At 66.9% G+C, this 56489-nt stretch carries 52 protein-coding genes and 1 tRNA gene (1 of these 53 running past the window's edge); 19 read left to right on the top strand and 34 right to left on the bottom strand.

Annotation, left to right across the window (positions count from 1 at the left end):
• Positions 1-1378, bottom strand: partial view of an ATP-dependent RNA helicase HrpA gene (hrpA, locus tag ORK51_RS16125; RefSeq protein WP_266085818.1) — the 5' end (the start) only. It extends 2726 nt beyond the left edge of the window; the window shows 1378 of its 4104 coding nt (coding positions 1-1378); it begins with the start codon at positions 1376-1378; its stop codon lies beyond the left edge, outside the window.
• A gap of 96 nt (positions 1379-1474) precedes the next feature.
• Here hrpA and ORK51_RS16120 point away from each other — a divergent pair, with 96 nt between their 5' ends.
• The 6 genes from ORK51_RS16120 (at position 1475) to ORK51_RS16095 (ending at position 8051) form a co-directional block, all read left to right on the top strand.
• Positions 1475-2026, top strand: a complete 552-nt coding sequence (locus ORK51_RS16120; RefSeq protein WP_019185151.1) for a Dps family protein — start codon at positions 1475-1477, stop codon at positions 2024-2026.
• 160 nt (positions 2027-2186) lie between these two features.
• Entirely contained in the window at positions 2187-3992 is a 1806-nt protein-coding gene (gene recQ, locus ORK51_RS16115) for a DNA helicase RecQ (protein WP_266085815.1), read from the top strand.
• Positions 3993-4086: 94 nt separating this feature from the next.
• Positions 4087-4482 carry a CopL family metal-binding regulatory protein gene (locus ORK51_RS16110; RefSeq protein WP_261997180.1) on the top strand — a complete coding sequence of 132 codons (396 nt, stop codon included), beginning with the start codon at positions 4087-4089 and terminating at the stop codon, positions 4480-4482.
• A gap of 104 nt (positions 4483-4586) precedes the next feature.
• The gene (locus ORK51_RS16105; protein ID WP_266085812.1) at positions 4587-6380 is read left to right on the top strand and encodes a copper resistance system multicopper oxidase; all 1794 of its coding nucleotides are present in this window, start codon (positions 4587-4589) and stop codon (positions 6378-6380) included.
• Positions 6377-7438, top strand: a complete 1062-nt coding sequence (locus ORK51_RS16100) for a copper resistance protein B (protein ID WP_266085810.1) — start codon at positions 6377-6379, stop codon at positions 7436-7438. The genes ORK51_RS16105 and ORK51_RS16100 overlap by 4 nt, the downstream gene beginning before the upstream one ends.
• Before the next feature lie 100 nt (positions 7439-7538).
• Entirely contained in the window at positions 7539-8051 is a 513-nt protein-coding gene (locus ORK51_RS16095) for a GNAT family N-acetyltransferase (RefSeq protein ID WP_266085808.1), read from the top strand.
• 18 nt (positions 8052-8069) lie between these two features.
• Here ORK51_RS16095 and ORK51_RS16090 read toward each other — a convergent pair whose 3' ends face one another.
• The gene (locus ORK51_RS16090) at positions 8070-8366 is read right to left on the bottom strand and encodes a TFIIB-type zinc ribbon-containing protein (protein WP_019185157.1); all 297 of its coding nucleotides are present in this window, start codon (positions 8364-8366) and stop codon (positions 8070-8072) included.
• A gap of 152 nt (positions 8367-8518) precedes the next feature.
• Between ORK51_RS16090 and ORK51_RS16085 the strand changes: the two genes are divergently transcribed.
• The 3 genes from ORK51_RS16085 (at position 8519) to ORK51_RS16075 (ending at position 10579) form a co-directional block, all read left to right on the top strand.
• Positions 8519-9283: a CPBP family intramembrane glutamic endopeptidase gene (locus tag ORK51_RS16085; protein ID WP_266085806.1), complete on the top strand. Its 765-nt coding sequence runs from the start codon at positions 8519-8521 to the stop codon at positions 9281-9283.
• A 122-nt stretch (positions 9284-9405) separates the two neighbouring features.
• The gene (locus tag ORK51_RS16080; protein ID WP_019185159.1) at positions 9406-9804 is read left to right on the top strand and encodes a response regulator; all 399 of its coding nucleotides are present in this window, start codon (positions 9406-9408) and stop codon (positions 9802-9804) included.
• 109 nt (positions 9805-9913) lie between these two features.
• Positions 9914-10579, top strand: coding sequence for a DUF3011 domain-containing protein (locus ORK51_RS16075; RefSeq protein ID WP_266085803.1), 666 nt, complete (start codon positions 9914-9916; stop codon positions 10577-10579).
• 21 nt (positions 10580-10600) lie between these two features.
• On the opposite strand, the gene ORK51_RS16070 is transcribed toward ORK51_RS16075, so the two are convergent.
• Complete coding sequence (locus tag ORK51_RS16070) at positions 10601-11269, bottom strand: lysozyme inhibitor LprI family protein (RefSeq protein ID WP_070425765.1); 669 nt, start codon at positions 11267-11269, stop codon at positions 10601-10603.
• A gap of 277 nt (positions 11270-11546) precedes the next feature.
• On the opposite strand from ORK51_RS16070, the gene ORK51_RS16065 reads away from it, so the two are divergent.
• A complete protein-coding gene (locus tag ORK51_RS16065; RefSeq protein ID WP_266085801.1) occupies positions 11547-13022 on the top strand; it encodes a S41 family peptidase in 1476 nt (491 codons plus the stop codon).
• 27 nt (positions 13023-13049) lie between these two features.
• On the opposite strand, the gene ORK51_RS16060 is transcribed toward ORK51_RS16065, so the two are convergent.
• A complete protein-coding gene (locus tag ORK51_RS16060) occupies positions 13050-13664 on the bottom strand; it encodes a DUF922 domain-containing Zn-dependent protease (RefSeq protein WP_266085799.1) in 615 nt (204 codons plus the stop codon).
• On the opposite strand from ORK51_RS16060, the gene ORK51_RS17955 reads away from it, so the two are divergent.
• Positions 13663-14292: a hypothetical protein gene (locus tag ORK51_RS17955; RefSeq protein ID WP_216636707.1), complete on the top strand. Its 630-nt coding sequence runs from the start codon at positions 13663-13665 to the stop codon at positions 14290-14292. The two genes, ORK51_RS16060 and ORK51_RS17955, sit on opposite strands and share 2 nt — an antisense overlap.
• On the opposite strand, the gene ORK51_RS16050 is transcribed toward ORK51_RS17955, so the two are convergent.
• A complete protein-coding gene (locus ORK51_RS16050; protein WP_070425769.1) occupies positions 14273-14617 on the bottom strand; it encodes a BrnA antitoxin family protein in 345 nt (114 codons plus the stop codon). The genes ORK51_RS17955 and ORK51_RS16050 overlap by 20 nt on opposite strands.
• Complete coding sequence (locus tag ORK51_RS16045; protein ID WP_070425770.1) at positions 14586-14870, bottom strand: BrnT family toxin; 285 nt, start codon at positions 14868-14870, stop codon at positions 14586-14588. The genes ORK51_RS16050 and ORK51_RS16045 overlap by 32 nt, the downstream gene beginning before the upstream one ends.
• Before the next feature lie 339 nt (positions 14871-15209).
• On the opposite strand from ORK51_RS16045, the gene ORK51_RS16040 reads away from it, so the two are divergent.
• A complete protein-coding gene (locus ORK51_RS16040) occupies positions 15210-15377 on the top strand; it encodes a hypothetical protein (protein WP_429000694.1) in 168 nt (55 codons plus the stop codon).
• A gap of 106 nt (positions 15378-15483) precedes the next feature.
• Here the strand turns inward: ORK51_RS16040 and ORK51_RS17950 are convergent, their stop codons facing one another.
• The 20 genes from ORK51_RS17950 to aspS all read right to left on the bottom strand — a co-directional run bounded on the left by ORK51_RS17950 (position 15484) and on the right by aspS (position 32963).
• Positions 15484-15915, bottom strand: coding sequence for a type II toxin-antitoxin system VapC family toxin (locus ORK51_RS17950; RefSeq protein WP_429000693.1), 432 nt, complete (start codon positions 15913-15915; stop codon positions 15484-15486).
• Between the two features lie 322 nt (positions 15916-16237).
• Positions 16238-16945 (bottom strand): TIGR04255 family protein, encoded by a 708-nt coding sequence (locus ORK51_RS16035; RefSeq protein ID WP_266085795.1) that lies wholly within the window; start codon positions 16943-16945, stop codon positions 16238-16240.
• A gap of 137 nt (positions 16946-17082) precedes the next feature.
• Positions 17083-17158, bottom strand: a tRNA-Lys gene (locus ORK51_RS16030).
• 72 nt (positions 17159-17230) lie between these two features.
• Positions 17231-17896, bottom strand: a complete 666-nt coding sequence (gene queC, locus ORK51_RS16025) for a 7-cyano-7-deazaguanine synthase QueC (protein WP_019185214.1) — start codon at positions 17894-17896, stop codon at positions 17231-17233.
• Positions 17897-17971: 75 nt separating this feature from the next.
• A complete protein-coding gene (queE, locus tag ORK51_RS16020; protein WP_046272627.1) occupies positions 17972-18670 on the bottom strand; it encodes a 7-carboxy-7-deazaguanine synthase QueE in 699 nt (232 codons plus the stop codon).
• A 132-nt stretch (positions 18671-18802) separates the two neighbouring features.
• A complete protein-coding gene (gene ybgF / locus ORK51_RS16015) occupies positions 18803-19609 on the bottom strand; it encodes a tol-pal system protein YbgF (protein ID WP_046272626.1) in 807 nt (268 codons plus the stop codon).
• Positions 19610-19612: 3 nt separating this feature from the next.
• Complete coding sequence (gene pal, locus ORK51_RS16010) at positions 19613-20128, bottom strand: peptidoglycan-associated lipoprotein Pal (RefSeq protein WP_019185217.1); 516 nt, start codon at positions 20126-20128, stop codon at positions 19613-19615.
• A gap of 64 nt (positions 20129-20192) precedes the next feature.
• Positions 20193-21512, bottom strand: coding sequence for a Tol-Pal system beta propeller repeat protein TolB (tolB, locus tag ORK51_RS16005; RefSeq protein ID WP_046272625.1), 1320 nt, complete (start codon positions 21510-21512; stop codon positions 20193-20195).
• A gap of 216 nt (positions 21513-21728) precedes the next feature.
• A complete protein-coding gene (tolA, locus tag ORK51_RS16000) occupies positions 21729-22790 on the bottom strand; it encodes a cell envelope integrity protein TolA (protein WP_266085789.1) in 1062 nt (353 codons plus the stop codon).
• Entirely contained in the window at positions 22780-23208 is a 429-nt protein-coding gene (gene tolR / locus ORK51_RS15995) for a protein TolR (protein ID WP_019185220.1), read from the bottom strand. Before tolR ends, tolA begins: the two co-directional genes overlap by 11 nt.
• Before the next feature lie 23 nt (positions 23209-23231).
• On the bottom strand, positions 23232-24011 hold the full coding sequence (gene tolQ / locus ORK51_RS15990; protein ID WP_019185221.1) for a protein TolQ: 780 nt from the start codon (positions 24009-24011) through the stop codon (positions 23232-23234).
• Positions 24012-24021: 10 nt separating this feature from the next.
• Positions 24022-24465 (bottom strand): tol-pal system-associated acyl-CoA thioesterase, encoded by a 444-nt coding sequence (gene ybgC, locus ORK51_RS15985; RefSeq protein ID WP_070425772.1) that lies wholly within the window; start codon positions 24463-24465, stop codon positions 24022-24024.
• Positions 24455-25495, bottom strand: a complete 1041-nt coding sequence (ruvB, locus tag ORK51_RS15980) for a Holliday junction branch migration DNA helicase RuvB (RefSeq protein ID WP_261997188.1) — start codon at positions 25493-25495, stop codon at positions 24455-24457. Before ruvB ends, ybgC begins: the two co-directional genes overlap by 11 nt.
• 221 nt (positions 25496-25716) lie before the next feature.
• Positions 25717-27567 carry a potassium transporter Kup gene (locus ORK51_RS15975; protein WP_167390318.1) on the bottom strand — a complete coding sequence of 617 codons (1851 nt, stop codon included), beginning with the start codon at positions 27565-27567 and terminating at the stop codon, positions 25717-25719.
• Between the two features lie 123 nt (positions 27568-27690).
• On the bottom strand, positions 27691-28281 hold the full coding sequence (gene ruvA, locus ORK51_RS15970; RefSeq protein ID WP_046274332.1) for a Holliday junction branch migration protein RuvA: 591 nt from the start codon (positions 28279-28281) through the stop codon (positions 27691-27693).
• A gap of 10 nt (positions 28282-28291) precedes the next feature.
• A complete protein-coding gene (gene ruvC, locus ORK51_RS15965; RefSeq protein ID WP_019186142.1) occupies positions 28292-28813 on the bottom strand; it encodes a crossover junction endodeoxyribonuclease RuvC in 522 nt (173 codons plus the stop codon).
• Positions 28814-28942: 129 nt separating this feature from the next.
• Positions 28943-29674 (bottom strand): YebC/PmpR family DNA-binding transcriptional regulator, encoded by a 732-nt coding sequence (locus ORK51_RS15960; RefSeq protein ID WP_266085783.1) that lies wholly within the window; start codon positions 29672-29674, stop codon positions 28943-28945.
• Positions 29675-29757: 83 nt separating this feature from the next.
• Complete coding sequence (locus tag ORK51_RS15955; protein ID WP_266085781.1) at positions 29758-30390, bottom strand: esterase/lipase family protein; 633 nt, start codon at positions 30388-30390, stop codon at positions 29758-29760.
• Between the two features lie 110 nt (positions 30391-30500).
• Complete coding sequence (locus ORK51_RS15950) at positions 30501-31034, bottom strand: GNAT family N-acetyltransferase (protein ID WP_046274331.1); 534 nt, start codon at positions 31032-31034, stop codon at positions 30501-30503.
• A 171-nt stretch (positions 31035-31205) separates the two neighbouring features.
• Positions 31206-32963, bottom strand: a complete 1758-nt coding sequence (gene aspS / locus ORK51_RS15945; protein ID WP_266085778.1) for an aspartate--tRNA ligase — start codon at positions 32961-32963, stop codon at positions 31206-31208.
• 171 nt (positions 32964-33134) lie between these two features.
• Between aspS and ORK51_RS15940 the strand changes: the two genes are divergently transcribed.
• Positions 33135-34085, top strand: a complete 951-nt coding sequence (locus tag ORK51_RS15940) for a DUF3011 domain-containing protein (protein WP_102788160.1) — start codon at positions 33135-33137, stop codon at positions 34083-34085.
• A gap of 83 nt (positions 34086-34168) precedes the next feature.
• Here ORK51_RS15940 and ORK51_RS15935 read toward each other — a convergent pair whose 3' ends face one another.
• The gene (locus ORK51_RS15935) at positions 34169-34804 is read right to left on the bottom strand and encodes a hypothetical protein (protein ID WP_261997190.1); all 636 of its coding nucleotides are present in this window, start codon (positions 34802-34804) and stop codon (positions 34169-34171) included.
• A 162-nt stretch (positions 34805-34966) separates the two neighbouring features.
• On the opposite strand from ORK51_RS15935, the gene ORK51_RS15930 reads away from it, so the two are divergent.
• Together ORK51_RS15930 and ggpS are read left to right on the top strand one after the other, a co-directional pair.
• The gene (locus ORK51_RS15930; protein ID WP_019186136.1) at positions 34967-36235 is read left to right on the top strand and encodes an MFS transporter; all 1269 of its coding nucleotides are present in this window, start codon (positions 34967-34969) and stop codon (positions 36233-36235) included.
• 62 nt (positions 36236-36297) lie between these two features.
• The gene (gene ggpS / locus ORK51_RS15925; RefSeq protein ID WP_026070239.1) at positions 36298-38544 is read left to right on the top strand and encodes a glucosylglycerol-phosphate synthase; all 2247 of its coding nucleotides are present in this window, start codon (positions 36298-36300) and stop codon (positions 38542-38544) included.
• 173 nt (positions 38545-38717) lie between these two features.
• Here ggpS and blaL2 read toward each other — a convergent pair whose 3' ends face one another.
• Positions 38718-39620 (bottom strand): L2 family extended-spectrum class A beta-lactamase, encoded by a 903-nt coding sequence (gene blaL2, locus ORK51_RS15920; RefSeq protein WP_266085774.1) that lies wholly within the window; start codon positions 39618-39620, stop codon positions 38718-38720.
• 205 nt (positions 39621-39825) lie between these two features.
• Between blaL2 and ORK51_RS15915 the strand changes: the two genes are divergently transcribed.
• Positions 39826-40686 (top strand): LysR family transcriptional regulator, encoded by an 861-nt coding sequence (locus ORK51_RS15915; protein WP_266085772.1) that lies wholly within the window; start codon positions 39826-39828, stop codon positions 40684-40686.
• Positions 40687-40793: 107 nt separating this feature from the next.
• Here ORK51_RS15915 and ORK51_RS15910 read toward each other — a convergent pair whose 3' ends face one another.
• Entirely contained in the window at positions 40794-42650 is a 1857-nt protein-coding gene (locus ORK51_RS15910; protein ID WP_019186132.1) for an ABC-F family ATP-binding cassette domain-containing protein, read from the bottom strand.
• A gap of 344 nt (positions 42651-42994) precedes the next feature.
• Here ORK51_RS15910 and ORK51_RS15905 point away from each other — a divergent pair, with 344 nt between their 5' ends.
• Both ORK51_RS15905 and ybaL read left to right on the top strand, forming a co-directional pair.
• Positions 42995-45388: a TonB-dependent receptor plug domain-containing protein gene (locus ORK51_RS15905; protein WP_266085769.1), complete on the top strand. Its 2394-nt coding sequence runs from the start codon at positions 42995-42997 to the stop codon at positions 45386-45388.
• A gap of 259 nt (positions 45389-45647) precedes the next feature.
• The gene (ybaL, locus tag ORK51_RS15900) at positions 45648-47351 is read left to right on the top strand and encodes a YbaL family putative K(+) efflux transporter (RefSeq protein WP_266085767.1); all 1704 of its coding nucleotides are present in this window, start codon (positions 45648-45650) and stop codon (positions 47349-47351) included.
• 6 nt (positions 47352-47357) lie between these two features.
• On the opposite strand, the gene ORK51_RS15895 is transcribed toward ybaL, so the two are convergent.
• The 4 genes from ORK51_RS15895 to ORK51_RS15880 form a co-directional block, all read right to left on the bottom strand.
• Positions 47358-48239 (bottom strand): AraC family transcriptional regulator, encoded by an 882-nt coding sequence (locus ORK51_RS15895; RefSeq protein WP_266085765.1) that lies wholly within the window; start codon positions 48237-48239, stop codon positions 47358-47360.
• A gap of 249 nt (positions 48240-48488) precedes the next feature.
• On the bottom strand, positions 48489-49790 hold the full coding sequence (locus tag ORK51_RS15890) for an O-acetylhomoserine aminocarboxypropyltransferase/cysteine synthase family protein (protein WP_266085763.1): 1302 nt from the start codon (positions 49788-49790) through the stop codon (positions 48489-48491).
• Between the two features lie 124 nt (positions 49791-49914).
• Positions 49915-52500, bottom strand: a complete 2586-nt coding sequence (clpB, locus tag ORK51_RS15885; protein WP_046273851.1) for an ATP-dependent chaperone ClpB — start codon at positions 52498-52500, stop codon at positions 49915-49917.
• Between the two features lie 105 nt (positions 52501-52605).
• Positions 52606-53922, bottom strand: coding sequence for a retropepsin-like aspartic protease (locus tag ORK51_RS15880; RefSeq protein ID WP_266085760.1), 1317 nt, complete (start codon positions 53920-53922; stop codon positions 52606-52608).
• A gap of 114 nt (positions 53923-54036) precedes the next feature.
• On the opposite strand from ORK51_RS15880, the gene ORK51_RS15875 reads away from it, so the two are divergent.
• The gene (locus ORK51_RS15875; protein WP_261997197.1) at positions 54037-54747 is read left to right on the top strand and encodes a glutathione S-transferase; all 711 of its coding nucleotides are present in this window, start codon (positions 54037-54039) and stop codon (positions 54745-54747) included.
• A gap of 197 nt (positions 54748-54944) precedes the next feature.
• On the opposite strand, the gene ORK51_RS15870 is transcribed toward ORK51_RS15875, so the two are convergent.
• Positions 54945-56489 (bottom strand): SulP family inorganic anion transporter (locus ORK51_RS15870; protein WP_266085758.1); only part of this gene is annotated, 1545 nt, incomplete at its 5' end.

Below are 56489 nucleotides of genomic sequence, written 5' to 3'. Positions count from 1 at the left end.
GGAAATCCTCGATCCTGCCCAGGCCCAGCTGCAGCATCCGCAGGATCACCCCGGACAGGCTGGAGCGGCGGATTTCAGGATCGGTGAACTCCGGGCGCGACTGGAAATCCGCTTCGGAATACAGCCGGTAGCAGATGCCTTCGGACACGCGGCCACAGCGGCCCTTGCGCTGGTTGGCGCTGGCCTGCGAGACCGCTTCGATATGCAGCCGGTCCAGCTTCTGGCGCGGGCTGTAACGCTTGATGCGGGCGAAGCCGGGGTCGATTACATAGCGGATGCGCGGCACCGTCAGCGAGGTTTCCGCGACGTTGGTGGCCAGCACGATGCGCCGGTTGCTGCCCGGGTTGAACACCAGGTCCTGGTCCTTGACCGACAGCCGCGCATACAGCGGCAGCACGTCGGTGCCGCGGTACTTGCGCCGCTCCAGTGCCTGGTGCGCATCGCGGATTTCGCGCTCGCCCGGGAAGAACAGCAGGATGTCGCCGCGCGGGTCGATGCGGGTGATTTCATCCACCGCCGCGACCACCGCATCATTCACGGTGCGCTCGCCATCGCGGCCACCGTCGGCGTCTCCGCCGCCCTCGCCTTCCAGCGGGCGGTAGCGCACTTCCACCGGGAAGGTGCGGCCTTCCACGCTGATCACCGGCGCATCATCAAAGTGCTGGGCGAAGCGCGAGGTATCGATGGTCGCCGAGGTGACGATCAGTTTGAGATCCGGGCGCTTCTTCAGCAGCTGCTTCAGATAGCCCAGCAGGAAATCGATGTTGAGGCTGCGTTCGTGTGCCTCGTCGACGATGATCGTGTCGTAGTTGGACAGCCAGCGGTCACTGCTGATCTCGGCCAGCAGGATGCCGTCGGTCATGAACTTGATGCGGGTATCGTCACCGACACGGTCGGTGAAGCGCACCTGGTAACCCACGGTGGTGCCCAGTTCGGACTGCAGCTCCTGCGCGACACGCGTGGCCACCGCACGTGCGGCAATCCGCCGCGGCTGCGTGCAGCCGATCATGCCGGCGGTGCCACGGCCGGCGGCCAGGCACAGCTTGGGCAGCTGGGTGGTCTTGCCCGAGCCGGTCTCACCGGCGATCACCACGACCTGATGGTCGCGGATCAGCGCGGTGATGGCCTCGGCTTCACGCGCAATCGGCAGCTGCTCGTCCAGAGTGATGGCCGGCTGATTCAGCGCACGCGCTTCACGGCGCTGCACGGACGCCTGCAAGGCCTGCTCGAACGCCGCCGCCAGCCCCGCATCCGCCGGTTTGGCCCGCCAACGCGAGAGCATCCCCAGCAAACGACCGCGGTCGCGGCTCATGGCCCCGTTGATCGCGGCCTGCTGCTGGGCCAGGCGTGCTGCATGTGGTTTTTCGATAGCGCTCATCAATCGATTCGTTTAGAACTTTTGTTTACTACTGAAAGGGTAGTCTGATCTATTGTGAAGGCCATCCGATTCATCCCATCCATAAGGAATTCTCCCATGGCGAAGACGACCAAGACCCCGGCAAAGCCCAAGACGGCCAAGCAGAAACTCGGCGCGGCGGCCCCGTCGGCCCCGAACATTGATATCGGGATCAAGGAGGGCGATCGCAAGAAGATCGCCGATGGACTGTCGGCCTTCCAGGCAGATGCGTTCACGCTCTACCTGAAGACCCACAACTTCCATTGGAACGTGACCGGGTCGATGTTCAACTCGCTGCACACCATGTTCGAGACCCAGTACACCGAACAGTGGGCCGCCCTGGACGACGTCGCTGAACGCATCCGTGCACTGGGCTTCAACGCCCCGGGCTCCTACCGCGAATTCGCGGCCCTGACCTCGATCGCCGAGGAGCCGGGCCTGACCGACAGCGCGGACTGGCGTGAAATGGTACGCCAGTTGGTCACCGCCAACGAGGCCGTGTGCCGCACTGCCCGGAAAGTGCTGGATGTGGCGGACGATGCCGATGACGCACCGACCGAAGATCTGATGACCCAGCGCCTGCAGACCCACGAAAAGTACGCCTGGATGCTGCGTTCGCTGCTGCAGTAATCCCCCTGGGGGCCTCGCCCCCGCGGGAGTTCCAAGGTTGCGCTGCGGCGCCGCCCCCCTTGACTCAAGGGGGGCGGCCTGGTCGAAGGGTGTCCCGCTTACGTTCACATCCGGAATGGGATGACCCGCCTCGGAGCGCCCAGCCCTGTAAACTACGGCGATGTCTTCCCGCCCCGCGCACGACCTGCTCAGCCGCATCTTTGGTTACGACGAATTCCGCGGTCCGCAGCAGGCGATCGTCGAGCATGTCGCCGCCGGCAATGACGCGCTTGTCCTCATGCCCACCGGCGGCGGCAAATCGCTGTGCTACCAGGTCCCCTCCCTGCTCCGCGACGGCACCGGCATCGTCATTTCGCCGCTGATCGCGCTCATGCAGGACCAGGTCGAAGCCCTGCGCCAGCTCGGCGTCCGCGCCGAATACCTCAACTCCACCCTCGATGGCGAAACCAGTGCGCGCGTCGAACGCGAACTGCTCGCCGGCGAACTGGACATGCTCTACGTCGCGCCTGAGCGCCTGCTCACCGGTCGCTTCCTGTCGCTGCTCTCGCGCAGCCGGATCGCCCTGTTCGCCATCGACGAAGCCCACTGCGTCTCCCAGTGGGGCCACGACTTCCGCCCCGAATACCGCCAGCTCACCGTCCTGCACGAACGCTGGCCCGACGTGCCGCGCATCGCGCTGACCGCCACCGCCGATCCGCCCACCCAGCGCGAGATCGCCGAACGCCTGGACCTCACCAACGCCCAGCACTTCGTCAGCTCCTTCGACCGGCCCAACATCCGCTACACGGTCGTCCAGAAGGACAACGCCAAAAGGCAGCTGCTGGACTTCCTCAAGGTCCACCGCGGGGCCGCCGGCATCGTCTACTGCATGTCGCGGCGCAAGGTCGAGGAAACCGCCGAGTTCCTCTGCAAGGAGGGCCTGAACGCCCTGCCCTACCACGCCGGCCTGCCGCCCGAGGTCCGCGCCGCCAACCAGCGTCGCTTCCTGCGCGAGGATGGCATCGTCATGTGCGCCACCATCGCCTTCGGCATGGGCATCGACAAACCGGACGTGCGTTTCGTCGCGCATACCGACCTGCCCAAATCGATGGAAGGCTATTACCAGGAAACCGGCCGCGCCGGTCGCGATGGCGAGTCCGCCGAGGCCTGGCTCTGCTACGGCCTGGGCGACGTGGTGCTGCTCAAACAGATGATCGAGCAGTCCGAGGCGGGCGAAGAGCGCAAAGCGCTGGAACGCTCCAAGCTGGACCACCTGCTCGGCTACTGCGAATCCATGCAGTGCCGCCGCCAGGTCCTGCTGGCCGGCTTCGGCGAGACCTACCCCCAGCCCTGCGGCAACTGCGACAACTGCCTGCTGCCACCCGATGCCTGGGATGCCAGCGTCGCCGCCCAGAAGGCATTGAGCTGCGTCTACCGCAGTGGCCAGCGCTTCGGCGTGGGCCATCTGATCGACATCCTGCGTGGGGGCGAGAACGAGAAGGTCCGCCAGTTCGGGCATACCGAACTGAGCACCTATGGCATCGGCAAGGATCTGGACGCGCGTACCTGGCGCAGCGTGTTCCGCCAGCTGGTCGCCTCCAGCCTGCTCGAGGTGGACAGCAGCGCCTACGGCGGGCTGCGCCTTACCGATGGCAGCCGCGAGGTGCTCAAGGGCCAGCGCAAGGTCATGATGCGCCGCGAGACGCCCAAGGCGGCCCGCGAGCGCGATCGCAGCGGCCAGCGCACCGGCCTGTCGGTGCTGCCTCAGGACCTGGCGCTGTTCAATGCGCTGCGGGGCCTGCGCGCCGAACTCGCGCGCGAGCAGAACGTGCCGGCCTTCGTGATCTTCCACGACAGCACCCTGCGCAACATTGCCGAACAGCGCCCCACCAGCGTCGATGCGCTGGGCCGGGTCGGGGGCATCGGTGGCACCAAGCTGGCCCGTTACGGCGACCGCCTGGTCGAGATCGTGCGCGAGGAAGGCTGATGCGCCGGGGCGGCCAGACAGACCTTGCTCCAGAGTTGAACCGCGTGTTCAGCCATAGGTGCGACCGTGCGGATTTGGCAGTAAGGTGAGCCCCATGTCCGCCAGTGGCCTGCTCCTGCGAGTCGTCCTGATGCTCAGCCTGTTGCTCAACGGGCTGAACGTGGCCATGGCCGGCCCGATGGCGCTCGCCCTGGCCGAGCCGGCCACCGCAAGCCGTGCCGCGCCGCCCTGCCATGATGCACCGGCGGCCGCTCTCCCGCATGACCATCACGCCGTGCCCGGTGCCGCCAGCGGCGTGCAGGCGCCTCACGATGGCGACCACTGCAAGATCAAGGACTGCCTGCGCAGCTGCGCGCAGCAACCCAGCCTGACCGCCCAGGTCGCCTGGCTGGCCACGCCCCCGCCGCTGTCGCTGGCCCCGCTGCCGGCCCCGCATCCGTCGCAACCGACACCGCCGCTGGACCGCATCACCCGCCCTCCGATCGCCTGATCCGCAGCGCTCTGCGAGCGCCTGCCTGATGCCCTGCCCGCATGGCCCCGCCTGCGGGCGTTGCCGGCACCCCGCGTGCCATTCGAATCGGATCCGGAGTTGCAATGTCTTTCCTTAAAACACCCGGCATGGGCACCCCGCCCATGCCGTCACGCCGCCTGTTCGTGCAGGGCGTGGCTGCCGGCGGCGTGGTCGCCGGTCTGGCCGCCACCGGCCTGAGCCCACGCGCCTTCGCGGCCGCCGGCCCCGGCCTGGCCGGTGCCCCGCAGGTGCTCAGCAGCCATGACGTGCAGCTGAGCATCGGCGAATCGCTGGCCAACTTCACCGGGCGCACCCGCCCGGCGATCACCGTCAACGGCAGCCTGCCGGCGCCGATCCTGCGCTGGCGCGAAGGCCAGACGGTCAACATCCGGGTAGCCAACACGCTGCAGGGGCACCCCACCTCCATCCACTGGCACGGCCTGCTGCTGCCGGCCAACATGGACGGCGTGCCCGGCCTGAGCTTCAACGGCATCGCCCCCGGCGAGGCCTACCAGTACCGGTTCACCCTCAAGCAGTCGGGCACGTACTGGTACCACAGCCATTCGATGTTCCAGGAACAGGCCGGCCTGTACGGCGCGCTGATCATCGACCCGCTCGAGCCGGCGCCGTACCGCTTCGACCGTGAGCATGTGATCGTGCTCTCGGACTGGACCGACATGGACCCTGGGGCGCTGTTCCGGCGCATGAAGAAGCTCGCCGAGTACGACAACTACTACAAGCGCACCCTGCCCGACTTCCTCCGTGATGTGCGCCGGGATGGCTGGGCCGCAGCCACCGCCGACCGCGGCATGTGGGGCCGGATGCGGATGACGCCGACCGACATCTCCGACATCAACGCCCACACCTATACCTACCTGCTCAACGGCACCGCCCCGGCGGGCAACTGGACCGGGCTGTTCCGCAGTGGCGAGAAGGTGCTGCTGCGCTTCATCAACGGGGGCTCGATGACCTACTTCGATGTGCGCATCCCCGGCCTGAAAATGACCGTGGTCGCCGCCGATGGCCAGTACATCCACCCGGTCAGCATCGATGAGTTCCGCATCGCGCCGGCCGAGACCTTCGATGTGATCGTCGAACCCAGTGGACAGGATGCCTACACGATCTTCTGCCAGGACATGGGCCGCACCGGCCATGCCGCCGGCACGCTGGCGGTCCGCCACGGCCTGCAGGCGCCGGTTCCCAAGCGCGACCCGCGCCCATTGCTGACCATGAGCGACATGGGCCATGACATGGGCCATGCCGGAAACGGTATGGCGGGGCACGACATGAAGGGCATGGAAGGTGGCTGCGGCGCGAGCATGGGCCACGGCGCGCACGGCACTGATTCCAAGGCGCCGCGCCACCCGGCCAGCGAAAAAGGCAATCCGCTGGTGGACATGCAGAGCATGGCCACCGACTCCAAGCTCGATGATCCCGGCATCGGCCTTCGCGACAACGGTCGTCACGTGCTGACCTACGGTGCGATGCGCAGCCTGTTCGACGATCCCGATGGCCGCGATCCCGGCCGCGAGGTCGAGCTGCACCTGACCGGCCACATGGAGAAATTCAGCTGGTCCTTTGACGGCATTCCGTTCGCCAGCGCCGAACCGCTGCGCCTGAACTACGGTGAACGCATGCGCATCGTGCTGGTCAACGACACGATGATGCAGCACCCGATCCATCTGCATGGCGTGTGGAGCGACCTGGAAAACGCCGATGGCCAGTTCCACCTGCGCAAGCACACCATCGACATGCCACCGGGCACCCGCCGCACCTATCGCGTGCGCGCCGACGCGCTCGGCCGCTGGGCCTACCACTGCCATCTGCTGTACCACATGGAAGCGGGCATGATGCGCGAAGTGAGGATCGAAGAATGAGCCGCGCTCCGCTTACCGCGATGTCCACCCTCAGCGCTGCCCTGCTGCTGGCCTTGTCCGCCCCGACGTGGGCGCAGTCGCATGCCGGCCATGCCACGGCACCGATCACGACCGATGCGCCACCGGCAGATGGCGGCAGCGCCGATCACAGCCAGATGGACCATTCGATGATGGACCATGGCAGCGCCGATCACAGCCAGATGGACCATTCGACGATGGACCATGGCAGCGCAGATCACAGCCAGATGGACCATTCGATGATGGACCATGGCAGCGCCGATCACAGCCAGATGGACCACTCGACGATGGACCATGGCATGCAGAAGCCACCCGCGCTCATCGAGCCGCGCGAACCGATTCCGGTGGTGACACCCGCCGACCGCCTCGCCGCGTTCCCTGCGATCGACCACGGTGCGATGGAGCATGCGCCGGAGATCCACAGCATGCTGCTGGTCAACCGCCTGGAACACTGGGACGGCCAGCACGGTACCGGCCAGGCGTGGGAGGCCAGCGGCTGGGTCGGTGGCAACATCAACCGGCTATGGCTGCGCAGCGAAGGCGAGCGCGGTGACGGCCGCACCGAGTCGGCCAATCTCGAGATGATGTACGGCCGCAGCGTCTCGCCGTGGTGGGACGTGCTGGTCGGCGTGAAGCAGGATTTCCGCCCGGCGGATTCGCGCACGTGGGCGGCGTTCGGCATCCAGGGCCTGGCGCCGTACAAGTTCGAGACCTCGGCCACGGCCTACATCGGCGAAGGCGGACAGTTTGCTGCGACGGTGGAAGTGGAGTACGAGCTGCTGCTGACCAACCGCCTGATCCTGCAGCCGCTGGTGGAAGCCACGTTCTCGGCCAAGGACGAGCCGGCGTACGGCAACGGTTCGGGACTCAACAAGGTCGAGGCCGGGCTGCGCCTGCGCTACGAGTTCAGCCGCCGCTTCGCGCCTTACATCGGCATCAGCCACGAGCGGCTGTTCGGCGATACCGCTGATTACCACGAGGCGGCCGGTGAGCGCGCGCGCGATACCCGCTGGGTGGCGGGCGTGCGCGTCTGGTTCTGATCCAGCGGCCGTGACAGGTTCCGGGTGCCCCTGGTACCCGGAACCCCTGCCAGTTGAAGCGATGCCGTAAGCTGCCGGCCCGCTCTGCCTGCCTTGCGCCATGACGTTGACCCTCCGCCGCGCCACCCTTGCCGATGCCGATGCGCTCTCGGCGATCGCCATCGCCACCTACACCGAGACCTTTGGCGATTCGTACCCGCCGCAGGATCTGCGCGATTTTCTGGACAGCCACTACGCGGTCGAGCCACAACGCCGCGAGCTCGCCGACCCACGCAATGCGGCGTGGCTGCTGGAAGACGGCGCACGTGTGGTGGGCTATCTCGCCGCAGGGCCGAACAGCCTGCCGCATGCCGATGCCGCCGAGGGCGATATCGAACTCAAACGTCTCTACCTGCTCGCCAGCCACCAGCGCGGTGGTCACGGCGCGCGCCTGATGGACGCGTTCCTGGCGTGGCTCGATCAACCGCAGCGGCGCACGCTGTGGGTCGGCGTATGGTCGGAAAATCTGGGTGCGCAGCGCTTCTATGCGCGCTATGGCTGCAGCAAGGCCGGCGAATACGATTTTCCGGTCGGCGACAGTGTCGACCGGGAATTCATCCTGCGCCGCGCCTGAGCACGGCACAGGCGCCTGTCAGAAGTCGAACAGGTCCGACAGGAAGCTCTCTTTTTTCTTCTTGCGGTAGCCGTGCTGGTCGCCGTACTGCTGCTGGCCCAGATGGCGGGTGTCACGGTGCTGCACGGCGGCCGGCGGCGGCGGAGCAGCCGCGCGTACCGGGGCCGGTGCTGCGGCACCGGCCGAGCGCTCGATGATCTTGTCCAGCTCGCCACGGTCCAGCCACACGCCACGGCACTGCGGGCAGTAATCGATCTCGATGCCCTGGCGCTCGGACATCTGCAGCGCTTGGGTCTTGCATACGGGGCATTGCATGGGCAGTTATCCAAGGGGCAAAGCCGCACTCTAGCCGGTCCCACCTGACCGTGGTGCAACACGGCCATGACCGATGGCCCCCCGACCAATGCCCCATGCTGCCCGGCCTGTCCTCGCCAACACTCCACGCATCCCTGGATATGGAGCGTCCCATGCCGTCCTTCCGCCTGCCCACCTGGCTGGCCACCTGCGTGGTCGTGCTGACCCTGGCCGTGTCGATCAATCTGCGCGACCTCGCCGCGTGGCTGGGCACCCCGATCCCGAAGCTGCCGATCCCCTATGGCGGCGCCATCCTCGACAACGGCCTGGGCGTGCTGCTGGTGCTGCTCGTGGCCGCGCTGCTGGTGCGGCCGGGGCAGCGCCTGCACGCGCTGCTCGGGTTGCGCTGGAATGGCTGGCAGGGGCCGGCCCTGGCGCTGCTGGCGACGTTGCCGTGCTGGCTGGGTCTGTGGTGGCTGGGGGGATTCAATGCGACCCAGGACGTTCTCGCCCTGCTGATGCTCGGCGTGCTGTTTCCACTCGCCGAAGAGATCATCTTCCGCGGTTTCGGTTTCATCTTCGCGCACCGCCAGCAGCGTTGGCCGTGGCTGGCTGCCGCGCTGGTCCAGGCCGTGATCTTCGGCGCCATCCACTGGTGGTCGTTCGGCGGTGGCGGCGGCATGGCCCTGCAGGTGTTCGCCATCACCGGCATCGGTGGGCTGGTGTTCGCCTGGCTCAATACCCTGGACGATTACACCCTGTGGAGCGGGCTTGCCCTGCATGTCTCGCTCAACCTGGCCTGGAACGTGTTCGTGATCACCGAGGCCACGGCCGTCGGTTGGCCGGCTACCGTGCTGCGCCTGTCAGCGGCAGGGCTGGCGGTGGCGCTGGTCTGGGCCTGGCACCGCCGCAGGCCCCGGTCCCTCACACCGGCATGAGCTACCCGAAGGCAGGCCACGCGGGGGGTTCACCCGGCATTTCGGCGCCGTCCACGGCCTCCTCACCGGCGGCCCGCGATACTTGCGCGCCCCTGTCCGGGGGTAAGCAGGAACCACGCTCCATGTTGTTGTCCAAGCACCATCCCGAACCCCGCGTGCTGTTGATCGAAGACACCGAAGACACCCGCGAACTGAGCCGCATGGCACTGGAAAGCCAGGCCTGCGAAGTTGTTGCGGTCAGTTCGGCGGAAGCCGCGCTGGGGCTGCTCCAGGCCGGCGAGCGCTTCGATCTGGTGTTCACCGATGTCTGCCTGGGTGCGGTCAGCGGCATCGAGGCCGCCCATCGGGTCAAGCAGGAACGGCCCGGGCTGCCGGTGCTGGTCACCTCGGGCCTGGAGCCTTCCGTCGTGGTGCCGCAGCTCGGCCCTGGCATGCATTTCCTGCCCAAGCCGTACAGCATGAGCGAACTGCTCGACGCGATCCGGGCCTGTTTCCAGCAACCGCTGGCCGCCTGCGCCTGAGGCCGCTGATCGGGTTGAATGGCGGGTGATCTTCATCCGGATTTCATGCCCGCGTGCCCATCGTCGGCGTCAGTGAAACGCGCTTCCTTTCCCTGCCGGAATCGACGTCATGCTTTTTCGTACGCTGCTGGCCACGCCCCTGCTGTTGCTGCTTCCGTTCGAGAACGCGCGTGCGGATGATTTCGTCACCTGCGAGAGCCGCGACAACCGCTATCAATCCTGCACCCTGCCCCGCGCCGGCTACGTCACCCTGGACCGCAAGCTGTCCGGTGCGGACTGCCGGCAAGGCCGCACCTGGGACTACGACCGCCGCGAGGTCTGGGTGGATGATGGCTGCCGGGCCTCGTTCCGGGTCCACGGCGGCAGCGACCGTGATGATCGCCACGATGATGACAACCATGACGCCAAGGTCGCCGCCGGCGTGCTGATCGGCGCGGCCATCCTCGGCGCGCTGGCGCACAACGCCAACAAGGACGACGCGCGCTACGACGACAACACCTACCAGGGCGCCCGGCATACGTCCTACGTACCCGGCTGGATGATCGGAGAATTCGAGGGCTACAACCCGACCTTCAATGCCGACATCCGCATGCGCATCGACAGCGATGGCCGGATGAGCGCGCAGACCCGCGGCCAGACGTTGAATGGCTGGATCAACGGCGGCCAGCTCAACGTCGGCAGCAGCGTGTTCGATATCAGCCAGAGCCGCGACGGGTTCGTCACCACCGAGGTCGGCGACCGGCAGAACGAGGTGCGCTACCGCCGCGTGCGCTGAGCGACGCGGCGGTGGCCGGCATCACCGGGCGATCTGGCACTGCAGCGTGGTGCCGTAGAAGTCCAGGGTGGTCTGGTCGTCGTGGATACGCAGATCGACGCCCTCCCGGCCCCAGCGGCCGCCATTGTTCTCGTCCTTGCTGACGGGCATCGGGAAGACGATCGCCTGATCGCTGCCCCAGCTGACCACGGCCGCGGTCGGGTCGATGTCGTTGTAGAACACCGCCGTCACCGGCTTGCTGTTGTCGTCGCAGCGGTACTCGACCTTCGCCGGCACCTGGATGCCGCCGCCGTTGATGGTCAGCTCGACCAGACGGGTCTGATAGGACTCCACCAGGCAGCGCTTGGGATCCACCGCGCGCGAACAGGCATCGCGCCCTTTGATCCAGCCACGCTGCTCGGCCGCGATGTCCAGCTCGTCCGGGCTGGTCTGCACGCGCTTGTAGAGCGCGGCCAGCTGACGGTCCAGCGCGGCCAGCCGCGGATCGACGCACACCAGTTTCTCGGCCTCGGACTGTGCCTTGGCGCAATCGAACGACGGGGACTGGGTCGCGGCAGCGGCAGGGTCGGCGGGCTTGGCCGCGGTGGGGGCCTCGGCGGTGGCCGACGGGCCCGCCTGATCGGCGGATTCAGGTTTGGAGCACGCCGCGAGCGCAAGCGCCCCCAGGCTCAGCAGGACGACACGTTTCATGGCACCTCCAACAGCAATCAGCTCAAAGACGGCCTATTGTGCGCGATCGCGTGCGTAGCGGGTGTATGCGGCGCATCCTCCAGCCGACACGGTCCGCCCGGCGCAAGGATGGGCCGGTGGCGTCCTTCCCTGCGATACTCATGGCGCTTCTCCGCCTCGACGTGCAGGTGTGCGCACGGCACCGCTGCCACTACCTGCGAGGCGTCCCCTTGACTAAGATCGAGGGTGGACAGTCACGCGGAAGCCGGATGTGCCGGCCCGACTCAGGGAGGATGTGATGGCAACCATGCGATGGATGGCGGGCCTGTTGGCGGCGGTGGGCACGCTCTCGGCCAGTGGCGTGAGCGCGGCCGCGGCAGTGGATCGGGATGCCTGGCGGGCAGATTACGCGGTGCTCAAAGCAGCATTGCAGAGCGACTACGGGCACCTGGCCTGGATGGCCTCGCCCGAGAGCGGCGTCGATCTGCCGACCCTTGATGCCCGGGCACAGCGCGACCTCGCCGAGGCACGCAATGACGCCCAGGCCACCCAGGCGCTGCGCAGTTTTCTGGCCGGCTTCCATGATGGCCACCTTGCGCTGCTCGACCGGCTGGATGCAGGCGGCACGTCCCAGCCACCACGGGCTGTCGATCCGCGCACGCTGGGCCCGAGTGCCGGTTGCGCCGCGCTCGGGGTCGCCGATGAAGGCCGGCAGGATTTCAGCCTTCCGCTGGAAACACTGCCCGGCTACATACCCTTGGACGGCCAGGCAGACCCTGCGCTGCGCGCCGGCATCCTCGCGTTGCCCGAGGGACGCAAGGTGGGCGTGCTTCGGCTGCACGAGTTCGATGCGCTGCGCTATCCCGGTCTATGCCACGCGCTGTGGCCACAGCTGCGCCATGCCGATTCCATCGGCGACATGCGCAGCGCGCTGGTGAACGGCTGGGTGGCCATGATCGCCGGCAGCCTGCGCCGGTTCCAGCACGATGGCGTCGATGCCGTGCTGGTCGATGTCGGCGACAACCCGGGCGGGGATGACAGTGGCGACACGCTTGCGCGGTTGTTCAGCCCGCGGCCGGTCACGTCGGCCACGCTGCTGGTCAGTCAGTCCGCCGCAGGCAAGCCCTATCTCGACGAACAGTACGAGCGACTCGACGATGCCCTGCGCCGCCATCATCCGGCCGCCACCGCCCGCCGCCTGCTGACGGCGGAGCGCGCCAGCTTCGATGCTTCGCGGCGTGCACTGAGTCTTCCGGCCTGCGACCTGTCCTGGGTGTGGCGGACCCAGCAGCCATGGAACGGCGGCCAGTGCCGCCGCCTGGTCGCGGCAGGCACCTCCGGTGGCCCGCTGCCAAGCCAGGCGGTGGATACGCTGGACGATTTCCTGATCGCCCACCGTCTCGACTGGGCACAGGACCTGCGCGCCCACTGGGGTGCGTGGGACGGGCCGGTCTACGTCATCACCAATGGCAAGACCGTGTCCTCGGCGGAGATGTTTGCCGCGCGCATGCAGGACAACCGCATCGCGCGCATCGTCGGCACCGGTAGTGGTGGCTACGGCTGCGGTTTCATGAGCGGCGCCCCATCGCGCGAGCTGCCCCACTCACACCTGCGCATGCGTATTCCGGACTGTGTCCGGTTGCGCGCAGACGGCACCGATGAAGTGGCCGGCATCGCGCCCGATCTACCGATCACGCCCCGCGCTGGCGAAGGGGCACGCGCACGCGCGCAACGACTGCTGGAGACCGTTGCCGAGGACATCACGCGGCACTGAGCCGCTCACTGCAGTGCCTCCTGCGCGCTAGAGACGCGCGCCCTGCGTGGCACCATGCTCGGTGGTCTCGTCGTACTGTTTGTCGCGCGCGGCGTACTCATCGAGAACCGCTTTCCCGATGCGGTTGAGTTCCTCACCGAGCTGCGGGCAGCGCATCCCGCCGCCGACGGCGGCGAACCGCCGCTGGATCTCCTCGGCAGCCTGATCGGCATGCGCTGCATGGCCGTCTTCATGTACCCGCAGCGCCTGGCTGTAGCGCGCCCATTCCTGTTGCAACGAGGCGGGCGCCGTGTCCGCGCCGGTCCAGCGCGGCAGCACCATGGTGGCCCTCACCTGCATGCGCACCTTGCCGAGTCTGCAACCTGCACCTCGTGGGGCATAGTCGAAGTTCCACCCCACGTACCAGTCCACGTGGCCGTGATGGCGCACGCCGTCCTTGCCGACGGGCCCGTGCGCGTTCAGTGAGGCGCGCAGTTCCTGCAGGGTGTCGCCCTGCACGTCGTAGTAGGTGATCGTCAGATCCTGCGCGGCGCCCGCATCCAGGGCAATCAGGGCAAGGACCAGTGCAGTGCCACGCAGCAGCGCGCGGGGACGGAAGGTAGACCGGGGATGTGGGAGCTGGTTGTTCACGACGCGTTCCATGCAGAAGGGACGGGGCCTGATGCGATCCGGGGCGAACCGGAGGCATGATGAAGGCGACCTCCATGTTGCCTTCATTATGGATGCAATGCTGGGCTGTGCCGTGGTCGAACTGAGCGTTGATGTGGCAGCAGCGAAACGGTGGACTCGTATCGTCAAACTGCACTTCCGCAAACCGCAGGTCACCTCCGAAAGCCGGATCGCAGCGGACAACCTCAACGCGATGCAGGTCGAGAACCTGAGTCACTTCCTGATCAAGGCCGTGCGCGCAGAGGGTCGGGTGCTGGAAGCGTTCAAGCAGCGCCTGCACTTCCATGAGGGCTTACTGCGCAGTTGCAATGACCTGCGCATGGAGCGGGTCATCAAGAATCACGCACAGATGCTCACCCTGTTCGACGCCCTGCAGCTGGTGCTGGCGGCACCCGAGAACCTCGTCGCTGCCACGAGTAGCCGCAGCGTTGGAACGGAAGAGCGCGGCCAGCTGGGCATTGGCCACGTCCGCGCCGGCTTCCTCACGGCACGCAGTCAAGTACAGATCGATCTCCTGCACGTTCCGTCATCCGCCACATCCTATGCCGGCAACTCAGGTGCGCCCGGCTTCGCGCCGGGCATTACCTCTTGGCCGCCATAGGCCGCTTCGCAACCGCACGCTTGGCCACTGTCGAACGCTTGGCGACCGTCGACGGCAGCTTGCCCTGACGCGCCACCACCCAATCTTTCAGCACCGCGTCAATCCTGGTCTGCCAGCCAGCACCGGTTTCGCGGAAGGCATCCAGCACATCCGGTGACAGACGGATGGTGATGCGTTCCTTCGTTTCCGCCGCCTTGGGCCGGCCACGCAGCTTGCCCTGCAGCCCAGCCGGCAACCCGGTGAACGCAACCGAGCGGGCCACATCGCCTTCGGTCCATTCCGGATTGTCCTTGTCAGGCACCTCGCTGTGCTTGTGCTTGTTCATAGCTTTTGACCTCTCTTCTGTTGGCCTTGCGGAAGCTGATGACCCGGATGCCCTTGGGGGTTTCGGTGAAGACCAGCGCGTGTACCCGCTCACCTATCAACCCCAGCCCCCGGTAGCGCACCTCGCCGTATTCCTTTCGGTCATCGACGACGAACAAGGCGGTCTGGAAATCGAACGCATGCACCAGCTCGAAGGACAGACCGCGCTCTTCAACATTGCGGGCGTTCTTGGCGGCGTCGTAAGTGATTTCCACGTCATTTATTGTATGCACATTAATTCAACTGCGCAATCGGGGTGTTACCCCGCCTTGCCCACGCCCAATCCACAGCCGAGTTGCTCCGCAAGACCGTCCAGACGGCTCCCGCCTGAATGATCTGCATCAGGCCGCTGGCGGCAATGGCCACCACAGGTCCCGAGGGCCGGTCAGGAGCGCCTGTATCCGCAACGCCGCACGCACACCGACCGAGGTGCTCAACAGTCTCTACTGCAGGGTGCGCGAATTTTTCGGCAGCGCCTGCTGGTCGAGCGATCGGGCAACCCGATCGGCAAGTCCGCGCTGGACAGCGCCTGGTAACGCTTCATCACCGAAGCGATGCGTGTCGGCGTGATCACCGAGTCGGAGCGGTTCGCCCTGCACGGCCTGAAGCATCGCGGCATCACCGACAGCGAGAACAAGGCGTCCGGCGGGCACAAATCCGAAGCGATGCGGCAGCTGTACGACCACGAGGTGCCGCTCGTGAAACCACCGCGCAAGCGCTGAATTTTCCCGGCAATTTTCCCGGAGACACAAAAAAGGCGCCCATCGGGCGCCTAAGTTGTTGATGCATATGACAAAAGCGTGCCCCATGTAAGACCATCAGGCAAAGTTACGTCCTAATGGTCCGCACTATCATGGGCCGCACAGAGGGGGGAGTATTAGAGACCATGGGCTTCGTCAGCCCCTCTGCCGTAACAAATTCTTGAGCCCCTGCCTTCGCTGCCGCACTTAGGTGATAGGCATCCACCAGCGCGAGGCCGACGCTTTCCATTCGAAGCGTAAATGCCGCCTGCTGCTCTTCCTCGTCGCAATGTACCCTGGTGGCAGAGTCCAGGTATTGGCGGTAAAACGCGACTTGGTCTGGATAGCCGTTCCGCATCGGGCTAGGAAGAACTTCATGCTCGACGAGGGCAGTGAAAACGTACTCTACGTCGGGGCGATCAAGTTCTTCCATCGCTTGGATAGCGATTTCATCTTCCGCTGCCTGTGCCGCAAGTATCAAGACGCAGGAGTCAACGTAGACGCGCGGCCTAGCGCTCATATTTCGCCCCGCTGCTCCCTAATTTCAGCAAGAAGCGAGGATGCAGGTCGCGCACCGCCAGCCTGAAGAATTTTTTTCCTGAGCTCGTGCAGCGACTTACCCATAGCTGTCTTGGGAACGAAAGCCTTTACCGCGCCCGGCGAGAACCTCTTTGTCTGCACCGTCTGCGAGCTGGCGGCAGTCCTCCACCCCAGCTGACCGGAAGAAGACGCTTGGTCTACGCTGATCGCGGGCGGCCCTCCAGAGAGCGCCAAAAACAGCGCAGGAATTGCAAAGGGGGCCGTGCCCCTCAACCCCGCGAGTGATACATAGCTTCCATTCATCAGTCGTACTCCGGCCTGAGAGAATTTAGGGTGTCTTCATTGATCATGCTGAAGAAGACCTCCTTGCTCACCGTGTGAAGCCTATCCAAGTGCTCCGCGGCTCGATTCCAAAAGTCATCTGGACCTTCAATAATCGTGTCAGTGTCTACCACCAACCCAGATCGACCGTCGCCTAGCGAGGCAGGAGACGCAATCGTGTTGATGACTCTGACACCATCCACCTTGCGATCGGCCCGGATCTCGACGGCATCAAACGTTGAAACGCCCCCCAAACTCAACTCCGCTCGCAATTGATCAAACTGCCCCGTTTGGATGAGGTCTGTGTATCGCACTGAAACACGCGAGACCAGCTCAACAAGTTTCTTTTCGCGGCTCAGGTTGAAGACGTTCAACGCTGCCTCACGGAAAACAGCCCAACCGGGGTACGGATCCGGCATCGCCACGGCGAGGACGCGCGGCCCCACTGACACAAATACACGGCCAACTCGCACACGAACGTGAGGCTGCTCTGCGAGGTCTCCTATTTCAATTCCTGCCGGAACGTGGCCAGCGGGCAGTTTGAGGACCTCGTCAACTGGACCCAGTCGATCCATCAGCAGACCCGGCAACAGGCCAACGATGTCAAAGCTGGCTTTCTCGAAGCGGATTTCGCAAATCGCGTCAACGACTGGCTCTGCCCCCAACCTTCTTGGCAGTACCTTATCCACGTTGATCTCCACAGTTCAGTGGCCGAAGCATACCGAAAGGCATGACAAGAATGCAGCAAAATGCGACCCAATTACGGGGCAAATTACGGAGAGCAGTAGGGAGCGGTGGAAAGCACGCTCTAAGGTATTGATTGCAATGGTGGGCCGTGATGGATTCGAACCATCGACCAAAAGATTAAAAGTCTTCTGCTCTACCAACTGAGCTAACGGCCCATTGCATCCCCGACATGACGCCGGGGGTGCGCATTCTAACGCATCTTCGCGCTCATGCGTACCCGTCCGGCATCACACGTAGTGGGTGGGATCCGGTACGCCGGCATCCGTGAAACCCTGCGCACGCAGGCGGCAGGCGTCGCAGTGCCCGCAGGCGCGGCCCTGATCGTCGGCGTTGTAGCAGGACACGGTCAGGCCGAAGTCCACACCGAGGCGAACGCCTTCACGCACGATGTCGGCCTTGCTCAGGAACTGCAGCGGCGCGTGGACCTGGATGCCCGCCCCTTCCACACCCGCCTTGGTCGCCAGGTTGGCCAGCGCCTGGAAGGCCTGGATGAACTCAGGGCGGCAATCGGGGTAGCCGGAGTAGTCCACGGCGTTGACGCCACAGAAGATGTCGTTGGCGCCCAGCACCTCGGCCCAGCCCAGCGCGACGGACAGCATGATGGTGTTGCGGGCCGGCACGTAGGTGACCGGGATGCCCTCACCGCCCGCTTCGGGCACGTCGATATCGTCGGTCAGGGCCGAGCCGCCGATGCTGCGCAGGTCGACGTTGACGGTTTTGTGGGCCACCGCGCCCAGCGCGCTGGCGACCGCCGCGGCGGCGTCGAGTTCGGAGGTGTGGCGCTGGCCGTAGCGCACGCTCAGGGCGTGGACGGCGAAACCCTGCTCGCGGGCGATGGCGACGACGGCGGCGGAGTCCATGCCGCCGGACAGGAGGACGACTGCTTTCTTCATGGGGGTGTTTCCGGTGGTTTGCAGGGAACCAGCACGCTGTCCCGCGCCGGGTACATCAGGGAATGCCGAGGCGGCTTACCGGCCCGGCTCGTCATTCCACAGAAGCTTGTGCAGCTGCATCTGGAAGCGCACCGGCAGGCGGTCGGCGACGATCCAGTCGGCCAGCTCGCGCGGGCTGACCTCGCTCTTGCTCGGCGAGAACAACACCATGCTGCGCTCGTTGAGGCGATGTTCACGGACCATGCCACGGGCCCATTCGTAATCTTCGCGGCTGCACAGGACGAACTTGATCTGGTCGCGCTTGGTCAGCAGCGGCAGGTTCTCCAGGCGGTTGCGGGCCATTTCGCCGGAGCCGGGGGTCTTCAGATCGACCACCCGCGAGACGCGCGGATCGACGGCGCTGACATCCAGCGCACCGGAGGTTTCCAGCGAGACGTCCAGGCCGGCATCGCAGAGCTTCTCCAGCAGCACCAGGCAGCGCTTCTGCGCCAGCGGCTCGCCACCGGTCACGCAGACGTGGTGCACGCCCTGGGCCAGCACCTCTTCCACGATCGCGTCGATGTCCCACCAGGTGCCGCCATGGAAGGCGTAGGCGGTATCGCAGTACGTGCAGCGCAGCGGGCAGCCGGTCAGGCGCACGAACACGGTCGGCCAGCCGGCGGTATCGGCTTCGCCCTGCAGGGACAGGAAGATCTCGGTGATCTTCAGTCGCGGCAGCGGGGACTGCACGATCTCACTGGGGAGTGCGGCGGCAGCGGACAGGGTCGTGGTCATGGCGGTGATTCTTGGGGGACGGCTTCGGAAACGACAACAGCCGGGCATGGCCCGGCACGGAAGACCGGGCAACGCCCGGTTGGCGATCAATCATTATACCGGGCCCGGCCGCGTCAGCGGCCCGGGGCGGGTTCAGCGGATCTGCTGACCCAGCCGGATCGACTGCAGACGGTCCTGCGCGGTGCGCGCGGCGTCGGAGCCGGGGTACGTGGACACGACCTGTTCCAGGGTCGCCTGGGCCTGGTCGACCTTGCCTTCGCCATACTGCGACAGGCCGATCTTGAGCAGGCCACCGGACGCCTTGTCATGGGTCGGGTAGCGCGAGATGAGGTCGCGGAACTGCGCCTCAGCCAGCGGGAAATTGCGGGTGGCGTAATAGCTTTCGCCCAACCAGTACAGCGCGTTGGGGGTATAGACACCGTTGGGGTACAGCTCGAGGAAGCTCATGAACAGCTGCGCCGAGTCGTCGTACTTGCCAGCCTTGAGCGAATCGAAGGCGACATTGTAGGCCGTGCGCTCGTCGCCACTGGCAGCCAGGCTGCCGGCATCGCCGTGCACGGAGGGCGGCCGCTCGGAAGCGGCCGTTGCCGGTTTCGGGGGTGCAGCGGGGGCAGTCGCGGCTGCGGCCGGGGCGGCGGGAAGCACGGGGGCTCCACCTTCCAGGCGGTTCAGGCGGCTGTCCAGGTCCAGGTACTGGTCCTTGCCGGTCTGCTTGAGCTGCTCATTGTCGTGCTGCAGCTGCTCGACCTGCGACTGCAGGGCCTGCAACTGGGTACGCAGCTGGTTCAGCTGGTTGAGCATGTCCATGTTGGACTGGTTGTTGTTCGCCTGCTGCTCAAGCGCGCCGACGCGGTCGGCCAGACTCTGGCGCTGCGCATTGGCCGGTGCGGCAGCCACGAGGGCTGCCGCAACGATCATCGATAGAAATCGAAAGCGCATCTATTACTGAGCCGTGTACACGATCTCGACGCGACGGTTCTGCGACCAGCAGGACTCGCCCGACTCGGTGCAGACCGGACGCTCTTCACCGTAGGACACCACGGTCAGCTGCGAAGCCGAACCACCGTTGGCCTGCAGTGCCGAGGACACGCCGTTGCCACGACGCTCGCCCAGGGCCTGGTTGTACGCGCGCGAACCGCGCTCGTCGGTGTGGCCCTGCAGGGTCATGCGCGAGGACGGACGGTCACGCAGGTACTTGGCGTGGCAAGCCATGATGGCCTGGAATTCCGGCTTCACGTCTTCCTTGTCCAGGTCGAAGTACACCACGCGCTGGCGCAGGCAGGAGTCGGTATCCAGATCGCCCGGGCCGTACAGGCCGGAGGTGGACGGGCCGGTCGGAGCGGTGGTGCTGCCGGTATCGACCGGGGCAACAGGCGCTTCCTTGACCTTCTTGGAACAACCGGCCAGGGCGGCCACGGACAACAGGGAGACAAGCAGAACGCGGGTGGTCTTGTTCATGGCGATACCTTTGAGGCTCCTAAAGCCGGATGAGGGATGAATACGGCGAAATCTTAACACTCTGTTAGCGCTTTGTACGGTATGGCGACCAAGAAGGCTCACGAACATCACCGTCGGCCAGAACCAGCCGCTGGCGCACGCGCGCATCGGCCGAAACGGCATACAACACTCCACGACCACCCTCGCGGGCGGCGTACAACACCATGCTCGCGTTGGGCGCAAAGCTCGGCGATTCATCCAGCGACCCTGGCGACAGCGTGTTCCAGCGGGCCGAGCCCGTGCTGCTGTCCATCATCGCGATCTTGTAGGTGTTGCCACTGCCCTGGGCGACCACCAGCTTCTTGCCGTCGTAGGACAGGCTCGGGGTGGCGTTGTAGTTGCCCTGGAAGGTCACGCGCGAAGCGCTGCCGCCGCTGGAGGCCACCTGGTAGATCTGCGGGCGGCCACCACGGTCGGAGGTGAAGTAGACGCTGCTGCCGTCCGGGCTCCAGGTCGGCTCGGTATCGATGGCGAAGTGGTTGGTCAGCTGGGTCAGCTGCTTGCTGCCCAGGTCCATCACGTAGATCTCCGGGTTGCCGCTGCGCGACAGCGACAGGGCCAGGCGACGGCCGTCCGGGGAGAACGAGGGGGCGCTGTTGATGCCGCGGAAGCTGGTGACCAGCTCACGGGCGCCACTGGAGATGTTCTGGATGTAGATCGCCGAGTTGCCGCGTTCGAAGCTGACGTAGGCCAGCTTGTTGCCGTCCGGGCTCCAGCTGGGCGAGAGCAGCGGCTCGGCCGAGCGCACGATGGTCTGCGGGTTGAAGCCGTCCGAATCGGCCACCATCAGCGCATAGCGCATGGCATCGCCCTTGCCGCTGGCGGTGACATAGGCGATGCGGGTCCAGAAGGCGCCGCGGACACCGGTGATCTTTTCGTAGATGGCATCGGCCATCTGGTGGGCGACATCACGCATGGCGTTGCCACGGGCGGTCATCGCCAAGCCGAGCAGGCGCTCACCCTTGGGCACGTCGTAGAGCTCGTACTCCACGCGGTAGGCACCGGCACCGGCGTCCATGACCCGGCCGACGACGATGTAGTTCTGCTTCAGCGCGCGCCAGGTGGCGAACTGGATCTCGCTGCCACGGGTCGGTTTTTCGACGATCTGGGCTTCCGGCAGGTTGCGGAACTGGCCGGAACGGTCCAGATCGGCGCGTACCACGGCGGCCACGTCGGTCTGCGGGGCACCGGCCGAACCTTGATAGGGCATCGGGACGACGGTGATCGGCGTGGCGGAGGCATTGCCGCCAATGATGTCGATATCCAGCCCCTTCTGCTGCGCCATGGCAGCAAAGGGCAACAACAGGGCCGCAACAACGGCAAGCCAGCGAGGCATTTTTTTCATGGAGCGCTCAATAGGGGGGAAACCAGAACGAGGGATAACAGGACCGCGGTGAACAGTTTCGCAATCATGAACCAAGGCAGTGTGAATTCCGAGTCACCGAGCGCACAAATCTCACGGCCCGTTAACCAACCGGCCGGATTCGGCGCGCTCCGCCCCCCAACTTGGCCATGAGCCCCTGTACAGCGTGCCGGCGGAACTTCACCGGACCGCCCGGGATCAATCCTGGGCGGTGAAGGTGAAGTTGATCGTGCGCGCGAACACCGATTCGAAACCGCGGTACGGCAACGGCTGGGCATTCAATACGGCGGCCTCGATCGAGCGGCGGCCGGCTTCGTCGAACGGGCAGCTGCCGCTGACCTTGGCCTGGATGACCTGCCCGCCCGGAATCTGGGTGATCGAGACCTGGCAGCGCTGGCCCAATGGCACCGAATCCGGACGCGTCCACTGCGCGGAGACCTTCTGCTGGATCGCGGCGGCGTACTTGGCGCTCAGATCGTCGCTGGTCCCGCCCGCACCAGCCGCCGGCTTGGCGGCACCGGTGGCACCGGCGGTGGAGGCCGAGGCATTGGCGGCACGCGCAGCGGTGACCTGGCGCAGCTTCTGCTCGGCCAGCTTGGCTTCGTTCTCGGCCTGGGCGCGCTTGCGCCGGATCTCGGCCAGCTTCTTGTCGCGCTCGGCCTCGGCCTTGGCGTCGTTGGCTTTCTGTTCCTGCTCGGCCAGCTTCTTCTTCAGCTCCGCCTCTTCCTGCTGCTTGGCCAGGCGCAGCTTCTGCTCGGCCTGTTCCTGGCGCTTGCGCTCGGTCAGGTCGATCTGTTCCTGGCGGCGCTTGGCTTCCTGCTCCTGTTTGGCCTTTTCAGCCGAGATCGCCAGCGCGTTGACCGCTTCCTGGTCGACCGTGTCGGGCTGGGCGATGCGCTCCTGCGCCTGCGACTGCTGCGGCGTCGGCGCGTCCTGCGGGCGCGGCTCGGGCAACGGCTGCGGCGGCGGCACGGTGTCTTCGGGAATGGGCTCGGGCTCGGCGACCGGTTCGGGCAGGTCCGGCAGCGTCTCGGAGGCGCGCAGGGCCTGGCGCGCGGCCGAGGCTTCGGCGGCGGACAGCTGCAGGCTGGCCTCGATGGCCGGATCGCCGGCGGCCGCTTCGGTGGTGCGTTGCGGCGACCACAACCAGGCGGCGATGAAGATCAGGGCCAGCAGCAGGTGCACGCCGAGCGCCAGCGCGATCGGCAGACCCCACTTCTCTTCAGGCTGACGCTGCGGTGGCAGGGCTTCAGCGTGCATCGGTCGCCAGGCCCACCTTTTCCACGTTGGCGCGCTTGATCACGTCCATGGCCGCGACCACCTTCTCATAGGCCACGGCCTTGTCGGCGGCAACGATCACGCGCAGGTTCTTGTCCTGCGAGGAAAGCGCGGACAGCTGGGCCTGCAGGCGGGCGGCATCCATCGGCTCCGGATCCTTGGCCTCGGGCAGCTTCAGGCTGAGCTGGCCATCCAGGCGGACGGAGACGATCACCGGATCCTGCTTGCTCTCCAGCGCCTTGGCCTGGGAGGTCGGCAGATCCACTTCAAAGCTCAGCGTGAGCAGCGGCGCGGTCACCATGAAGATGATGAGCAGCACCAGCATGACGTCGATGTAGGGCACGACGTTGATTTCGGATTTGAGCTTTCGGCGCTTGCGGCGGCCAATGGCTGCGGTCATGGCAGGACTCCTGTGCTGGGCGCTTACTCGTCGCCCGCGGTCTGACGCTGCAGGATCGAGCTGAACTCTTCTGCGAAGGTTTCAAAGCGCACCGACATGCGCTCCACGCGGGTGGTGAAGCGGTTGTAGGCCCACACCGCCGGGATCGCCACGAACAGGCCGATGGCGGTGGCGAACAGGGCTTCGGAGATACCCGGGGCGACCGAGGCGATACCGGCCTGCTCGCCGCTGTTGATCATGTCGTGCATGGTCACCATGATGCCGAACACGGTGCCGACCAGACCCACGTACGGGGCGGTCGAGCCGATGTTGGCCAGCAGCTCCAGGCTGCGCTCCATCTGGTCCACTTCGCGGGTATAGGTGGTGCGCATGGCGCGCTGGGCACCTTCCAGCTGGGCGCGGCCATCCAGGCGGCGCTTGTCGCGCAGGCGGGTGAACTCGCGGAAGCCCGATTCGAAGATCGCTTCCAGGCCACCGACCTGGCGGTTGCGGTCGGTCGCCGAGCTGTACAGCTTGCCCAGGTCCGCCCCGGACCAGAAGCGGCTTTCGAACTCATCGGCAGCGCGGTTGGCGGCGTTGAACACGCGCGCCTTGCGGAAGATGATCACCCAGCTGATGAACGAGCCGGCCAGCAGCAGCAGCACGATGATCTTCACCGGGATGCTGGCCTTGACCATCAGGTCCAGGTAGTTGATGCCACCGCCGTGCGCGGCTTGGGCGACAGTCTGCGCCGCGGCGCTGGTGACTTCCTGCGGCAGCGCTTCGGTCACCGTGGCCTGCAGGGCCAGGAGCATTGCGATCATCCGTTGTTCCTCAGTATGCGGATTCTGGAAATTCGAGGTGTTTCAGCGCGGCATGCAGTGCATCGTCCATGCCACGCGGTTTGAAGGTGGCTGCATCGAGCGCGGCGATCTTCACCTGCGCGGTCAGCAGTGTTTCCCCGCCCCGGCACACGGCCTGGGCGAACACCATGCTGGCACGCTTGCACTGCACCAGCGTGGCGGTAACCGCCAGCGCATCGTCCAGCCGCGCCGGCTTGAGGAAATCCATGGTCATGCTGCGCACCGCGAACACCAGGCCATGGTCGCAGCGCATGCGCTCCTGACCATACCCCAATGCGCGCATCCATTCGGTCCGCGCCCGTTCCATGAAGGCCACGTAGCGGGCGTGGTACACGACCCCGCCAGCGTCGGTATCTTCCCAGTAAATGCGTGTCGGCCAACTGAATCGGGGCTCAACCCGGGGATCAACCGACATCCGGGACCTCCGCGAACAGGTCGGCCGGCGGATTCTTCGGCTTCAGGCCCATGTGCCGGTAAGCCTTGTGCGTGCACATGCGGCCCCGGGCGGTGCGGATCAGGAAGCCCTGCTGGATCAGATAGGGTTCAACCACGTCTTCCAGCGTGCCACGCTCTTCGGAGAGCGCGGCGGCCAGCGATTCGATCCCGACCGGACCGCCGTCGAAGTAATCGACCATGGTCCGCAGCAGGCGCCGATCGAGCTCGTCGAAGCCTTCCGGGTCGACCTTGAGCATCTGCATGGCGGCCTGGGCGACGCCCTGGTCGATGTGGCCGGCCGCCTTCACCTGCGCGAAGTCGCGTACCCGGCGCAGCAGCCGGTTGGCGATACGCGGCGTGCCGCGCGAGCGCCGGGCGATCTCGGCCGCCCCTTCGGCGGTGCAGTCGATGTTGAGGATGCTGGCCGAGCGCCGGACGATCTTCGTCAGTTCCTCGGGCGTATAGAACTCCAGCCGATGCACGATGCCGAAGCGGTCGCGCAGCGGCGCGGTCAGCAGGCCGGCACGGGTGGTCGCGCCGATCAGGGTGAACGGCGGCAGATCGATCTTGATCGAGCGGGCCGCAGGGCCTTCGCCGATCATGATGTCGATCTGGAAATCTTCCATCGCCGGGTACAGCACTTCTTCGACGACCGGCGAGAGGCGGTGGATTTCATCGATGAACAGCACATCGTGCGGCTGCAGGTTGGTCAGCAGCGCGGCCAGGTCACCGGCCTTCTCGATCACCGGCCCGGAGGTGACGCGCAGCGCGACCCCCAGCTCGTTGGCGATCACGTGGCTCAAGGTGGTCTTGCCCAGGCCTGGCGGCCCGAAGATCAGCACGTGGTCGAGCGCATCGCCACGGGCCTTGGTCGCTTCGATGTAGATCGACAGCTGCTCGCGCACCGGCGCCTGGCCCAGGTAATCGGCCATGCGCTTGGGGCGGATGCTGGCGTCGGTGCCCTCGTCTTCGCGGGTGGCACCGGCACCGATGATGCGGTCGTCTGTCATGCGGCAATTATGCGGCAAAAGGAGCGCGATCCGCGCTCCAGGTAATGCCGGCCGCTGGCCGGCTCCACGCGATGCAGGGGTCATGGGGAGCCGGCCAGCGGCCGGCACTACCGGTTACGCATCGGAGGGGTACACCGAAGGTGCGGGGTTTTAAGTGGAAGGCGCCCGGGCCCCAAGGTCTGCGCAGCAAACCTTGGGCCGCAGGCGGCGATCTGACTTCGTCAGATCTCCACCTGTGCGCCCAGTTCCACCAGCCGATTCCCCGGAATCCGGAAGAACCCGGTCGCCGGCGCCGCGTTGCGGTGCATCAGCGCGAACAGCTTGTCGCGCCAGATCGGCATGCCGCGGTTGGCCGTGGCCACGATGGTCTCGCGGCTGGCGAAGAAGGTGGTGTCCATCGGGTCGAAGTAGATCCCGCCGTGGTCGCACGAGCGCATTAGCGCCAGCGGTACGTCCGGGGTCTCCATGAAGCCGAAGCGCACGTAGATCCGATAGAACTCATCGCCCACCGACTCGATCTTCAGGCGCTGGCCCGAAGGCGCATACGGCACCGGCAGGGTCACCACGTGCAGGAACACGTTGCGCTCGTGCAGCACCTTGTTGTGCTTGAGGTTGTGCATCAACGCGTGCGGGGCCACCGAGGGGTCGGCGGTCAGGAACACCGCGGTACCCGGCACCCGCACCGGCGGGGCCAGCATCAGGCCGGGCAGGAAGGTGTCGATCCGGATGCCGTCCTTGCGGATCTCATCGCGCAGCAGCTCGCGGCCCCGGCGCCAGGTGCGCATCATGGTGAACAGCACGATGCCCAGCACCACCGGGAACCACGCGCCCTGCAGCAGCTTGGCGCCGTTGGCGATCACGAAGCCCAGGTCGATCACGAAGAAGATCACGCACAGCGGCAGGATCCAGTTGCGCGCTTTCGGCCACAGCGCGCGGGCGACCAGTGCCAGCAGCAGGGTATCGATCAGCATGGTGGCCGACACCGAAATGCCGTAGGCCACGGCCAGGTTGGAGGAGCTGCGGAAGGCCAGCACCAGCCCGATCACCATCACCGCGATGCCCCAGTTGATGCCCGGGATGTAGATCTGGCCGATGGTGTCGTGCGAGGTGTGGGTGATGCGCATGCGCGGGATGTAGCCCAGCTGCATGGCCTGGCGCGAAACCGAGAACGCCCCGGTGATCACCGACTGCGAAGCGATCACCGCCGCCATCGTGGCCAGCACGATCATTGGGTACAGGCCCCACTCCGGCACCGCCTCGAAGAACGGATTCTTCACCGCTTCGGGGTGCTTGAGCACCAACGCGCCCTGCCCCAGGTAGTTCAGCACCAGGCACGGCAGCACGAAGTAATACCAGGCGTGGCGGATCGGCCTGGCGCCGAAGTGGCCCATGTCGGCATACAGCGCCTCGCCACCGGTCACCGCCAGCACCACCGCGCCGAGGATGAAGATGCCGTGCCAGCCGTGCTCCATGAAGAAGCGCAGCGCCCACATCGGGTTGAAGGCCTTGAGCACTTCCGGCGCATCGACGATGTTCCAGATGCCGATCGCCGCCAGGGAGATGAACCAGATCGAGGTGATCGGGCCGAACAGCTTGCCGATCTTGGCCGTGCCGAAGCGCTGTACGGCAAACACCGCCAGCAGCACCACCACGGTGATCGGCACGATGAAGTTGTGCAGCCCCGGGGCCGCGACCTCCAGGCCTTCGACCGCACCCAGCACGGAGATGGCCGGGGTGATCACGCCGTCGCCGAAGAACAGCGAGGCGCCGAAGATGCCCAGGATGCCCACCACGTACGCCGAGCGCGAGCCGTTCCGCAGCGTGCGCTGGGTCAGCGCCATCAGCGCCATGATGCCGCCCTCGCCGTCGTTGTCGGCGCGCATGATGATGGTGACGTACTTGAGCGTCACCACGATGTTCAGTGCCCAGAACGCCAGGGACAGCACGCCCAGCACGGTGTCATGGTCGCTGTTGAGGCCGTAATGCGGGGAGAACGCTTCTTTGAGCGTGTACAGCGGGCTGGTGCCGATGTCGCCGAACACCACGCCGATGGCGCCGATCATCAGCGCCATGCCGCCGGCCGCCGGCGCGTGGCCGTGCGGGGCCTGGCCGTCGCTGTGCTGGGGGGAAGTGGTGGACATGAGGCTCCGGGCGGACGCGGTCGGTATCGGATCAGGAACAGGCGGGCGCGCGGCTCAGCGCAGCGCAGCCTGCAGGGCTTTGCGGATGACCGTGGCGACATCGTCGCCTTCGGCGTTGGCGTCGCGCGCCATGCGTGCAGCCTCGACCGGCTTGTAACCCAGCTGCTGCAGGGCCACGGTCGCCTCGGAGACCGGATCGGTGGCCGGTGCCGCGCCGGCGATGGGTGCCCCGCCGCCGCCGAAGTTGGCCGCGCGGTCGCGCAGCTCCAGCACCATGCGCTCGGCGGTCTTCTTGCCGATGCCCGGGATGCGGGTCAGCGCGGTGATGTCACCGGCCTGGAGCATGCGCGCGAACTCGTCCACGCTGACGCCGGAGAGCACCGCCAGCGCGATCTTGGCGCCGATCCCGCTGACCTTCTGCACATCGCGGAACAGGCGGCGCTCACCCTCGCGCAGGAAACCGTACAGCGAGACGCTGTCTTCCTTCTGCGCGTAATGGGTGAACAGGGTGACCTCGCGGCCCAGCTCGGGCAGGTCGTAGAAGGTGCTCATCGGCGCCTCCAGTTCGTAACCGACGCCATTGACGTCGACCATGAGCCACGGCGGCGCCTTGTAGGCCACGATCCCGCGCAGACGACCAATCATGCAGTTTTCCTCATTTCCGGCTCCAGGCCTGGCGCGCATTGACGCCCAGGCGCAGCGCCGTGGCCCGGACATGGGCGTGGGTGATCGCCACGGCCAACGCGTCGGCGGCGTCGGCCTGCAGCTTGGTTTTCAGGTTGAGCATGAGCCCGACCATGTGTTGGACCTGTTGTTTTTCCGCGCCACCGCGACCGACCACGGCCAGCTTGATCTCGGTGGCCGCGTATTCGCTGACCGGCAGGTCGCGCATCACCACGGCCGAGATCGCCGCGCCGCGGGCCTGGCCCAGCTTCAGGGCCGAATCCGGGTTGCGTGCCATGAACACCTTTTCGATGGCCACTTCGTCGGGGCGGTACTCCTCGACCAGGGCGGTCAGGCCCACCACCAGCAGCTTCATCCGCTGCGGGAAGTCGTCCGCGCCCAGCAGCACCAGTGGCAGGTGGTGGACATGCACCACCCTGCCGGCGGCGTCCACATCAATGATGCCCACCCCGGTGCGCTGCGAACCGGGGTCGATGCCGAGGATGCGTGTCATGCGGCACGCACACGGCCGCCCGCGGCCCGGAAGGGACACATGCGGCGGGGATAACAGGGAACGGCTGGAGTCATCATGGTCCGCATTGTCCGCTCACCGGTCGCGCAAAGCGACCGGTGAAGGGCCCGCTCAGGCGTAGGCGTCCGCGCCGAGATCGGCGTTGGAGAACACGTCCTGCACGTCGTCCAGGTCTTCGAGCATGTCCAGCAGCTTCTTGACCTGCAGGGCGGTGTCGCCCTCGACCTTGATGTCGTTGTCGGCACGGAAGGTGATTTCGGCGTGGTCCGCCTTGAAACCGGCTGCTTCCATCGCGTCCTTGACGGCGTGATAGCTGTCGGCCGCGGTGAGCACATCGATCGCCCCGTCTTCCGGGTAGACCACGATGTCGTCCGCACCGGCCTCGATCGCCGCTTCGGTGACGGCTTCTTCGTCCGCACCGGCGGCGAAGTGCAGCACGCCCAGGCGCTTGAACATGAAGGCCACCGAGCCTTCGGTGCCCATGTTGCCGCCGCACTTGCTGAACGCATGGCGGACATCGGCCACGGTGCGCACGCGGTTGTCGGTCAGGCAGTCCACGATCACGGCCACGCCACCGGGGGCATAGCCCTCGTAGCGGATCTCTTCGTACTCCACGCCTTCCAGCTCACCGGTCGCCTTCTTGATGGCGCGCTCGATCACATCCTTGGACATGTTCGAGGACAGGCCCTTGTCCATGGCAACGCGCAGGCGCGGGTTGTTGTTGGGGTCGCCTCCACCGCCGCGCGCGGCAACGCCGATCTCGCGGATGATCTTGGTGAAAATCTTGCCGCGCTTCGCGTCAGACGCGTTTTTGCGGTTCTCGATGGAGGGGCCTCTACCCATGGGGTGACTCTCGTGCTTCTGTCAGGAACAGGGCGCGAATTCTACCTGATCCGCCGCCCCGCCCGTGTCACCACCCCGCCCGCTCAGGCGGCGTGGGCCGCATCATCGCGCCGGAACCGGCCATCGCGCAGGAAGGCGGCGGTCTGCCGCGCGGCATCGGGCGAGAACACCAGCCCGCTGTGGCTGGCCGGGATCACACAGTGGTCGGCGAGCCCCGGCAGCTGGGTCTCATCCAGCGCCACGGTGCCATCGGAGGCCTCGCCACAGGCGCCTAGCAGGCTGCCCAGCCCATGCGGGACCGAGCCGGCGATCAGCCCGACCTGGGCCCTGCCCTCCCAGGCCGGCAGCCCGTCGAGCAGCAGTTCCGAGCTGCGCCCCAGCGCCAGCGACCAGCCGTGATCGCTCAGGGAGCGGGCGGTCACGCTGCCGCGCAGTGGCGAGCCCAGGCAGACCACGCGCGACACCGGCAGCTCCGGGGCGCCCCGCAGGGCCTCAAGGGCGACCAGTCCGCCCAGGCTGTGGCCGACCAGCGAGACCGGACCACTGTCCTTGAGCCGCTCCAGCAGCTGCGGCACTGCCACCTCGGGACCACCGAACACGCTCGAATACCCGAAGGTATCCACGGTGAAGCCACGGGCGCGCAGGCGCCAGGCCAACGGGCCGACCCAGGCGCGTGCGTTCCAGATGCCATGCAGCAGTAAAACGGGGGGATTCATGATGTCAGCCTCGCCCATTGGGCGGGGCGCCTGCAGAAGGAAACAGCGTCATTAGACAAATGGGCCAGCCAACGGCAGGTGAAGCCGCTGCGGCCATGACGATGTCGTGCTCAGCCCGCCGTGGGCGGGCGGCGCAGGATGAACTCCAGGTCGCGCACGCTGCCGACCGGGAACTCGTAGGTGCCGACCTTGCTGAAGCCATAGCGGGCGTAGAACCGCTGCGCGCCGAAGTTCTCCGACCAGACGCCCAGCCACAGCGTGCGCGGGCCTTCCCGTTCCAGCCAGGCCAGCGCGGTTTCGAACAGGCGGCTGCCCCAGCCGCAGCTCTGCTGGTCCTTGATCAGGTACAGCCGCTTGAGTTCGCCATCGCCGGGCTGCACCTCGGCATGCGGCAGGCCACAGGGGCCGGCGGCGGCATGGCCCACGGCGACGCCATCGAGCTCCAGCAGCCAGACCGCGTAATCGGGGTGCTCAAGGATGATGCGCTGGCGCTGCGCCGGGTACGCCTCATCCAGGAAGGCCTGCAGGTCTTCGGGCGGGTACAGGGAGCCGAAGGTTTCCACGAACGTGCGCGTGGCCAGCACCGACAGGGTCTGGGCGTCGTCCGGGGTGGCGCGGCGGATGGTATAGCGGCCTGGAGTCACGGCGGGAGCATCGGCATCGGCAAGAACCGCCAATTTACCTGAACGTGGCGGCGATGGCGCCCCACCACCCGCGAACCTGTCGCTCCTGGCGGGCTGGATCCGCAGCAGGCACCGACCATCGGTCGGTACCTGCCACGTGTCGACGCCGACCGGGGGCCGGCGCGTCCCGGCTTATTCCTTGGCGGCGCGCGGGCGGACCTGCACGTGCACTTCGGCCAGCTGCTCGTCCGGGATCGGCGACGGGGCGCCGGTCATCAGGCACTGCGCGCCGGTGGTCTTCGGGAACGGGATGACGTCGCGGATCGACTCGGTACCGGCCATCAGCGCGGCGATACGGTCGATGCCGAAGGCGATGCCACCGTGCGGCGGCGCGCCGAAACGCAGCGCATCGAGCAGGAAGCCGAACTTGCCCTCGGCCTCTTCGGCACCGATGCCCAGCAGTTCGAACACCGCACTCTGCATGTCCGAGCGGTGGATACGGATCGAGCCGCCGCCGATCTCGTTGCCGTTGAGCACCATGTCATAGCCACGCGACACGGCGGTCTTCGCATTCGCGCGCAGGTCGGCGATGTCGTCCACCGCCGGGGCGGTGAAGGGGTGATGCAGGGCGACGTAGCGCTGGGCTTCGTCGTCGTACTCGAACATCGGGAAATCGGTGACCCACAGCGGTGCCCAGCCGGCGGCGACCAGGTTGAAGTCCTTGCCGGCCTTCAGGCGCAGGGCGCCCATGAAATCGGAGACCTTGTTGTAGCCACCGGCGCCGAAGAACACGATGTCACCGTTGCCGGCGCCGACGTGGGCGACCAGCGCGGCGAAGGCTTTTTCGCTGAAGAACTTGGCGATCGGCGAGCTGACTTCGCCGCTCTCGCTGATCTTGATGTAGGCCAGGCCCTTGGCGCCGTACTTGGTGGCGTGCGCGGCGTATTCGTCGATCTGCTTGCGCGACAGGCTGGCGCCGCCCGGGATGCGCAGCGCAGCCACGCGGCCGTCGGCATCGTTGGCGGCCGCGGTGAACACCGGGAATTCGCTGGTCTTGACCAGTTCGGCCACGTCCACCAGCTCCAGCGCGATGCGCAGGTCCGGCTTGTCCGAGCCATAGCGACGCATCGCCTCGGCCCAGGTCATGCGCGGGAAGCTGGCGGCCAGCTCCACGTCCACCACTTCCTTGAAGATGGCGCGGATCATGGTTTCCACGAAGTCCTGCACGTCGCGCTCGCGCACGAAGGCGAATTCCATGTCCAGCTGGGTGAATTCCAGCTGGCGGTCGGCACGCAGGGCCTCATCGCGGAAGCAGCGCGCGATCTGGTAGTAGCGGTCGAAGCCAGCCACCATCAGGATCTGCTTGAACAGCTGCGGGCTCTGCGGCAGGGCGTAGAACTCGCCCGGGTGCATGCGCGCCGGCACCAGGAAGTCGCGGGCGCCTTCCGGGGTGGCCTTGGTCAGGATCGGGGTTTCGATGTCCTGGAAACCGGTGGCGTCCAGGTGACGGCGCAGGGCCTGCACCAGCTTGATGCGGGTGCGCTGCATGCGCTGCATTTCCGGGCGGCGCAGGTCCAGGTAACGGTACTTCAGGCGGGTTTCCTCGCCCGGGTTCTCGTGCGCGTGGAACGGCAGCGGCTCGGCCTTGTTGAGGATGGTGATCGACGTGGCGATCACTTCCACGCTGCCGGTGCGGAGTTTGTCATTGGCCGCATGCCGCGCACGCACCACGCCTTCGACCTGCAGCACGTCCTCGTAGCCCAGGCTGGCGGCCACGGCGAACACGGCTGCGTTGTCGACTTCCACCGTCACCTGCACGATGCCTTCATGATCGCGCAGATCGATGAAGACCACGCCGCCCTGGTTGCGGGCAACGTCGGTCCAGCCGGCGAGGGTAACGGTTTGGCCAATCAGGGTCTCGTCGACCAGGCCACAGAAGTGGGTACGCATGGGGGTAAAGCTCCGCAGGAGAGTGCCGGCGCCAAGCTGCGCCGGAAAGCCCGTTATTCTGCGGCCGCCAGCCCGGCGGGGCAAATCCGGGCGCCGCGGCCCGGCATCACGCGCTCTGAACCGGGGGCGTTCCTATAGTCCGCGCACCAACGACCGCACGGGGATGTCGCCATGCAACGCCGTCTGAGCACCGTCTGCCTCACCCTTGCCCTGGCCTGTATGGCCCCGGCCCTGCACGCCCAGATCAGCACCCGGGCCTATGCCCCGGAGAATCTGTCGCAGTTGTCCTCCTCCGACCGCAGCCGGGTCATCACCCAGGAATACGCCGACCAGTCCAATGGCCGCCGGATCCCGGATGACCAGCTGCGCTTCTACCTGGCCCAGGTCAACTCGGGCTGGAGCTTCTCACGCATCAAGCAGGACATCGCCACCTCGCTGCGCGGCAACGGCAACGGCGGCGGCTGGAATGGCGGCGGCAACGGATCCGGCAACAACGGCACGGTCCGCTGCGAAAGCCAGGACAACCGCGAGCGGGTCTGCAACACCGGCTGGCGCAGCGCCCGGCTGTCCCGGCAGATTTCAGGCACGACCTGTACCGAGGGCCGCAACTGGGGCTCGCGCAATGGCACCGTCTGGGTCAGCGGCGGCTGCCGGGCCGAATTCGTCGAGGGACGCGGCAATGGCGGCAACTGGGGCGGCGGTAGCGGCACCGGGGCGACCATCCGCTGCGAGAGCCAGGACAACCGCGAGCGGACCTGCAACACCGGTTGGCGCAACGCGACCCTGGTCCGCCAGATCTCCGGTACGGCCTGCGTCGAAGGCCAGACCTGGGGCGTGCGCAATGGCGCGGTGTGGGTCAACCGCGGCTGCCGCGGCGAGTTCGCCGAGGCGCGTGGCAACAGCGGCGGCAACTGGGGCGGCGGTGGCAACAGCAACTACAGCGTGACCTGCAGCAGCAACGACAAACGCCAGCAGACCTGCGCGTGGGATGACCGCCAGGGGCGCCCGGCACTGGTCCAGCAGCTGTCCGGCACGGCCTGCGTGGAGGGCCGCAGCTGGGGCTACAGCAATGGCAGCCTGTGGGTCAGCGGCGGCTGCCGCGCCCGCTTCGGGGCGCGCTGAGCGGCCCAGCCCTGCACCCGGTGCCGACCGTGGGTCGGCACCTTGCGGCGCCGGCCACCTGCGGCCGGCGTCGGGAGACCGGGTTACGGTGCCGGCGTCTCACTGCCCCACGGCGCCGGCGGCAACGCCACCGGCTTGGTCAGGTCGAACACCACCTGGAAGTGGCGCCCGCCCGGCCGGGTGAGCTCGTAGACGAAGCGCTGGTCGGGGTCCACTTCCATCGCCCAGGTGTTCTGCACGGAGGCCAGCATGTCGGCCTTGCGGAACATCGCCACCGAATCCGAATCCACCGGGAACGACTGGCGCTGCGCGGTCCCCGGCGGCTTGCTGTCACCCCCGTACATCGTGACCGCATCCGGGCTGCCATCTTCGTGGCGGTGATCATGCTTCAGGCGCAGGCCGTTCTCGGTGCGGCTCAGCACCCAGGTGCGCGAGTGGTCGTCGCCGACATGGAACGGGATCCGCAGCTCGTGTGCCGGATCCTCGCAGCCACGTACATGCATGACCAGGCGCTTGCCCTCGAAGGGATCGGGCGCATCGGTGCGCGGTTCGTTGACCGCGATGCGGCCTTCGAACGCCTTGCCGCAATGCGCGGCCACGGCGGACATGAAGGCATCGGACGGTGCCATCGACACCTCGTGCCCGACGGTGTCATTAGAGCCGCTGCAGGCGGTGATCGCCAGCGCAGCGACCAAGGGAAGAAGTTTGACTGCGTTCATGCCCCCACCCTAACGGGCGCGAGCGGGCAGCGCAAACCGCGCACTTGATGCGACAGACAGGGCCGCCAACGCATCCGCGCCGCTGCAACCAGCGCTTCATTGCCCCTGTGTTATGGTCGGTCACGTGATTCGTTCGCCTTCTTCCCCACGAAGGACGCACGCGTGTTGCGGCTGACCGCCCTGCTCACCGGTGTGGCGCTGTTGCTGACCGGCAGCGGCCTGCTCGGGACATTGCTGGCGGTGCGCGGTGGTGAAGCCGGCTTCGGTGCCGGCACGTTGGGGTTGGTGATGTCCGGCTATTTCGCCGGGTTTTTCATCGGCACCTTCTTCGCCCCCTCGCTGATCGGCCGCATCGGCCATATCCGTGCGTTTGCCTTCTTTGCCGCCCTCGCCGCCATCGCGGTGCTGCTGCACCCGCTGTGGATCAATCCGGTGGGCTGGGGCGTACTGCGCATCCTCACCGGCATCGCCCTGGTCGGCCTGTACACGGTGATCGAGAGCTGGCTCAACGCCGAGCCCGACCCCCGGCTGCGCAGCCGTGCCTTCTCGCTCTACATGGTGGTCAATCTCTCGGCACTGGCCCTGGGCCAGGTGCTGCTGATGCTCGGCGACGCCGGCGCGACCTCGATGTTCATGCTCACCGCCATCCTGGTCTGCGCGGCGGTGTTGCCGGTCACCGCCACGCGGCTGCGCCCGCCGGAGATTCCCTCGGTGCCGCGCCTGAAACTGGCGCGCCTGTACGCGATGGCGCCGGTGGCGACCGTTGCCGCCGGCCTGTCCGGGCTGGCGATGGGCGCGTTCTGGGGCCTGCTGCCGGTGTACGCCGGCGAGGTCGGCCTGGATGGCAATGGCGTAGCCCTGTTCATGCTGACCGCCATCGCCGGTGGCGCGTTGCTGCAGTGGCCGCTGGGCCATATCAGCGACGGGCATGACCGCCGCACCGGGCTGGTCGCCCTCAGCCTGGCTGCGGCCGGCATCGCCGTCGTGGCGTCGCTGCCGATGATCCAGCTGCAGACCCATCTGCTGTTCGGCCTGTTCTTCTTCTACGGCGGGCTGGCCTTCGCCCTGTATCCCTTCGCCGTGGCGCACATGCTCGATTACCTGCCACGCGAAGACCTGCTGTCCGGGTGCTCCAGCCTGCTGCTGGTGCATGGCGTGGGCGCTGCGCTCGGCCCGGCACTGGCCGGTGCGGCCATGCAACGCTTTGGCGCGCCTGCGCTGCCGTTGTACTTCGCGGTGGTGCTGATGCTGCTGGCGTTGTTCACCACCGCGCGCCTGCTCAGTTTCCAGCGCCTGCGCACGCATCCGGTCGGGTTCCGGCTGATGCTGCGCACCACGCCCTCGGCCCTTGAGCTCATGCCCGAGACCGACACCGCACCGCCGGATCCCGATACCCCCCTCCCCTCTGACTCCGATAAGGAAGTGCATTGACTGTTTCGACACCGACCTCCCTCACTCCAACCCGTACACCGCCGGCGCCGCCGGCACCGCAACTGATCCTTGCCACCGATCTGGATGGCACCTTCCTCGCCGGCGATGCCGCCGCGCGCCATCGGCTCTACCGGCTGGTCGACCAGCACCCCGGCATCCGCCTGATCTTCATCACCGGCCGCGGCCTGGAAGCGGTGATGCCCCTGCTCTCCGATCCGGCCATTCCGCGCCCGGACTACGTGGTCTGCGATGTCGGCGCCACCGTCGTCGATGGCCACACCCTGCAGCCGCTGCAGCCCCTGCAATCGATGATCGACGCGCACTGGCCGGGTGAGCAGGTGGTCGCCGCGGCGATGCGTCCGTTCACCGCGCTGCAGCGCCAGGATGTGCCGCAGGAACGCCGCTGCTCCTACTTCTGTGATCCCGACACGCTGGCGCCACTGCGCTCGCAGATCCAGGCGGCCGCACAGGCGCTGGGCTGCGATGTGCTGTATTCGGCCGACCGCTATCTGGACATCCTGCCGCCGGATACCGACAAGGGCCGCACCCTGGCCGCGCTTGCGCGCCTGCTGGAACTGCCGCGCGACCGCATCCTGGTGGCCGGTGACACCCTCAACGACCTGTCGATGTACACCTCAGGTTTCCGCGGGGTGTGCGTCGGCGATTCCGAGCCGGCACTGACCGCCGCCACCGCCGACCTGGACCACACCTTCCACGCGCAGGCACCGGGGTGTGGCGGCATTCTCGAAGCGATCGAACATTTCCACCTGCTTGCCGATGACGATCCCTTCCTGCGCCCGCCGGCGCAGGCACGCGCAGACGGGGCGGACCTGGTGATGGTCTACCACCGCCTGCCCTTCGATGAAGTCATGGAAGACGGCGTGCTGGTGCAGCGTCCGCCGCGCTCGCCGAACGGCATCATTCCCTCGCTGCTGAGCTTCTTCGAAGGCGGCCAGAAAGGCTCCTGGGTGGCCTGGGGCATCGATGAGCCCAAGCGCGGCCCGTTCCAGACCCACCTGCCGGTGGATGCCGAGCGCTACCCGACCCTGACCGCCGCGCGCGTGCCGCTGAGCAAGCAGGAAGTGGACATCTTCTACAAGCGCTTTTCCAAGGAAGCGTTCTGGCCGATGCTGCATGTGTTCTGGGAGCGCGCCAAGTTCCGCGAGGAAGATTGGCAGGTGTTCCTGAAGGTCAACCGCAAGTTCGCCGAGGCCACTGCCGCAGAGGCCGCGCATGGCGCGACGGTGTGGATCCACGACTACAACCTGTGGATGGTGCCGGCCACGCTGCGCGAGCTGCGCCCGGACCTGAAGATCGCTTTCTTCCACCACACCTACTTCCCCTCGGCCGATGTGTTCAACGTGGTGCCGTGGCGCCGCGAGATCATCGGCAGCCTGCTCAGCTGCGATTACATCGGCTTCCACATTCCGCGCCAGGTGGAGAACTTCGTGGACGTGGTCCGCGGTGCGATGCCGGCCGAGCGCCTGGCGTGGGAAAGCTGCGCCCCGCGCTTCCTCACCTACGGGTGCGCGGTTGGCCTGGACACGATGACCACGCGCCTGCGTGTGGGCGATCGCGAAGTCGCTCTGGGTGCACATCCGGTGGGCACCGACCTGCGCCGCATCCACAACGTGCTCGCACGCAGTGACGTGCGCAACGACATCTTCAAGCTGCGCCGCGAGATCGGCGCGCGCAAGCTGGTGCTCTCGGTGGAGCGCCTGGATTACACCAAGGGGACGCTGGCCAAGCTGGAGGCGTTCGAGCGCCTGCTGGAACAGCACCCGGACCGCCAGGGCAAGGTCACCCTGCTGATGATCTGCGTGCCGGCCGCGCGCGAGATGACCATCTACCGCACGCTGCAGAACCAGATCGAGCAGGCGGTGGGGCGGATCAACGGGCGCTTCTCGCGGCTGGACTGGACCCCGGTGCGGTTCTTCGCCCAGGCGCTGCCGTTCGAAGAAGTGGTGGCCCATTACGCCGCCGCGCAGGTGATGTGGATCACCCCGCTGCGTGATGGCTTGAACCTGGTGTCCAAGGAGTTCGTGGCCACGCAGGGGATCGAGGGCAGCAACGGCGTGCTGGTGCTCAGTGAATTCGCCGGGGCGGCGGCCGAGTTGAAGGGCGCGGTGCTGACCAATCCGCATGACCCGGCCGACCTCACCGCCGGCCTGCTGCAGGCCTTGTCGATGCCCGACGAGGAAGCCACCGGACGCATGCGCCAGCTGTTCGGCAGCGTGGAGTACTACGACGTGGATCGCTGGGGCCGGGAGTTCCTGGAGGCCGTGCGCACCAGCCAATCCGAAGGCTGACGCGGGAACGGTAGTGCCGGCCGCTGGCCGGCTCCAAGCGGTGCCGGCTGCGGGCGATGCCGGTTTCATGGGTTGCCGGCCAGCGGCCGGCACTACGGCGTGCGCACCGACCAACGGTCGGTGCCTGCCCTGTTCGCGCCGACCAAAGGTCGGCGCCTCCCGGGCGGTATCGCCTACCCGGCTTTCTGCATGATGCCTTCGGCGATCACGGCCACCTGCCGCAGCACATCGTTGCGGCCGGCATCGTCCACCGTCGCGCCCTGCAGGTAGCTGGTCAGCACCCACGGCGCACCGCCGGTGAGCGGCCACAGGATGGCGATGTCGTTGGTGGTGTCCTCGCCGTTGCTGCCGGTCTTGTCGCCCACCCGCCACGCCTTGGACAACCCGGCACGCAGCCGCGCATCGCCGGTCTCGTTGTCGATCAGCCAATCCGCCAGCTGCTGCCGCGAGGCAGGCTTCAGCACATCACCGAGCACGAAGCGCTGCAGGCTGGCCGCCATCGCGGCCGGGCTGGTGGTATCGCGCGGGTCGCCGGGAGTGAAGCGGTTCATCTCCGGCTCGAGCCGATCATTGCGGGTCACCGCATCGCCATTGGCACGCAGGAACGCGGTCACCCCGGCCGGTCCGCCGACCACCCCCAGCAGCAGGTTCGCGGCAGGGTTGTCGCTGGTGATCATCGTTGCCCGGCACAGGTCGCGCACGGTGACATCCTTGCCGATGTGTCGCGTCGTCACCGGCGCATGCGAGAGCATGTCCTGCTGGCGCACGGGGATGCGCCGGTCCAGCGGGAGCGTGCCCTGGTCGGCAAGATGCAGGACCGCCGCGGACAATACGAACTTGAACGTACTGCACATCGGGAAACGTTCGTCCTGCCGGTTGCCGGTACGCCAGCCAGTGCCGGTGTTGAGCAGGGTCACGCCCAGGCGGCCCCCGCTCGCCACTTCCAGCGCCGCGAAGTCCTTCGCTGCGACGGCGGGTTTCGGCGAGGGCAGCGCGGTCTTGGCCAAGGCGGTGGCGGCCAGCGCCGAGGCGGCGGCCGCGCCAGTCCATTGCAGGAACTGTCGTCGAGCGATCATGGGGTTCTCCTTGGTGAAGGCCCGAGTATTGGCAGATTGCGCGCCGGCCACCAGCGAGGATTTTCATCGGGAGCCATCAGCTCACCTAATACCACCGACTGAAACACGCCTCCCAACCCCACGAAATCTGGTGTATCCGTGGCGATTGGCGTGCTGGCACCGCCCCGCGGTGCGATGATGCATCACCCCTGCTCACGGCTCGCCCATGCTCCGCCCCCAGCTGCCGCTCAATGCCCTGCGCGCCTTCGAGGCCGCTGCCCGGCACCAGAACTTCACCCGCGCCGCGCTGGAGCTGTGCGTCAGCCAGGCTGCGCTGAGCCATCAGATCCGGGCACTGGAGGACCGGCTCGGGGTGTCGCTTTTCACCCGCCTGCCGCGTGGCGTCGCACTGACCGACGAAGGCGCGCGCCTGTATCCGGTGCTCAACGAGGCCTTCGACCGTATCGCGGTGAGCCTGGACCGGTTCGTCGGCGGGCATTTCCGCGAGGTGCTGAGCGTGGGGGTGGTCGGCACCTTCGCCACCGGCTGGCTGCTGCCGCGCCTGGGGGATTTCAATGCGCGCCATCCGGATATCGAGCTGCGCCTGCAGACCCACAACAACCGCATCGATCTGGCCGGTGAAGGGCTGGACCTGGCGATCCGGTTCGGCGATGGCGATTGGCAGGGGCAGGTCAGCGATGCCGTGCTGGATGCTCCTTTCGCGCCACTGTGCGCACCGGCCTTGGCCCGCTCGCTGCGGCATCCCCGCGATCTGGCCACGGTGCCGTTGTTGCGCTCCTATCGCAGCGACGAATGGCCGCGCTGGTTGCAGGCGGCAGGCGCGCCGGAACTGGACGCCCGCGGCCCCGTGTTTGATTCGTCACTGACCCTGGCCAGTGCCGCCGCCGCAGGCGCCGGCGTGGCGCTGTTGCCGTTGAAGATGTTCGAGCAGGATCTGGCCCACGGCCGCCTGATCCAGCCCTTCGCGCAGACGCTGGAGCTGGGGCGGTACTGGCTGACGCGGCTTCGCTCGCGCGCCGAGAGTGATGCGGCGCGGCGGTTCCGGGAATGGCTGGACGCCGGGTAGATCCACGCCATGCGCGGATGGCCGAACGTCGGAACGCACCTCATCCACGCATGGCGTGGATCCATACGGGATGCGGCACGACCAGCGTGCCGCATCGCCCGCCCCGATCAGGCGTCCAGCAACTCCATCCACGTCTGCTCGGCCTTGCTGAGCAGGGTGGCAGTGGCTTCGCGATCACGCCCGAGCACGGCCATGCGGGTCGCATCGGCGTAGTTCGACGGATCGGCCAGCTGGCGGTCCAGATCGGCCAGCAGCGCTTCCAGCTCGCCGACCTTGGCTTCGGCGGCGGCCAGCTTGTGCGGGTTGGCCGGCTTGCGCGCGGGCAGCGGCGGGGTCGGCGGTGCCGGCTCCGGGGCGGCCGCGGCGAGTTTGTGCTTGGTGCCCTGCGCGGCGGGACGCGAACGCAGCCAGGCCGCATACGCATCCAGGTCGCCATCGAACGGCTCGACCACGCCATCGGCCACGCGCCAGAAGGTATCGCAGACCAGGCCGATCAGATGGCGGTCATGCGAGACCATCACGATCGCGCCTTCGAAGTCGGCCAGCGCTTCAGCCAGCGCTTCGCGCATTTCCAGGTCCAGATGGTTGGTCGGTTCGTCGAGCAGCAGCACGTTGGGCTGCTGGTAGGCGATCAATGCCAACGCCAGGCGCGCGCGTTCGCCACCGGAGAAGCCATCCACCGGTTCGAAGGCGCGGTCACCGGCAAAGTTCCACTTGCCGAGGAAATCGCGGAAGGACTGGTTCGGCGCGTCCGGGGCGAGGTCGCGGAAGTGCTCCATCGGCGACTGCCCTTCGTGCAGCGATTCCACCGTGTGCTGGGCGAAGTAACCGATGCGCAGGTCCGGATGCGCGGCACGCTCGCCACTGATCGGGTCCAGCTCACCCACCAGGGTCTTCACCAGCGTGGTCTTGCCGGCGCCGTTCGGGCCGAGCAGACCGATGCGCTGGCCCGCCTCCAGGCCGAAGCCCACGTTGTGCAGGATCACCGAATCGGCGCCGTAACCGGCCTCGACATGGTTCAGGCGGATCAGCGAGAACGGCAGCTTGGCCGGCGGGGCGAATTCGATGCGGAATTCGCGCTCGGCGCGCACGGCCTCGGTGCCGGCCAGCTTGGCCAGGCGCTTCATGCGGCTCTGCGCCTGGGCGGCCTTGCTGGCCTGCGCCTTGAAGCGGTCGATGAAGCTCTGCAGATGCGCGCGCTCGGCCTGTTCCTTCTCGTGGGCGAGCTGCTGCTGGCGCAGCTGTTCGGCGCGCTGGCGCTCGAAATCGGTGTAACCGCCAACGTACAGCTTGGCGCCGCCACCGTGCAGGTGCAGGGTGTGGGTGGCCACGTTGTCCAGGAACTCGCGGTCATGCGAGATCAGCAGCAGGGTGCCCGGGTACTTGAGCAGCCACTGCTCCAGCCAGAACACCGCGTCCAGATCCAGATGGTTGGTCGGTTCGTCCAGCAGCAGCAGGTCGCTGGGCATCATCAGCGCGCGTGCCAGGTTCAGGCGCACGCGCCAGCCGCCGGAGAACGAGGAGACCGCACGCGAGTGCGTCTCGGCCGGGAAGCCCAGGCCATGCAGCAGCTTGCCGGCGCGCGCTTCGGCGTCATAGGCGCCGATCTCGGCCATGCGCTGGTGGGCGGTGGCAACGGCTTCCCAGTCTTCACGTGCCGCGGCCGCAGCCTCTTCACGCATGACGGCGGCCACCTCGGTGTCGCCTTCCAGCACGAACTGCAGCGCCGGGTCGGGCAGCGACGGGGTTTCCTGGGCCACGCTGGCGATGCGGATCTTGCCGGGCAGATCGACGTCGCCCTTGTCCGCCTCCAGCTCACCCTTCACGGCGGCGAACAGGCTGGACTTGCCGGCCCCGTTGCGGCCGACCACGCCCACGCGGTACCCCGCGTGCAGGGTCAGGTCGACATTGGACAACAGCAGCCGCTCGCCACGGCGCAAGGCGAAGTTACGAAGGGAAATCATCTTGGGGGTCCATATAACGGAATGGAATGTGCTCGTGAGCACCTTTCCTGCGACGTAATTCTAGCGTTAACGAATACTTGACGGGCCCCGGGATGCGCGGCAGGCCTCGTTTCTCTCTCCCACGATCCTGCCCGCGCTTCCCCGGGACCCTCCTGTCGAATCCCCCGCCTCACGTAAATGGTTGCTGCTGCAACGTTTTTTGCGAAAACGGCAAACATTTGACAAGCGATGAATATCCCGTTAATCCGTCTATTGCGCACCGCAACAACCGCCTTCGCAGACCCGATCCTCGATGTCGTGATGTCGCTTTGGTGCAGCACCGCCACTACCGGAGCCACATCCTGATGAACCGCAAGACCAGTACGCTCGCCGCCGCCGTAGCTGTCGCGCTCGGTATGTCCAGCTTCGCCGCTACCGCCCAGGATGCGCCCGCCCGCACGGCGGCCAACACCTTGGACACCATCATCGTCACCGGCACCCGCGTGGCCGACCGCACCGTGGCCGAGTCGCAGTCGCCGATCGACATCATCACCCCCGAGGCGCTGCAGTCCACCGGCACCACCGAACTGGCCACGGCCCTGGCCCGCGCCCTGCCCTCGCTGAACTTCCCGCGCCCGGCCCTGACCGACGGCACCAGCGGCATCCGGCCGGCGCAGCTGCGCGGCCTCTCCCCGGACCAGGTGCTGGTGCTGGTCAACGGCAAGCGCCGCCACACCTCGGCCCAGATCAACGTCAACGGCAGCATCGGCCGCGGCTCCTCGGCGGTGGACATCAACGCGATTCCGATCGCCTCGATCGAGCGCGTGGAAGTGCTGCGCGACGGCGCCTCGGCGCAGTACGGCTCGGACGCCATCGCCGGCGTGATCAACATCGTGCTCAAGGGCTCGTCCTCCGGCGGCAGTCTGGCGCTGGATGCCGGCCAGTACTCGGCCGGTGACGGCAACAAGTACCAGCTCTCCGGCGATACCGGCATCGGCTTCGCCGACGGCCGTGGCAGCGTGCACGTGGCCGGCCAGATCATCCAGCAGGACGAAAGCAACCGCGCCGGTCCCTACCAGGGCACCACGCCGAACACGAGCAACTTCCCCAGCATCGGCCAGACCACCTTCGTGGTCGGCGATCCGCAGGTGGATGCGACCGCCGCCTCGGCCAACGCCAGCTTCCAGTTCAGCGACCACGTCTCGGCCTACGCCACGGCGATGGCCAGCAACCGTGACATCACCTCGTTCGCGTTCTACCGCTCGCGCAACCACCTCAGCCAGGGCGCGCTGCTGGCGCAGACCTACCCGGATGGCTTCGTGCCGGAGATCAACCAGTACTCCAAGGACCGCTCGCTGGTCGCCGGCGTCAAGGGCGATACGGACAGCGGCTGGAACTGGGATGTCAGCTACAACTACGGCGCCAACAAGATCGATTTCCACACCCGCAACAGCATCAACTACGCGCTCGGCGTAAACAGCCCGCGCTCGTTCTACGACGGCGCGCTGGAGTACACCCAGAACATCGTCAATGCCGATGTGACCAAGACCCTGGACTGGGGCCTGGCCTACCCGGTCACGCTGTCCTTCGGCGGTGAGTACCGCAAGGAGAAGTGGGAGCAATCGGCCGGTGAACTGAATTCCTACACCGGCAGCGGTGCGCAGGGCTTCGGCGGCTTCACCCCGCTCAATGCCGTGGACGCCGACCGCGACAACTACGCCGTCTACGCTGGCCTGGAAGCCGACCTCAGCGACAAGTTCTCCGCCGGTGTCACCGGCCGCTACGAGGACTACTCGGACTTCGGCGACAAGTTCTCCGGCAAGCTCTCCGCCCGCTATGCCTTCACCGACAAGGTCGCCCTGCGCGCCACGGCGTCCAGCGGCTTCCGCGCGCCGTCGCTGGCCCAGCAGAGCTACCAGGCGGTGACCAGCACGATCGTCAACGGCGTGTTCGTCGAACGCGGCACCTTCCCGACCACCAGCCCGGCCGCGCAGGCGCTGGGCGCCAGCCCGCTGAAGGCCGAGAGCTCGACCTCCTACAGCCTGGGCCTGGTGCTGCAGCCGGTGGACCGGCTGTACCTGACCGTGGATGCGTACCAGATCGACATCGATGACCGCATCGTGCTGTCCACCAACATCACCACCAATGACGCCGCCAATGCGCTGCTGTCCAACCTGGGGCTGCCGGGCGTCACGGCGTTCTCCTACTTCACCAACGGCGTGGACACCCGCACCCGCGGCGTGGATGCGGTCTCCAGCTACACCATCCCCTTCGCCGCCAGTTCGCTGGAACTGACCGCGGCCTACAGCTACAACGAGACCGAGGTGAAGAAGTTCATCGCCTCGCCGGCGGTGTTCGGCGCGCTGGGCATCACCCAGTCGCTGATCGGCCGCGATGAGATCGGCCGCATCGAAGACAGCTACCCGCGCGACAAGACCATTCTCAGCGGCACGTGGCGTTCGGACCGCTGGGACCTCAGCCTGGCCGCCACGCGCTACGGCTCGTTCACCGTGCGCAACTCGGCCACCGCCCTGCGTGACCAGACCTACGACGCCTCGTGGGTGCTCGATGCCTCGGCCAGCTACAAGCCCAGCGAGAACTGGACCCTGACCCTGGGTGCGGACAACATCCTGGACGAGTACCCCGACCGCACCGTGGACCTGCAGAACTCCACCTGGGGCATGCTGCCGTACAGCAACTACTCGCCGTACGGGTTCAATGGTGCCTACGTGTACGGCCGCGTGACCTACAAGTGGTAACAGGGTAGTGCCGGCCGCTGGCCGGCACCACCGAACATCGCGGTCACCGCCTGAAAAACGCACATGCCCCGGTCCGCCGGGGCATGTGCGTTTGGGCCGCCGAAATGCCGGGATCTGCGCATTCATCGCAGCGCGCCTTCGCTGTCCCGGACAGCACATGACCTGACCACGGGGACATAGCAGCATTGCGGGCAAGGATGTTTGCCCGGACCGGCCGCATCGGTGAAAATCGGGGCACCCCCCATCTTTGCGAGCCCCGATGCACCATGACACCGACCTGATCAACATCGTTGCCGTTGGCCTTGGGCTCGCCTTCATCTTTGGCGCGCTGGCCAACAAGCTGCGTTTGTCTCCCCTGGTCGGTTATCTGATTGCAGGCATCTGCGTAGGCCCGTTCACCCCCGGCTTCGTTGCCGACCAGGCCCTGGCCAACCAGCTGGCCGAGATCGGCGTGATGCTGCTGATGTTCGGGGTCGGCCTGCATTTCTCGCTGAAAGACCTGATGGAGGTCAAAGCGATCGCCATCCCGGGTGCGATCGGCCAGATCCTGGTCGCCACGCTGCTCGGCTGGGGCCTGGCCGCGTTGATGGGCTGGCCGGTGATCTACGGCGTGGTGTTCGGTTTCTCGCTGGCCACCGCCAGTACCGTGGTGCTGCTGCGCGCGATGGAAGAACGGCGCCTGCTGGAAACCACGCGCGGCAAGATCGCGATCGGCTGGCTGATCGTGGAAGACCTGGCCTGCGTCCTGGCCCTGGTGATGATGCCGGTGCTGGCCGGCGTGTTCGGCCCCGATGCGGCCAATGAAACCCATACCGTCGGCAGCGTGCTGGCCAGCATCGGCTGGACCTTCGTGCAGCTGGGCCTGTTCGTGGCGGTGATGCTGGTGGTCGGGCGCCGGGTGATCCCATGGATCCTGGAGCGCATCGCCGGTACCGGCTCGCGCGAGCTGTTCACCCTGGCCGTGCTGGCGATCGCGCTGGGCGTGGCATTCGGCTCGGCGATGCTGTTCGGCGTCTCCTTCGCGCTGGGCGCGTTCTTCGCCGGCATGCTGCTCAACGAATCGGAGCTGAGCCACAAGGCCGCCAACGATTCCCTGCCGCTGCGCGATGCGTTCGCGGTGCTGTTCTTCGTTTCGGTCGGCATGCTGTTCAACCCGGCCATCCTGATCGAGCACCCGTGGCAGGTGCTGGCCACCGCTGCGATCATCATGTTCGGCAAGTCCGCGGCCGCGTTCTTGATCGTGCGGGCCTTCGGTCATCCCACGGGTACCGCGCTGACCATCTCGGCCAGCCTGGCGCAGATCGGCGAGTTCGCCTTCATCATCGCCGGCCTCGGCGTGACCCTGAAGATCCTGCCGCCGACCGGCCAGGCCCTGGTACTGGCCGGCGCGCTGATCTCGATCATGCTCAACCCGCTGGTGTTCGGCCTGCTCGACCGCTGGCTGCTGAAGAACCAGGAAACCACCCCCACTGCGGTGGAGACCGAGCTGCCGCCCGGCCCCTCGCTGGACCTGCACGACCATGCCATCGTGATCGGCTACGGCCGCGTCGGCAGCGCGCTGGCGCAGGTCCTGCGCGACCGTGGCGTGCCGGTGATGATCATCGACGACAACAAGGAGCACGTCGCCGAGGCGCATGCGGCCGGCCTGCCGGGCATCCGTGGCAGCGCGGCCTCTGATCGCGTGCTGGCCGAAGCACACCCCGAGCGCGCCAAGATCGCCGTGCTGGCGATTCCGCAGCCGCTGGAAGCCGGTGAGACCCTGGCCAAGCTGCGCGCGCTCAATCCGGGCCTGACCCTGCTGGCGCGCGCACACAGCGATGCCGAGGTGAAGCACCTGCTCGCCCACGGCGCCGATGGCACGGTCATGGCCGAGCGCGAGCTGGCCTATTCGCTGGCCGAGATGGTGATGTCCACCCCGCCGTACCGCACGATGGGGCAGCAGCACAGCATTCCGGTGGTCTGACCGCCGCTACCCCACCGGCACGCAGATATCGGCGCGCAGGATGGCGTCGGGCACCTGTTCGGGGTCATCCAGGTAGTGGTAGTACAGCTCTGCATCGCGCAGCGTGTGACCACTGTCGGGCAGCCAGTCGCGTAGCAGGGCATCAGTGGCCGCTTCCAGGCCCGCGTAACTGCCCACATGGCGCAGCACGGCATACGTGCCGCCGCCCAGCGTCAACGCACGCAGCGGGGTCGGTAGCGCCTGCGGCGTGCGCCCGAAGCCCATTGCGCAATCGAATACGCATGCCTGCGCCGGCGCATCGCGGTGGTCCGTCCGGGCGATGCCGATCAGCTGCTGCAGCTGCTCGGCCCAGCCCTGCTCGGCGGCCCAGGTGAAGATCTCGCCGAACGCCTGATCCAGATCATCGAAGGCCCCTTGCGTGCGCAGCGCCACCACATCGAAGGGGTCCAGTGTGGTCACCGTAACCTGCAACGGCACCGTCGCGTCGGCGTGATCGCCCGCCGGCAGCGCCAGCCGCTGCTGCCAGTGGCTGCGCAGCCCGGCATCCTCGCGCAGGCTGCTCGGCGTGGCATCCAGCGCCTGGCGACAGGCGCGGGCCAGCGCCTGTGGGCTTTCATAACCGACGTTCAAGGCCACCTCGGTCACCCGGCTGTCCGCCTGGCCGAGCAACTGCAGCGCCTGCAGCAAGCGCAGGCGCGCCACGGTGCGCCCGGGCGTTTCGCCGGTCAGCGCGCGGTACAGGCGATGGAAATGGAACGGTGACTGGTGCGCGATCGCGGCCAGCGCTTCCAGATCCGGCAAGGGATCGCCAGCACGCAGGCAGGCCTGCAGATGGGCGATGACGCGATCGATACCGTGGCGCTGGCGGACCTGGGCAATGCGGCGCATGGCGGGCTCCCTCTCTAGGTGACGCTCAGCGTGCGTCGTGTCCCACCTTGGCGCGTGGCCGATCTTGCGCAGTTGGGCGATCGTCAGCCGATCCTAACCCTGCCGGGAGAGCCACGCCATGCGTGGCTGCGGCGCCGGAAGAAGTAGCAGCCACGCATGGCGTGGCTCTACCCCATGGCGGAGAATCCCATGGCCCCATGGAAAAACCCCACGGCGGCCGGCCCGCACCGGCCGCCATGGGTCCTGCCCTTACGCCTTGGCCAACGCCTGCTCCAGATCGGCGAGCAGGTCGTCGATGTGTTCGATGCCCACCGACAGCCGCACCGTGTCTTCGCTGACGCCCGCCTTCTCCAGCTCGGCCGCATCCAGCTGCCGATGGGTGGTCGAGGCCGGATGCGTGGCCAGGGATTTGGCATCGCCCAGGTTCACCAGGCGGGTGAACAGCTGCAGCGCGTCCAGGAAGCGCGCGCCGGCCGCGCGGCCACCGGGCAGGCCGAAGGTGAGCACGCCGGAACCGTGGCCGCGCAGGTACTTCTTCACCAACGCGTGCTCGGGATGGTCGGGCAGCGCGGCGTAGTTGACCCACGCCACCTTGGGATGGCGCTGAAGGTGTTCGGCCACCGCCAGCGTGTTGGCGTTGATCCGGTCCAGGCGCAGCGCCAAGGTCTCGATGCCCTGCAGGATCAGGAAGGAATTGAACGGTGAGATGGCCGCGCCGGTATTGCGCAGCGGGACCACCCGCGCGCGGCCGATGTAGGCGGCCGGCCCGAGGGCGTCGGTGTAGACCACGCCGTGGTAGCTCACGTCCGGCTCGTTCAAGCGGCGGAAGCGCTGCTTGTGCTCCGCCCAGGGGAAGCGCCCGGAATCCACGATCGCCCCGCCCAGGCTGGTGCCATGACCACCGAGGTACTTGGTCAACGAATGCACCACGATGTCCGCGCCGAAATCGAACGAGCGCTGCAGGTAGGGCGTGGCGACCGTGTTGTCCACGATCAGCGGCACGCCATGCGCATGCGCGATCTTTGCCACCGCCTCGATGTCGGTGATGTTGCCGCGCGGGTTGCCGATGGATTCGACGAACACCGCCTTGGTGCGCTCATCGATCAGCGCGCCGAACGCCTGCGGATCGCGGTAGTCGGCAAAGCGCGTTTCGATCCCGAACTGCGGCAGCGTGTGCGCGAACAGGTTGTAGGTGCCGCCGTACAAGGCACTGGCCGAGACGATGTTGTCGCCCGCCTCGGCGACGGTCTGGATCGCGTAGGTGATCGCGGCCTGGCCCGAAGCCAGTGCCAGTGCACCGATCCCGCCCTCCAGCGCGGCGATGCGCTGCTCGAGCACGTCCGTGGTCGGGTTCATGATGCGGGTGTAGATGTTGCCCGGCACTTTCAGGTCGAACAGGTCCGCGCCGTGCTGGGTGTCATCGAAGGCGTAGGCCACGGTCTGGTAGATCGGCACCGCCACCGCGCGCGTGGTGGGGTCGGGGCGGTAACCGCCATGCACCGCGATGGTCTCCGCGCGCCACTGTGATTCGGGACTGCCGTGTTCGGACATAGCGCATCGCCTCCAGGTGAGTGCCGACGATACCGAACAAAAAACCCCCGCCGAAGCGGGGGTTCATGCCAAACATGCATGGTGTGAGGCCCAGCGGTTATCAGGCCGCCGGTACGCGCGGGGCTCAGCCCTTCACGAACACCAGCTTGCCCTCGGCCGCATCGACCCGGATCACATCGCCGTTGAGGAACTCGCCGGACAGGATCTTCTGCGCCAGCGGGTTCTCCAGCTGCGACTGGATCGCACGCTTGAGCGGACGCGCACCATAGACCGGATCGAAGCCGACGTTGCCCAGCAGCTGGAAGGCCTCGTCGCTAACCTCGATGCGCAGGCCGCGTTCGGCCAGGCGCTTTTCCAGGCCCTGCATCTGGATGCGGGCGATCTGCTTGATCTGCACCTTGTCCAGCGGGTGGAACACCACGATGTCGTCCAGGCGGTTGATGAATTCCGGGCGGAAGTGCGCCTGCACCACGCCCATCACCGCGGCCTTCATCTGCGTGTAGGCCTCCGGGCTGTCATCGCTGCTCATGTCCTGGATCTGGTGCGAGCCCAGGTTGGAGGTCATCACGATGACGGTATTGCGGAAGTCCACCGTGCGGCCCTGGCCATCGGTGAGGCGGCCATCGTCCAGCACCTGCAGCAGGATGTTGAACACGTCCGGATGCGCCTTCTCCACCTCATCGAGCAGGATCAGCGAATACGGGCGGCGACGCACCGCTTCGGTCAGGTAGCCACCTTCTTCGTAGCCCACGTAGCCCGGGGGCGCACCGATCAGCCGCGCGACGCTGTGCTTCTCCATGAACTCGCTCATGTCGATGCGGATCATCGCGTCGGCGCTGTCGAACAGGAACTCGGCCAACGACTTGCACAGCTCGGTCTTGCCCACGCCGGTCGGCCCCAGGAACAGGAACGAGCCGCTGGGACGGTCCGGATCGGACAGGCCCGCACGCGAACGCCGCACCGCATCGGAGACCACCTTGATCGCCTCTTCCTGGCCGACCACGCGGTTGTGCAGCACCTCTTCCATGCGCAGCAGCTTGTCGCGCTCGCCTTCGAGCATGCGGTTGACCGGGATGCCGGTCCAGCGCGAGACCACTTCGGCGATCTCCTCGGCGGTCACCCGGTCCTGGACCAGCTTGAACTCACTGGTTTCCACTTCCTGCGCGGCGGCCAGCTGCTTTTCCAGCTGCGGCAGCTGCCCGTACTGGATCTCGCTCATGCGGCCGAAGTCCTGGCGCCGCTGCGCCGATTCCAGTTCCAGCTTGGCCTGTTCGATCTGCTCCTTGATCCGGGTGGCACCCTGCAGCGTCGCCTTCTCCGACTTCCAGATTTCATTGAGGTCGGAGAATTCGCGCTCCAGTGCATCGATATCGGTTTCCAGATCGGCCAGGCGCTGGCGCGAGGCGTCGTCCTTCTCCTTCTTGAGCATTTCGCGCTGGATCTTGAGCTGGATCACGCGGCGTTCCAGGCGATCCAGTTCCTCCGGCTTGGAGTCGATCTCCATGCGGATGCGCGAGGCGGCCTCGTCCATCAGGTCGATGGCCTTGTCCGGCAGCTGGCGGTCGGCGATGTAGCGGTGCGACAGCGTGGCCGCCGCGACGATCGCCGGGTCGGTGATTTCCACGCCATGGTGCACGGCGTACTTTTCCTTCAGCCCGCGCAGGATCGCGATGGTGTCTTCCACGCTCGGCTCGCCCACCAGCACCTTCTGGAAGCGGCGCTCCAGCGCGGCATCCTTCTCGATGTACTTGCGGTATTCGTCCAGCGTGGTCGCACCGACGCAGTGCAGCTCACCGCGCGCCAGCGCGGGCTTGAGCATGTTGCCCGCGTCCATCGCGCCGTCGGCCTTGCCGGCGCCGACCATGGTGTGCAGTTCGTCGATGAACAGGATCACCTGCCCTTCGCTCTTGGCCAGGTCGTTGAGCACGCCCTTCAGGCGCTCTTCGAACTCGCCGCGGAACTTGGCACCGGCGATCAGCGCGCCCATGTCCAGCGACAGCACGCGCTTGCCGCGCAGGCCCTCGGGCACTTCGTCGTTGATGATGCGCTGGGCCAGGCCCTCCACGATGGCGGTCTTGCCCACGCCGGGTTCACCGATCAGCACCGGGTTGTTCTTGGTGCGGCGCTGCAGGACCTGGATGGTGCGACGGATCTCCTCATCGCGGCCGATCACCGGATCCAGCTTGCCGCTCTCTGCGCGCGCGGTCAGGTCGATGGTGTATTTCTCCAGCGCCTGGCGCTGGTCTTCCGCATTTTCCGACTGCACGGTCTCGCCGCCGCGCACCTTGTCGATGGCGGTTTCGATCTTCTTCCTGTCGGCACCGGCGGCGCGCAGCGCCATGCCCAGGGTGCCGCCATCGTCGACCGCGGCCAGCACGAACCACTCACTGGCGATGAAGGCATCGCCGTGCTGCTGGGCCAGCTTGTCGGTGTTGTTGAGGAGCCGGTTCAGATCGTTGCCGATCGACAGGTTGCCTTCCTGCCCGGAGACCTTGGGCAGGGCCTCCAGGGTTTCATTCAAACGTTCGCGCAGTACCGGCACGTTGACGCCGGCCTGGGCCAGCAGCGGGCGCGTGCTGCCACCCTGCTGGTCCAGCAGCGCGCTGAACACATGTACCGGTTCGATGATGTTGTGGTCGCGGCCCACGGCCAACGACTGCGCGTCGGCCAGCGCCTGCTGGAAACGCGAGGTGAGCTTGTCCATCCGCATGTTCTTGTCCTCGATGTAAACGGGGCTGGCCGTGCCAGCACTGTCCCTGAGATGCGGTTACGAGGGCGTGTTTCAAGGGTGGATGAGATGCCGATTCAGGCTTCGTCAGGCCCCTGGCGGGCGGCCCAGCAGGGGCGGTTGCGGCGGCAATGGCACGAGGCAGCCGATGCCGGCCGGCAGGTCCAGGGCCACGTCGTAGCCGCCGGTGACGCCGTAGCCGACCCGCCACGACGAGGGAAACAGATCCGGCGGCTGGAAGGCGATATCCACCGGAATGTTCGCCAACGTATCGGCCACCTGCAATGGCGTGCTGGCGGGCGCGTACTCGATGTCCTCCGCGCCGCGCGTGGTGATGACATTCTTGCGCTGGATTGCGGCGGCCGGCACCGACGAACGCGGCGCACCACGCATCTGGAATGCCCCATTGAAACCGGTGTCGACCAGCATGAGCATGTTTTCGCGACCGCGGATCGGGTAGCGGGCCTGCTGGAACGGCCCCCACAACGAGGAGGTGAACACCATCCGCCGTGTGCAGGCGGCTGGAGTCTGCGTCCCGAGCAGGGTCAGCGTGTCACGGGAAAGGCGGACCCGTCCCAGCGCGCGCAGCACATCCAGGCCGATCAGGTTGAGCTCGCGCGTGGCTTCGCTGTTGAACGAGACATCGCGCACCCGCTGCCCGCCCAGCTCGATATCGATCGGTGCAGCCAGCCCCGCCTGCTGGATGTCGCCGTCGATGATGCGTGAGACCACGAAGTTTTCGGTCACCGTCAGGCCCAGCGATTCGGCCAGCGCGCGCGTGATGTGCGAACGCGGGGCGCCGGTATCGACGATGAAGGCCGCCTCCTGGCTGACGGGATGGCCGTCGCGCGTGCCGTGCAGGGTAAGCGTGACCGAGGGCAGCTCGTTGCTGAACTGGATCGGCACCGCCACCTCCTGCTCGCGCTCGGCAACGGGCGGCGCACTGCGCGGCCAGGCGGTGAACGCCGCGAATGCCGGGCGGGTGACATCGGGCACTTCGTCGCCGGGCTTGAGCATCGGCACGATGGTGCGCTGGTAGTCCTCGCGCACGCGCAGCATCAGGCTCGCCCATCCAGCGATATCGCCCTCGATCAGCGCATTGCCGGCCAAGGTGGATTCACACAGGAAGGCCAGCCCCTGCAGCGCAGGCGGCGCATCACGGGTTTCGTCCAGGCACTGGCGTGCGGCCCGATTGGAGGCGGCCAGCTCACCACGGACGCGGTGATAGCCTGCCGCACCGAGGTGCCGGCGTGCACCGGATACCCCGCTCATCTCGCGCAGCGTCGTCAGTTCCGCACGCAGCACTGCATCGCTGTAGCCGAAGCCATCGTGCAGGGCCACCGGGTCGGCCGCTACGGCAGCCGGCAACATCGCCACGCACACGCCCATCGCCCGCATCCGCATCGCCTGCTCCCATCGACATCCCCGCTCGACCCTAGCACGGGAACCACGCTGCGCTCACGCCTGCTTTCGGCTGCGCGGGCCATGCTGGCCACCGGTTCCGCACGGAGTGGCTGCATGCATTACGAACTGTATTACTGGACCGGCATCCAGGGCCGCGGCGAGTTCGTGCGGCTGGCGCTGGAGGATGCGGGCGCGGGCTACACGGACATGGCGCGGGTCCACGGCGATGCCGTGATGCAGCCGTATCTGGACGGCAAGGTCGAGGGCCTGCAGCCGTTTGCCCCACCATTCCTGCGCACCGGCCGGCAGGTGATCGCCCAGGTCGGCGCGATCCTGGATCATCTGGGACCGGAACTCGGCCTGGTGCCCGATGCCAGTTCACGGCGGCAGCAGGCCCTGCAGTTGCAGCTGACCATCGCCGATCTGGTGGCCGAGGTGCATGACACCCACCACCCGATCGCGGCCTCGAAGTACTACGACGACCAGAAACACGAAGCAAAGGCGCGCGCGGCGTCGATGCGCGGCGAGCGCATGCCCAAGTTCCTCGGTTACTTCGAAAACGTGCTCAAGCACAACGGTGGGCGTCATCCGCTGCGCGAGCACTCCTATGTCGATCTGTCGCTGTTCCAGCTGCTGAGCGGGCTGGAGTACATGTTCCCGCGCCGCATGCAGGCGCTTTGGCCGACGCTGCCGCAGCTGCGCGCCCTGAAGGACCGGGTGGAAGCCCGGCCCAACATCGCCGCCTATCTCGCCTCGGAACGCCGCCTGGCGTTCAACACCAACGGCATCTTCCGGCATTACCCGGAGCTGGATGGCGAGCAATGATGCCGGGCCGGCCGCTGGCTGGCTGGCTGGCTGGCTCCGCAGCAGACCCGCCCCATTCGGTAGCTCACGGCCGTTGGTCGTGAGCAGGTAGTGCCGGCCGCTGGCCGGCTCCGCAGCAGACCTGCCCCATTCGGTAGCTCACGACCGTTGGTCGTGAGCCAATGAAACGCAGCCGGCCAGCGGCCGGCACTACAGCGCTACGCGCGTTCTGAAGGCTGCTTCTGCAGCGACAACAGCGCCAGCAACCCGGCCAACGCCACGTACGCGCCAGTGAACTGCCAGCTGATGATCTTCGGCAGGCCCTCCAGCTGCCACGGCAGATAGATGCCACCGCGCGGATCCACCGAGTGGATCAGGCCGAACAGGGTCAGCACCGCCGCCACCAGCAGGAACCCGGAGGCGCGCAGCAGCTTCCCATCGATCATCGCCACCACCGCCGCGATCCACAGCATCGAGGTGATGATGAAGCCGTTGCCCAAGGTGAAGATCACCGCCAGCTCCGGCAGGCCATGCCCGTCCAGCGTAGTGGTCATCGCCGCGAGCTGTTCCGGGGCTATCCAGCCCGGGGCCTTGATCGCCAGCAGGTAGGCCACCGAAGGCAGGAAACCGAGCACCATCGCGCCGGCGTGCTCGCGCGGCGTGGCCTGGAAGGCCTGGGTGGTGATGTCGATCGCCACGTACACGATGATCGGCGCCAGCACGGCCAGCGGCAGCCACTGCACCAGCCCGGAAATCACCCCCAGCATGCCGCCGATGCCCACGAACAGGCCGGTCAGCAGCGTGTAACCGCTGCGCGCGCCCATGTGCTTGTAGGCCGGCTGGCCGATGTACGGCGTGGTCTGCGCGACGCCGCCGCAGAACCCGGCCACCAGCGTGGCGACGGCCTCCACCAGCAGGATGTCGCGGGTGCGGTAATCATCACCGGCCGCACGCGCGCTTTCGGAAACGTTGATGCCACCGACCACCATCAGCAGGCCGAACGGCAGCAGCAGCGGCAGGTAGGTGATCGCGGTCGGCAGGCCATCGATGAACCCCAGTGTCGGCCAGGGCAGCACCACCTGCGGCGGTACCCACTCAGGCACCTTGAAGCCCGGCGCACCCAGGCCGGCCAGGCCGAGTCCGTAGTACAGGATCGTGCCGAACACGAAGGCGACCAGCACGCCGGGCGCGCGGATCGGCAGTTTGCGCTTGGCGATCAGCACGTACAGCAGCAGGCCCAGGGTGACGAAGCCGACGACCGGCGAGCGCAGCGTTTCCAGCAGCGGCAGGAAGCCCATCAGCACGATCGCGATGCCGGCGATCGAGCCGAGCAGCGAGGCGCGCGGCAGCGCGCGGGTCACCGCCTCGCCAAAGAACGACAGGATCACCTTGAGCACGCCCATGATCACCAGCGAGGCCATGCCCAGCTGCCAGGTGGCGATGGCCGCATCGTGCGGGGCCAGGCCCTGGCCCTTGAAGGCGAGGAAGGCCGGGCCGAGCACCAGCAGCGCCATGCCGATGCTGGTCGGCGCGTCCAGGCCAAGCGGCATCGCGGTGACATCATCGCGACCGGTGCGCGCGGCCAGCCGGCGCGCCATCCAGGTGTAGAGCACGTTGCCAACCAGCACGCCGAAGGCGGTACCCGGGAACATGCGGCCGAACACCACATCCGCGGGGAACTGGAAAATGCCGACCAGGGCCATCGCGATGAAGCCGAGGATGGACAGGTTGTCGACCACCAGGCCGAAGAAACCGTTGAGATC

Origin of the sequence: Stenotrophomonas sp. RIT-551 (genome assembly GCF_026241915.1) — a bacterium.
Lineage (GTDB): Bacteria > Pseudomonadota > Gammaproteobacteria > Xanthomonadales > Xanthomonadaceae > Stenotrophomonas > Stenotrophomonas bentonitica_A.
The sequence above is the reverse complement of the archived record's forward strand: the minus strand, read 5'-3'. Positions and strand labels throughout refer to the sequence as shown.

Coding starts and splice junctions, on each gene's coding strand:
- ORK51_RS16120 (WP_019185151.1), top strand. CDS start 1,475: ATGGCGAAGACGACCAAGACCCCGGCAAAGCCCAAGACGGCCAAGCAG.
- recQ (WP_266085815.1), top strand. CDS start 2,187: ATGTCTTCCCGCCCCGCGCACGACCTGCTCAGCCGCATCTTTGGTTAC.
- ORK51_RS16110 (WP_261997180.1), top strand. CDS start 4,087: ATGTCCGCCAGTGGCCTGCTCCTGCGAGTCGTCCTGATGCTCAGCCTG.
- ORK51_RS16105 (WP_266085812.1), top strand. CDS start 4,587: ATGTCTTTCCTTAAAACACCCGGCATGGGCACCCCGCCCATGCCGTCA.
- ORK51_RS16100 (WP_266085810.1), top strand. CDS start 6,377: ATGAGCCGCGCTCCGCTTACCGCGATGTCCACCCTCAGCGCTGCCCTG.
- ORK51_RS16095 (WP_266085808.1), top strand. CDS start 7,539: ATGACGTTGACCCTCCGCCGCGCCACCCTTGCCGATGCCGATGCGCTC.
- ORK51_RS16090 (WP_019185157.1), bottom strand. CDS start 8,366: ATGCAATGCCCCGTATGCAAGACCCAAGCGCTGCAGATGTCCGAGCGC.
- ORK51_RS16085 (WP_266085806.1), top strand. CDS start 8,519: ATGCCGTCCTTCCGCCTGCCCACCTGGCTGGCCACCTGCGTGGTCGTG.
- ORK51_RS16080 (WP_019185159.1), top strand. CDS start 9,406: ATGTTGTTGTCCAAGCACCATCCCGAACCCCGCGTGCTGTTGATCGAA.
- ORK51_RS16075 (WP_266085803.1), top strand. CDS start 9,914: ATGCTTTTTCGTACGCTGCTGGCCACGCCCCTGCTGTTGCTGCTTCCG.
- ORK51_RS16070 (WP_070425765.1), bottom strand. CDS start 11,269: ATGAAACGTGTCGTCCTGCTGAGCCTGGGGGCGCTTGCGCTCGCGGCG.
- ORK51_RS16065 (WP_266085801.1), top strand. CDS start 11,547: ATGGCAACCATGCGATGGATGGCGGGCCTGTTGGCGGCGGTGGGCACG.
- ORK51_RS17955 (WP_216636707.1), top strand. CDS start 13,663: ATGCAGAAGGGACGGGGCCTGATGCGATCCGGGGCGAACCGGAGGCAT.
- ORK51_RS16060 (WP_266085799.1), bottom strand. CDS start 13,664: ATGGAACGCGTCGTGAACAACCAGCTCCCACATCCCCGGTCTACCTTC.
- ORK51_RS16050 (WP_070425769.1), bottom strand. CDS start 14,617: ATGAACAAGCACAAGCACAGCGAGGTGCCTGACAAGGACAATCCGGAA.
- ORK51_RS16040 (WP_429000694.1), top strand. CDS start 15,210: ATGCGTGTCGGCGTGATCACCGAGTCGGAGCGGTTCGCCCTGCACGGC.
- ORK51_RS17950 (WP_429000693.1), bottom strand. CDS start 15,915: ATGAGCGCTAGGCCGCGCGTCTACGTTGACTCCTGCGTCTTGATACTT.
- queC (WP_019185214.1), bottom strand. CDS start 17,896: ATGAAGAAAGCAGTCGTCCTCCTGTCCGGCGGCATGGACTCCGCCGCC.
- queE (WP_046272627.1), bottom strand. CDS start 18,670: ATGACCACGACCCTGTCCGCTGCCGCCGCACTCCCCAGTGAGATCGTG.
- ybgF (WP_046272626.1), bottom strand. CDS start 19,609: ATGCGCTTTCGATTTCTATCGATGATCGTTGCGGCAGCCCTCGTGGCT.
- pal (WP_019185217.1), bottom strand. CDS start 20,128: ATGAACAAGACCACCCGCGTTCTGCTTGTCTCCCTGTTGTCCGTGGCC.
- tolB (WP_046272625.1), bottom strand. CDS start 21,512: ATGAAAAAAATGCCTCGCTGGCTTGCCGTTGTTGCGGCCCTGTTGTTG.
- tolA (WP_266085789.1), bottom strand. CDS start 22,790: ATGCACGCTGAAGCCCTGCCACCGCAGCGTCAGCCTGAAGAGAAGTGG.
- tolR (WP_019185220.1), bottom strand. CDS start 23,208: ATGACCGCAGCCATTGGCCGCCGCAAGCGCCGAAAGCTCAAATCCGAA.
- tolQ (WP_019185221.1), bottom strand. CDS start 24,011: ATGATCGCAATGCTCCTGGCCCTGCAGGCCACGGTGACCGAAGCGCTG.
- ybgC (WP_070425772.1), bottom strand. CDS start 24,465: ATGTCGGTTGATCCCCGGGTTGAGCCCCGATTCAGTTGGCCGACACGC.
- ruvB (WP_261997188.1), bottom strand. CDS start 25,495: ATGACAGACGACCGCATCATCGGTGCCGGTGCCACCCGCGAAGACGAG.
- ORK51_RS15975 (WP_167390318.1), bottom strand. CDS start 27,567: ATGGCGCTGATGATCGGCGCCATCGGCGTGGTGTTCGGCGACATCGGC.
- ruvA (WP_046274332.1), bottom strand. CDS start 28,281: ATGATTGGTCGTCTGCGCGGGATCGTGGCCTACAAGGCGCCGCCGTGG.
- ruvC (WP_019186142.1), bottom strand. CDS start 28,813: ATGACACGCATCCTCGGCATCGACCCCGGTTCGCAGCGCACCGGGGTG.
- ORK51_RS15960 (WP_266085783.1), bottom strand. CDS start 29,674: ATGGGTAGAGGCCCCTCCATCGAGAACCGCAAAAACGCGTCTGACGCG.
- ORK51_RS15955 (WP_266085781.1), bottom strand. CDS start 30,390: ATGAATCCCCCCGTTTTACTGCTGCATGGCATCTGGAACGCACGCGCC.
- aspS (WP_266085778.1), bottom strand. CDS start 32,963: ATGCGTACCCACTTCTGTGGCCTGGTCGACGAGACCCTGATTGGCCAA.
- ORK51_RS15940 (WP_102788160.1), top strand. CDS start 33,135: ATGCAACGCCGTCTGAGCACCGTCTGCCTCACCCTTGCCCTGGCCTGT.
- ORK51_RS15935 (WP_261997190.1), bottom strand. CDS start 34,804: ATGAACGCAGTCAAACTTCTTCCCTTGGTCGCTGCGCTGGCGATCACC.
- blaL2 (WP_266085774.1), bottom strand. CDS start 39,620: ATGATCGCTCGACGACAGTTCCTGCAATGGACTGGCGCGGCCGCCGCC.
- ORK51_RS15915 (WP_266085772.1), top strand. CDS start 39,826: ATGCTCCGCCCCCAGCTGCCGCTCAATGCCCTGCGCGCCTTCGAGGCC.
- ORK51_RS15910 (WP_019186132.1), bottom strand. CDS start 42,650: ATGATTTCCCTTCGTAACTTCGCCTTGCGCCGTGGCGAGCGGCTGCTG.
- ORK51_RS15905 (WP_266085769.1), top strand. CDS start 42,995: ATGAACCGCAAGACCAGTACGCTCGCCGCCGCCGTAGCTGTCGCGCTC.
- ybaL (WP_266085767.1), top strand. CDS start 45,648: ATGCACCATGACACCGACCTGATCAACATCGTTGCCGTTGGCCTTGGG.
- ORK51_RS15895 (WP_266085765.1), bottom strand. CDS start 48,239: ATGCGCCGCATTGCCCAGGTCCGCCAGCGCCACGGTATCGATCGCGTC.
- ORK51_RS15890 (WP_266085763.1), bottom strand. CDS start 49,790: ATGTCCGAACACGGCAGTCCCGAATCACAGTGGCGCGCGGAGACCATC.
- clpB (WP_046273851.1), bottom strand. CDS start 52,500: ATGCGGATGGACAAGCTCACCTCGCGTTTCCAGCAGGCGCTGGCCGAC.
- ORK51_RS15880 (WP_266085760.1), bottom strand. CDS start 53,922: ATGCGGATGCGGGCGATGGGCGTGTGCGTGGCGATGTTGCCGGCTGCC.
- ORK51_RS15875 (WP_261997197.1), top strand. CDS start 54,037: ATGCATTACGAACTGTATTACTGGACCGGCATCCAGGGCCGCGGCGAG.